This window comes from Vibrio mexicanus, assembly GCF_001012815.1.
GTDB lineage: Bacteria > Pseudomonadota > Gammaproteobacteria > Enterobacterales > Vibrionaceae > Vibrio > Vibrio mexicanus.
The window spans coordinates 57672-115342 of sequence record NZ_JYJP01000090.1 but is presented as its reverse complement, the minus strand read 5'-3'; the positions used below and the strand labels follow the sequence as shown (position 1 = coordinate 115342).

The following is a 57671-nucleotide window of genomic DNA, read 5'->3' as shown; positions in this document are numbered from 1 at the left end:
TGGTCTGACCAGAATAATAAGCGCCAAACAAAAAATCAAACACGCGTTTACATTTTTGTAACACCGATCATCTTCTACCACAGTTCGTAGAGATTGAAGCTAAACTAACTAGTGAAAATGTTTTGATTTACATCAATAAGTTGAGAGAGACAGAATGATCACGTACGATGGGGCTTCGGCTTAGATTTTCAAACTGAGCCATGACCTTACAAACTCACCACGCCACTTTGTGGAGCCATAATGAAAACGATCTTCAAATTTATTGGTCTGTTTTTTAAAGGGATTTGGAAACTCATCACCTTCATTAGACTAGCGCTTGTAAACCTCATATTTGTCGCCACGTTAGCGATCATTTACTTCGCATTCACGCAAAAAGACGTTCAACCTGTCGCACCTGTTCAACAATCCGCATTGGTACTTAACCTCTCCGGTCCAATTGTGGAACAAAGACGCTATGTGAGCCCTATGGACTCCCTTACTGGATCCGTTTTTGGACAAGAGCTGCCCAAAGAGAATGTTCTGTTTGATATTGTGGATACCATTCGTCACGCCAAAGACGACGATAACATTACCGGTATCGTGCTCGCATTGAGGGACTTGCCTGAAACCAATCTAACGAAGCTACGTTACGTTGCAAAAGCCATTAACGAGTTTAAATCTTCTGGTAAACCCGTTTATGCCGTGGGTGCGTTTTACAACCAAAGCCAGTACTACCTAGCCAGCTATGCCGATAAAGTGTACCTAGCACCGGACGGCGCTGTATTAATTAAAGGCTACAGCGCTTACAACCTTTACTACAAAACGCTGCTTGAAAAATTGGAAGTAAACACGCACGTATTCCGTGTGGGTAGTTATAAATCCGCTATTGAGCCATTCGTTCGCGATGACATGTCGGATGAGGCCAAAGAAACGGCTTCGCGCTGGCTTGGCCAACTGTGGGGAGCATATGTTGAGGACGTCTCAACCAACCGTCAAATCTCACCATCGGTTCTTAACCCTTCGATGGATGAGTTCCTAGCCCAGTTAGAAAGCGCTAATGGTGACGTTGCTCAGTTGAGCAAGAACCTTGGCCTTGTAGACCAACTTGCAACACGCCAAGAAATCCGCAAAGAGCTGATTGAACAATTTGGTTCAGACGGTGACGACAGCTACCAAGCTGTTAGCTACTACGACTACCGCATGAATGTTCAACCAAACATTGATGTTACGGCAGACGATATAGCCGTCGTGATCGCAAGCGGCGCGATTATGGACGGTACTCAGCCACGAGGGACTGTCGGTGGTGACACAACAGCCGCGCTTCTTCGTCAGGCTCGCAATGACGATAAGGTAAAAGCGGTTGTCGTTCGCGTAGACAGCCCTGGAGGCAGCGCGTTTGCATCAGAAGTAATCCGCAATGAAATTGTTGCGCTGCGTGAAGCAGGGAAACCAGTCGTTATCTCGATGTCGAGCCTAGCAGCCTCTGGTGGTTACTGGATTTCCATGAGTGCCGACAAGATTATTGCTCAGCCAACCACACTCACCGGCTCTATTGGTATCTTCAGCGTGATCACGACGTTTGAGAAGGGCCTTAACAACATTGGCGTGTATACCGATGGTATTGGTACTTCACCATTCTCAGGCGTTGGGATTACCACGGGCCTTACCGAAGGTGCTTCGCAAGCATTCCAAATGGGTATAGAACACGGCTACAATCGTTTCGTTAATTTGGTCGCAGACTCTCGTGGTATCGCTCTTTCTGATATGGAGTCGATAGCCGAAGGCCGTGTTTGGACCGGGCAAGATGCGATGAAAGTGGGTTTGGTCGATCAAATGGGTGATTTCGACGATGCAGTAAACATTGCTGCGGAACTGGCTCAATTAGAGAGCTACAATCTTTACTGGGTTGAAGAGCCACTATCACCTGCTCAGCAGTTCTTCCAAGATATGATGAATCAGGTCAAGGTGCATGTTGGTATCGACATAAACGCCTACTTGCCACCAGCCTTGCAGCCTATCTCAAAACAGATGGCTCAGGATCTGAGTTTGCTGGAAACGTTTAATGACCCGAAAGGCCACTACGCATTCTGCTTAAACTGCGAAGTTCAGTAACCATTACCAAAAGCTCGTAAAAGTGCAGCCCTAGGGCTGCACTTTTTGTTTCACCAACCCAAAACCCGTAGTGCTTCCACTGCTATAGTGTAGAAATAACCACTTGATAGTGGAATGTTATAGCAACCTAGGGGAGCAGCAGTTTATAATTACGGCCTGTTCCCGATTCACAGTACGATTTGCCTCATGACTAGAAAACACATCTACATCGCTTACACCGGCGGCACCATTGGTATGCAAAAGTCCGATCACGGCTATATTCCAGTCGCTGGTTTTATGGAAAAACAGCTAGAGAGCATGCCTGAGTTCCATCGACCAGAAATGCCTGAATACACCATTCATGAATATGAGCCACTGATCGATTCTTCTGACATGACTCCGGCGGACTGGCAGCAAATCGCTGACGATATTGGCGACAATTACGACAAGTATGATGGCTTCGTGATCCTTCATGGTACAGACACCATGGCATATACTGCCTCCGCACTATCTTTCATGCTGGAAAATCTAGGTAAACCGGTCATCGTGACAGGCTCACAAATCCCATTGGCCGAGCTTCGCTCAGATGGGCAAGCGAACCTACTTAATGCCCTACATCTTGCGGCAAACTACCCAATTAATGAAGTCACGCTGTTTTTCAATAACCAGCTGATGCGAGGTAATCGCAGTACTAAATCTCACGCTGACGGTTTTAATGCTTTCACTTCCCCTAACCTTCCGCCACTGCTGGAAGCGGGTATCAGTATCAAAGTCAGCAATGGTGTCGAAATCAACAAAGCGCCAGAGGGTGAGTTCAAGGTTCACAATATTACGCCGCAACCTATTGGCGTAATTACCATGTATCCAGGTATTTCTCATGAAGTGATTCGAAACACCTTACTTCAACCTGTGAATGCGATGATCTTATTAACATTTGGCGTTGGTAATGCACCGCAAAACCCAGAACTCCTCGCTCACCTTCAAGACGCCTCTGAACGCGGCGTGATTGTGGTGAACTTGACGCAATGTCTGGCAGGTAAAGTTAACATGGGCGGTTACGCAACGGGTTGTGCGTTAGCCGATGCTGGTGTAGTCAGTGGCTACGATATGACGCCAGAAGCAGCTTTAGCTAAACTGCATTATCTTCTCAGCAAGAATTTAAGCTACGAGGAGGTGAAGCAAAAGATGCAAGAAATCCTTCGTGGTGAAATGAGCTTGTAACCAAGCCAATTGATGAAATAAAAAAACCGCCAATGGCGGTTTTTTTGATTTTCAGGGCGTTAAATTTAGCTTCTAGTTTCACTCGAGCAATATCTTCGGCCCCTTGCTGAAACTGTTTTTTCAGTTCAGATTTCGACTTAAAACTAATTTCGCCTCCTGCGGCGACTGTCATATGTTGAGCATCTGAATTATGCTTAGATTGATACAACATCACAGCTTGCATGCATGAGTCTCGCTGTTCTTGAGAAAGTGGTGTACCTTCAGGCCACTTACCAGTTTCGACAGCATACTGTAAACGCTCATAAACTTCAGGTGTCATAGCGTCTATTAACTGCTCAGCATTCATAGTTGATTCCTTGTCTATTCTGTACTGTGCAAACATAGCGTTCTCGCTATTTGAGTCAAGGATTGACAAAGAAATAAGAGTAATCGATCACAAGCAAAATTTATGAAGATAGCCAAACTACTCATCGCCCTACCTAGCCTCATCGTATTGAGTGGCTGTTTCGAGGATCGCAGAAATACAGAGCAACTGTGTAACGACCACCCAGAGCTGCGCTGTGAAAAGCTCAACATCAATGACGGCCAGTGCCGCCTCCCTAGAACTGACCTGATTTGGCACCGTTTCGAAGTTCACAAAAGTGGCAGCGATGCGAATAAAATTAAAGAGTATGCCTAGTAAGCGAATACAAACGCTGTCTAGAGCTTGCGTCTCAGATCCAACCTATCGATCAAAACAACGTAAAACAAAAACGTTTTGATGCCTTAATGCACTCTTCAGAAGAACAAGAGCGTATCGTTAGCGAACTGAGTCTCAGCCGTTCCCCAGAAACTCTATACTTCTTGTGGAGTCAAACAGGTGACGAAGACGCTCAGCGTGAGTTTCTGCAAATGGAAGGCTCACCTAAGCTCGAAACGGCAGAAATGCAGTACGCATTAGCGACCTTCTACACCAACCGAAATCAAGAAAAGACCTTGCAGCTACTTAATCACGCGTTAGAGCTGTCTGGCAGAAGCAACATCAATACTGAAATCTTCAAGTCACTGGCCAGCACCTACTATAAAGAGAACCAGAGAGAGCTTGCGTATATTTGGGCAAAAGTCGCTGAGTCGTTTGAGATACAAATTGTGTCAGATAAAGAACTGCAGCTACTTTATGGTTTTAACAAAGAGAAGTTCCAGAAGTTAGATGCGATTGCTGACGATGTTGAAGAGATGGTGCGGGCGGGTAAATATATGCAGTCGAGCCTACCGACTAAGTTTGACTAAAGTAGAATTGACATTTAGTAGGCTCAACTTACAAATGAAAGGATAAAACATTAAGCGGTGACCTAGTCACCGCTTTTTTGTGTTATGTTGAAAGTTAACGACACAGAGTTGACACAAAACCTTTCTCCCGTTGTGGGCGGGCCATCAGGAAAAACATGCCCTAAATGGCTGTCGCAGGCCTTGCATCGGATCTCAATTCTTCTCATTCCGTGACTCAGATCTTCTAAATAACGGATGGCTTCGTCATTAATTGGGGCGTCAAAGCTCGGCCACCCACAACCAGAATCGTACTTGTTGCTTGAATCAAACAACTCGGAGCCGCAGCAGGTACAAGTATAAATACCGGTGTTTTTGTTATGTAGTAACTTGCCTGAAAAAGGCGCTTCTGTACCTTGTTCTCGGCAGACGCGATATTCTTCATCAGAGAGCACCTCGCGCCAATGTTCATCAGGCTTTGCAAGAGATTTACGATCTTTATCCATTCGACTTTTTGTTCCCATTCTCAATTATAGTTATGACTTTTTTTGCTAAATACTTGCTAACATCTTATGTTGTAGCACATACTTCTTGCTGGTAAAGTTTTGTACAGGATGTAACAAAATTTTCAGGCTTACCTGAACATTTTACGCTAACTGGAAAAGAGAAAAACCAGTTATTGAGATTAAAAAACGTTCATTTGCGACTAATTGTGAAAAAAAGCGACAATTTTTTTTGACATTAAACAAGTTAAGCCTGATTATCGGTTGCAGTTGAAAACTGGATTTTGTAATTTTACTACCAGTTATCTTAAAACAGAAATTAAGTTGTGGAGCAACTATAATGACTATCAAAGTAGGTATTAACGGTTTTGGCCGTATCGGTCGTTTCGTATTTCGTGCAGCGCAGGAGCGCAACGACATTGAAGTAGTAGGTATCAACGATCTAATCGACGTTGAATACATGGCATACATGCTTAAGTACGACTCAACTCACGGCCGTTTCAACGGTACTGTTGAAGTTGAAGGCGGTAACCTAATCGTTAACGGCAAAACTGTACGTGTAACTGCAGAGCGTAACCCAGAAGATCTTAAGTGGGATGCAATCGACGTAGACGTAGTTGCTGAAGCAACTGGTCTTTTCCTAACTGACGAGACTGCACGTAAGCACATCACTGCTGGCGCGAAGAAAGTTGTTCTAACTGGTCCTTCAAAAGACGCTACTCCAATGTTCGTTATGGGTGTTAACCAAGACACTTACGCTGGTCAAGACATCGTTTCTAACGCTTCTTGTACTACTAACTGTCTAGCGCCTATCGCTAAAGTTCTTAACGACGAGTTCGGTATCGAATCTGGTCTTATGACTACAGTTCACGCAACTACAGCTACTCAAAAAACTGTAGACGGTCCTTCTGCTAAAGACTGGCGCGGTGGTCGTGGTGCTTCTCAAAACATCATCCCATCTTCAACTGGTGCTGCTAAAGCTGTAGGCGTTGTTCTTCCAGAACTAAACGGCAAACTAACTGGTATGGCTTTCCGCGTACCAACTGCTAACGTTTCTGTAGTTGACCTAACTGTTAACCTTAAGAACGGTGCTTCTTACGAAGCTATCTGTGCAGCTATGAAGTCTGCATCTGAAGGCGCTCTTAAAGGTGTTCTAGGTTACACTGAAGACCAAGTTGTTTCTCAAGACTTCATCGGTGAAGTTCAAACTTCAGTATTCGATGCTAAAGCTGGTATCGCTCTAACTGACAACTTCGTTAAAGTTGTATCTTGGTACGACAACGAAATCGGTTACTCAAACAAAGTTCTAGACCTAATCGCTCACATCTCTAAGTAATTCGTTACTTTAAGATAAGCGTTTAGCGCAGAATCTTGTTTAAAGGCGGCTCTCGAGCCGCCTTTTTGTTATCTATTGTTTAGTGCAGCAACTGTTTAGTGCAACAATCTGTTTACTGCAATAAGCGCAAGCGTATTCAAAACACTAGCCAGTATTCCCATGGTTCATCCATTGTGTTGCTTAATTACGTAATGGCTCTCTTTGTGATGGGCAATAGGAATACTATTTAGATGTTATCGAGGACATAGTAATGGACTTATCTTCTCTCCCTACCCTACAGTACTGTCTGACAACGTCACCATCGCCCAGCATGGCGAACACAAAATTGTTCGTGTTATTCATGAAAAGGCGACAGCCGGTATCTCTCTATTTGGCGGTCACGTTGTTTCATTCAAACCTACAGGTCAAGAAGACTTAATTTGGATGAGTGAGCAAGCGAACTTTGACGGTAAAGCGGCTCTGCGTGGTGGTATTCCCGTTTGTTGGCCTTGGTTTGGTCGCATTGCAGCGCCAGCTCACGGCTTTGCACGCAATAGCGAATGGGAACTTGTCGAGCATCGAGAAACAGATAACGGTGTGATTGTTGCGCTTGGCTTACGCGATACGGGCGATACTTTTGCTATTTGGCCGTACCGATTCGAAGCCAAACTCTATGTTGAAGTGAGCAATGAGCTTAAAGTTACCCTAGATGTGACTAACACCGACGATGCACCTTGGACATTCTCTGGCGCACTGCATACCTACTTGAATGTGGCTGACATTACTAAAGCGGTGACAAAGGGTATGGGCCCAGAGTTTATCGATAGCTTGAACAGTAACCAGATCACTCAAGGTGGTCAAGAGCTCGTCCTTACCGATACGGTGGACCGTGTATACACTAAGCCGGAATCAGTGATTAAGCTGCACGACCCAGTTTGGAATCGCACCCTGACTGTCGAGAACCAAGGTCACAACAGCGCGGTTATCTGGAACCCTTGGGCTGAAGGTGCACAAGGTATGGGCGACATGCAAGATGATGGTTACCTAACCATGCTGTGTATTGAATCAGCGCTGCACGCACCATCCATTGAGCAAGGCAAAACCCTTCAACCGGGTGAAAGCCACCAGCTTGTTACTGTGATTGCCGCATAAGCTTTCCGTACTCACGAATTGTAAGGGCAGGTCTTCCTGCCCTTTTTATTTGCTTCAGTAACCGTTAAAATCCCGTCTCACCTTTGCCTACCGAGAATACTATGGCTTACCAATGTCCCCTGTGTCACCAACCTTTGGCTCTCAATGAGCGCACATTCCAATGTGCCGACAATCATCAGTTTGATGTTGCAAAAGAAGGTTATGTTAATCTCATGCCTGCTCACCATAAGCGTTCAAAAGATCCCGGTGACAACAAAGAGATGACAATGGCGAGAAGGGAGTTTCTTGGTTCAGGCTACTATGACACTTTGCGTGACAACGTGGCCAAGTTGATTGCCTCTTACTACCAAGAATCTGCTGCGACCCTGCTTGATATCGGTTGCGGCGAAGGCTACTACACGCACGCTGTAGCCAATGCGCTCAACGAGAACAATGAACAATCACAAGCGTTCGGCTTAGACATCTCCAAAGTGGCGGTACGTTTTGCGGCAAAACGCTACCGTAATTGTCAATTTAGCGTTGCCTCTAGCCACCGCTTACCGTTCAATGATCAAAGCCTAGATGCGGTTTTGCGCATTTACGCTCCTTGCAAGCACGAAGAGCTGCAACGCTGCATTAAATCTGGTGGGCGACTCTTCACCGTCACCCCTGCGTCTCGTCATTTATACCAACTTCGCGAGCGAATCTATAACGATGTAAGGCTTCATTCAGAAAACCCTGAAGAGATAGATGGCTTCCAGCTTGAAAGAGAAATTCCTCTGAATTACGACATGGATTTACTTAATGGTGATGGCTTCAACCTACTGCAAATGACCCCATTTGCGTGGAAAGCGAGCGAGGAGTTAAAATCGGAACTCAAATCCCTCGAACACTTTTCGTGTGAAGCCGACTTCATGATTCGAATCTACAGAAAATCATAGCCTTATCAAAAATATCTATGGCAGCAGTGCATATCACTTCTGCCACGACTCCTTTTAAAGCCCTGCTTCAGACACGCTGCTTAAAAATTGGCTCAGGTTTTGCTTAATAACTTTTCATAATAATATCGAATATTGCACACAAGTTTTTTACTTGTTTGCCGATACTATTATTAACGGTGTGTTAAGGAGAGTTTTATGACACCAGTAGGAACGGAGTCGGCACGTCTGACACCTACGCAGCAGACAACAGTTAAAAACAATAGCGAAGCACCAACGCAACAGTCTTCAACACCTTTAAAGGTAGAGCAAAACAAAGTCACTCTATCGGCAGAAGGGAAGGCGTTACTGGCTGCTTTGCAAGAGCTCGATAAAAACAGTGTCGAAGCAGAAGGCAAAGAGAAAACCACAACTTCTAAGGTTGAATCTTTTGCTCACGGCGCTCTTGGTATGGATCACCCTGACAAGATTAAAGAAGAAGAAGATTCTTCATACTCTGCGGGGCAATATCTTTCCGCTGCGGCAACCGTTGGCGGCATACTACTAGCCATTCTTTAAGCACCTAGCCCATCTAGGTGCTTTCCTTTTATTTTGTCTTCATTGGTTTTTGCCGTGACGACAAAAGACTTCGTTTGTTCTAAAAACCACCTCAGTTCCATAATGACGCTCTACTCATTTTGGAATTACTCCGTGAAAAACTCATTCTCACTCATCGATAAGCCGACCTTTTTTGGCGCTATCGCACTACTTCTAACGATAATTTTTCCACTGATCCTTTTCCCTGAACAAGGTGCAAGTTGGATAGCAACAGCCAAAACATTCATGACTGATAAGTTAGGCTTCCTCTACCTGTCACTGGGGATCGGTGCTTTTGGCTTCATGATCTATGTAATTTTCAGCGACATGGGGCAAATCAAATTAGGTGACAGTGACGAAAAACCTGAATTTGCGACGGCCTCATGGGCGGCAATGCTATTTTGTGGCGGTATCGGTGCAAGCATCCTCTATTGGGGCTGTATCGAGTGGGCGTACTACTATCAGTCGCCTCCTTTCCAACTAGAGCCTGGCAGCGAAGAAGCTGTTCGTTGGGCTGCAACCTATGGTCTGTTCCATTGGGGACCGATTGCTTGGTCGATCTATTTAGTTCCAGCTCTACCAATCGCCTACTTTTTCTATGTCCGCAAACAGCCAGTTTTGAAAGTCTCGAGCGCGCTTATGCCTGTACTTGGCGAAGAGAACTCAAAAGGCGCTGCCGGTAAAATTGTCGACGTCCTATTCATCTTTGGCTTACTTGGCGGCGCGGCTACCACGCTAGGCCTTGCCGCTCCGCTTATCAGTGAAGGCTTGAACCAGCTATTTGGCATGCCAAAGACCACCTTCACTCAAATCTTAGTGCTGCTTATCTGCACGGCTATCTTTGCGTACTCTTCCTACGCTGGATTGGAAAAAGGCATCAAGATCCTCAGCAACATTAACTTCTGGGGCGCGATGGGGCTGCTTGCATTCGTGCTCGCCGTTGGGCCAACCATCTTTATGTTAGAAACAGGTCTAGACTCTATCGGACGTATGCTCTCTAACTTCTTTGTGATGGCTACATGGGCTGAACCGTTTGGTGGTTATGGAACCTTTGACGACACGCACTTTCCTCAAGATTGGACCATATTCTACTGGGCATGGTGGCTCGTATTTGCACCGAGTATGGGCTTGTTTGTGGCTCGCATATCTCGTGGGCGTACTATCAAACAGATGGTTTCGGGCTCAATCTTTTTCGGATCGTTAGGCTGTTTCCTGTTCTTCATGATCTTAGGCAACTATGGTTTGTCACTTCAGCTTTCAAATCAGCTTGATGTCGTCCATATCTTAAACACACAAGGCGCGACGAGCGCTATTTTTGCCATGCTAGGCGAACTGCCATTTAGTACCTTAATCATCGGCTTGTTTACCGTTCTTTGTGTCATCTTTACTGCTACGACTTTTGATTCGATCTCTTACATCCTCGCATCTGTCGTCCAAAATAATGTCACCGAAGAGCCAATGCGTTGGAACCGCATGTTCTGGGCCTTCACGCTCTCCTTCCTTCCTACCGTTCTCATGTTTATGGTGGGTTAAGTACACTGCAAACGGCGGCAATTGTCGGCGGATTACCGCTGTTAGTGATATCGGTAATGTTGATGATTTCTGCGGTTCGCGCGACGACGCTCGATCTCAAGCACCAAGAAGACTACGTTGAACCGACCATCAATATTGAAGAGTTACCAGAGATGGATCCTTGGTCTTCTGAGGGTATGGCGCTGGCTCGATTTGAGAAGAGTCGCGATGCCGCCCAAGAAGCGGCAGAAGTCGAGCGCCAAGCTATGGTCGATTTAATGCGAATCAAAAAACGCATTCGCGCTTTTGCACTTGAGCATCACAATCAGGAAGATTTCCAAGATCACCATCTACCTCAAGAGATGCAAGATGAACTGGAGTCAGCCTTGGCGGCTTTAACCAAAGCACAAGACGAGAAACAGGCGTCTTCACAACGTGCTCAACAGGCAAGAAGTGAATTCAACCAAACCGTGTTAGAAGCGCAGTAAAACACTAGAAATACAAAAGGGCTATCTGTGATAGCCCTTTTCTTCTCATTACTACTTAATATATTCACATAATGTGGCGACTAAGCACCGACAATACCGCCATCTTCTCGAGTAATCACGATGACAGATGAACGTGGAATACTATTGCCACCATCAGGGAAGTGCGACGGAGCTAAGTCCTCACCCGGGTGTTGAATACCGACAAACATCGCTTTGTTGTCTGGCGAGAAGGTTAGGCCTGTAACCTCACACGCGATTGGCCCATTTAGGAAGCGGCGAATCTCGCCGGTTTCTGGATCGCTACACAACATTTGGTTGTTACCCATTCCAGCAAAGTCCCCTTTGTTCGAGTACTTGCCATCGGTTTGAATCCACAAGCGACCAAAGCGGTCAAAGCCAATACCATCTGGCTATTGAACATGTTATCCGCATTGATGTTATCAGAGCCCGCCATTAGACCTTCGGAATATACCTCTGGGTTACCCGCAAGCACATAGATGTCCCACTCAAACGTTTCAGCCGTGTGGTCAGCGCCTTTTGGCTGCCAGCGGATGATATGACCATATGGATTCTTTTCACGTGGGTTAGCGGCATTGATTGGCTGACTTTCTCGTACACCACGGTACTTGTTATTTGTTAGTGTACAGAACACCGAGTGTTGTTCAGGGTGAACCGCAACCCACTCAGGACGATCCATTGTGGTTGCGCCAACTTGAGTCGCCGCCATACGAGCAAAGATCATCACCGACGCAGGGTCTTTAAAACCATTTTCTGGTGTTAGACCATTTTTGCCCCAAGTAAGCTCAAGCCATTGACCTTGGCCTTTCAGCTCACCTTCAACACCTTCAAACTTCGCTACGTACAACGTGCCCTCTTCGAGTAAATCACGATTGCTGTCTGCACCTGGTACGTATTTACCTTTCGATACGAACTTGTATAGGTGCTCGCCGCGCTCGTCATCGCCTAGGTAAACCACAACGTGACCAGTCTTATCCACCATTAACGCTGCATTTTCGTGCTTAAAACGACCAAGAGCGGTACGCTTCTTCGGTGTTGAATTTGGATTCATTGGGTCAATCTCAACGACCCAGCCATGACGATGAGGTTCGTTTGGGTGTTTACTCATGTCAAAGCGCTCATCGTGCTTGTACCAATCGTAGTTCCAATCTTCTTTTTTCAAACCGTAGCGTGCGTAAGTTGGCCCTAGGTCTTCATCACCTGACTGTGCAAAGTAACCATTGAAGTTCTCTTCACATGTTAGGTAAGTACCCCATGGCGTTTCGCCATTTGCACAGTTGTTGAATGTGCCCAAAACGGAACGGCCTGAGTTGTCATTTGCAGTTTTCAGTAGGTCGTGACCCGCAGCAACACCGGTCACTTCCATTTCAGTGTAAGCCGTGATGCGTCGATTCAAACGACCTTTTGGATTCACTTTCCACGTACCATCAGCCTTCATCAACTCAACAATAGAAACGCCATGCGCTGCTTGCGCTTTGCGAACGTCATCTTTTGAAATGTTTTTACCTTGATGAGGGTAAAGATACTCGTTGTTGGTGTACTCGTTGTTTACTGCTAAAACAGCGCGATCAGAACTGATTGGGAAGAACGTCATGCCATCATTGTTATCGCCAAACTGATGCGCTTGAGCCTTAGAGTCATTCGCTTGATCAAATGCTGGTGCACCTTCGACCACCATGTCGCCCCACGAAATAAGAACTTCCGCTTTGTAGCCTGCAGGAACTTGAACTGTATCTGCAGTTGAGATGCTGATCGCTTCAAAGCCCATCAAATCAGATTTTTCGGCCATTGTGCTGGCAATAGCTTGGCTAACTGGACTTGCTGCAAAAAAGCCGACGGTGCCCGCAGCGCCTGTCGCTTTCAAAAAGCCACGGCGCGAGACCGCTGCCTCTACAAAGCGATTAAATTCTGGTTCTTCATCAAGTAATCGTTGGTCGTCATTGTGGTTCATAGTACTTCCTTATCTGTGAAAACTGCCCATAGATGAGCTATTTAGTTAGAGTTTGGGCACTATAATGCGCACATGACATGACACATTTTTTACGTTTATGTATCAGTTCGTTGATCGCACCATGACAAATGACTTATCTATCACTTCTGCCTTAGGCATATAAAAAAAGCACTAAACGAAAGTTCGAGTAGTGCTTAAAGGTGGGGGTAAATATTATCAGTTCAAAGAAAAGTCTGTTCTAACGAACACCAACTAATCTCAGGTCTACATGGCCTGTTTTGTTCGAATCAGTGATGACAGGGTTTACTGTGTCCGTTATGAATCGGAGTTTTCCATTGACTTCAATGCGAGCACTGACACTGTAGCGATGGTTATCAACAATCTCATTGCGGTCATAGCTTAGTTCAAAATCAAACGGCACTTGTGCACCTTCAGTCTTAAAGCTTTGCTTAGCCAGAACAATTGCCGGCGCATCAGCTAGGGATATATCTTGTAGTGTCACCGTGACTACCGCATTGTCAGGCAGTGCGATACGCTCGCGATAAGCGATGGTGCCAGTCACTGACTCCATTTGCTGAGCCTGAACTTGGCTATCACTGGTCTGTGAGGATTCACTCGATTGGGGAGTTTGGCAACCAACTAGGGTAAAGCCAATTACTGCTGACAAAATAATGGATAGAGCCTTTTTCATATCGCCTCGCTGTCTTGCATTCGTGAGCTGGATTATAGAACCTGTTTGATATGTTGTCTTGATAACTAAAGCGATTTTGACAATGATTTGACTCGGTTAGCGTCGTTCTAATCGCTTCAAGGGGCTCTGTCCGCTATCATTTGCGTATATACTCTAAGGCAATCCAGAATTTTAAGAGCATCAGAAATGAGTAAACCTTTAAATGAGCTGCTGAGTTTACTGCAGTTAGAAAAATTAGAAGAAGGACTTTTTCGTGGGCAGAGTGAGCACCTAGGCTTACCTCAAGTCTATGGCGGCCAAGTCATTGGCCAAGCACTTTCCGCAGCACGCTACACAGTTGCTGAAGATCGTACGGTTCACTCTTTTCATAGCTACTTTCTGTTTCCAGGTGATCCTGAAAAACCAATCATTTACGACGTTGAAAATCTAAGAGATGGCCGAAGCTTTAGCACTCGCCGAGTGAAAGCGATTCAAAACGGTCGCCCTATTTTCTACTTAACCGCGTCTTACCATGGTGAAGCACCTGGATTCGAGCACCAAAACACTATGCCAGACGTTCCAGGGCCTGAGAACTTCGCCTCTGAGTCAGAGCTAGCAGCGCAAATTTCTCAGTTCTTACCTGAAAAACTAAGAGAAACCTTCTGCGGCGAAAAATCGATTGAGACTCGCCCAGTGAAAGTGGTAAATCCGCTTAAACCACACAAAGAAGAGCCAAAGCAGTACCTTTGGATACGCGCCAATGGTGATGTGCCAGATGATCAACTGATTCATCAATACCTGTTGGGATACGCGTCAGATTGGGGCTTTTTGACCACAGCACTACACCCGCATGAGGTGTCGTTGATGACGCCGAAATTCCAAGTGGCAACCATCGATCACTCTATCTGGTTCCATCGCCCATTCCGTATGGACGAGTGGTTGCTGTATGTGATTGAAAGCCCAACTGCAAGCAACACTCGCGGTCTGGTTCGTGGCGAAATCTACAACCAGCAAGGCCATTTAGTGGCCAGTGCGGTTCAAGAAGGGGTGATGAGGTTTACAGGGTAATCTTCCCGAAGCCTACTTAAAAACATTCGCCCTGCCATCAATGATGGCGGGGCTTTCCGCCCGATTAAACAGGTAGTGCTGTCGTATATTTAAGTGGTTCCATTGCGAATGTCGACGTCACATTTGAGATTTCATCAACGCTGTTAACCAGCTTCTTGTAAAAGTCATCAAAGCTTTTCATGTCACTAACTAACACTTTCATCATGTAGTCATACTCCCCCGCCATGCGATAAAACTCCATCACCTCTGGGAACTCATTCACGGTGGAGACGAACTCTTGATACCACTCATGGGAATGGTTGCTGGTTTTTACCATCACAAACGCGGTGAACGACAACCCTAGGGATTCAGGATTCAACAAAGCAACCCGCTTGGTGATGACCCCGGCTTCTTCAAGCCGCTTCAAACGCTTCCAACAGGGCGTCGTGGTGAGGTTTACTGCTTCTGCCAAATCATTCAGAGACAAAGTGCCATCTTGCTGAAGTAAAGACAGTATTTTTCTATCGATCTTATCCAAACTCATCTCAGCCCTTAAAAGAGAAAATTTTTCTATCAAATGATAATTTTAAAGCAAATTTAGCAAAATATTTCTCCTAGCAATAGGCTAAATTATTAGCATAACGAAAACAAGGAGCCTCCTATGTGCACTGACCATCTTTGGATTAACAACGCGATTCGTAAAATTGAAGCAGACTTCCAACGTTCTGCTGATACGCACCTCATCAAGCTAGACCTTCCGTCTATTGAAGGGGTCGATATCTATCTCAAAGATGAAAGCACACACCCAACGGGTTCCCTGAAACACCGCTTGGCGCGTTCTTTATTCCTTTACGCCATTTGTAATGCTGGGTAGGACCGAATACGCCAATCATTGAATCATCTTCGGGCAGCACTGCGGTTTCTGAAGCATACTTCGCCCGTTTACTCGGCCTACCGTTTATCGCTGTGATGCCGAAGTGCACTGCTCGCAAGAAGATCGAGCAAATCGAATTCTATGGTGGTCAAGCTCATCTGGTTGATCGCTCAGATCAAATCTATGCGGAATCAAAAACGCCTGGCTAAAGAGCTCAATGGCCACTACATGGACCAATTTACCTATGCCGAGCGCGCTACTGACTGGCGTGGTAACAACAACATTGCGAACTCTATCTTTAGCCAAATGCAGCTTGAAGATCACCCAATCCCAACTTGGGTTGTGATGAGCCCAGGTACAGGTGGTACGTCTGCAACCATTGGTCGTTTCATTCGATACCAACAACACAACACCAAGCTTTGCGTTGTGGACCCTGAAAACTCGGTATTCCACGACTACTTCAAGACTGGCGATATGACGATTACAGGTGACAAAGGCAGTAAAATTGAGGGTATTGGCCGCCCACGTGTGGAGCCGAGTTTTATTCCAGGTGTGGTCGACGAGATGCGTACGATTGCCGATGCAGCAAGTGTTGCTACAGCGCACTGGTTAGAGAAGCTCATTGGTCGTAAAGCTGGCGCTTCAACAGGCACCAACTTATATGGCGCACTGCAGCTTGCCTCTGAAATGAAGCGTAATGGCGAGACGGGTTCGATTGTTACTTTGTTATGTGATAGCGGTGAACGCTACTTAGACACTTATTACAACCCTGAGTGGGTCACCAACAATATCGGCGATCTCACCCCTTATTTAGACAAACTTGAAGCTTTCCAAGCAACGGGCTTCATTGAGTAACTTAGTTTAATCATTAAAGTTCCAATTAAAAAAACGCCTCCATTGGAGGCGTTTTTTGTATTCACACTTAGAACGTTTTTGCTTACTTCTTCTGTTTAGCTTCAAAGGCAGCCAGTTGCTCAGGCGTTGCTGGCAGTTGATGGTTCTGCTTCCATTCATCATACGTCATGCCGTAAACACGCTCGCGGGCATCGTCGATATCAATATCCAATCCACGCTCTTCCGCCTCCGCCTTGTACCACTTACTGAAGCAGTTGCGACAGAAACCCGCCAAAATCATAAGATCAATGTTCTGTACATCTTTGTTGTTATCAAGATGTGCCAGTAGTCGGCGAAATGCCGCTGCATCTAAACTGTCTTGCTGCTCTTGAGTCAGGTTTTTGTATTTAAAATCCGCCACTTTCTCTTCCTTCTGGTTTTGTATTTTTATTTCCGTGTATGGATATAGAAGCAGTATGCCCAATGAGGGCAAAAACTCAATAAAAAAGCCCAAGAGAAAACTCTTGGGCTTTAAGGTCTGTGAACCTTGCTGAATGACTAAATTGAGCTTAGGGGTTCTATACCTTTGTGGTTAACCTTGAATACCAACAATCAACCATGGTGCATTGTTCGCGGTAAGGTCGCGCTCTAAATGCCAGATATCAGTGATGTCTTCTTCAATACCTTCATGCGCATCGCGGTAGCGGCCTGTAAACTGCAGGCTTAACTGCGCTTTTGTAGAGTCGTAATCAGCGCGGACAATTTCTGCGTCTACGTACATCACGTCGGTGTGCTGTTCACCGTCTAACTTTTCGCGCTCAGCCTTCAAGTCTTCAAACAAGCTTGGAGATACATACTCTTCAATCGTATCCAATTGATTGTGGTTCCAAGCGCCTTGCAGAATGCGGTAGTGCTCACGAGAACCATTAATAAACGCAGCTTGATCAAAACCCGGTGGGTAGTTGTGCGGTACGTCGGTTTGAGAACCGAAACCAAAGCCACCAGTTGCTGCACCTGGTGCTTGTTTAGGCTGCTCAAAATTATGAACATTTGGTTGCTCAAACTTTGATTGGCTTGCCCCGCCATAAGCTGGTTGCTGTCGCTGATAGTTCATACTACCTTGCTTCGCGCCAAGCATGCCTCGAAGGAATTTAAACGCTACGAATGCGATTAGGCCAAGGATTAGAATATCCAAGAACTGAATGCCTTCAAACGCGCCGCCAAAGAAAGCGGCTAGCAAGCCACCAGCAAGAAGACCGCCCATGATGCCACCCATCAAACCTTTGCGGCTTGAGTTTTGAGTGTTCTGAGCTTGATTTTGCTGCTGTTCATTACGAACACGATTTGTGTTTTGTTGCTGCTGTGCTGGTGCAGGAGCAGTTCGGAAACTTTTTCCGAATGACTTACCGCCACCAAATCGTTTTGCTTCCGCAATTGGTGCTGTGGTCATCGCAACCATTAACAAAGCAACAACAGATAGAATACGTTTCATAGTTTTCCTTCAGGTGCATTTTATGAGGCACATTAATAATAACCTCTCGTTATGAGCAATGATACGCGTAAACATTAATTTGATGTATCGAAATATTGCAAAAGCATCTATCTTTAGTTGACGCTAATACACCTAAAATTTAGAATATCGAACGTTGTTCATTTTTAATATTTCATCATGGCCCGTAGAAACGATCATACCCGTGAGGAGCTCATTGCTCTCACCTTAAACACAGTAAAAGAGTTCCTAAACGAGCACTCTTATCATGACCTTAGCTTACGCAAAATAGCGAACATGATTGGTTATGTGCCGAGTACACTTGTGAATGTTTTTGGTAACTACAACTTACTGTTACTTCACGCGGTCGCCCAAACATTGGATGAATTAGCCGAAGAAGCACAAGCGTCTCTAGCAGGAACGACAGACCCAAAAGAGTCTCTCTATGGCTTGGCTTACTGCTACCACGATTTTGCACAGAAGCACCCTCATCGTTGGCAGCTGATCTTCGAACATAATATGAATGGCGAAACGCTGCCAGAATGGCAGTCAAAGCGTATCGATAGCATGACTGGCATGCTCGAACAGCTGCTGCGTGTTATCGCCCCACATCGCAGTGAATCTGAAGTGCTTCAGGCAAGTCGTGTTTTATGGTCTGGTGTACATGGAATTACGCTGCTAAGCGTTGATGACAAGTTTTTCGCTGCAGAACCTATTGATGGAAAGGTTCTGATTGAAGACTTACTCACCAACTACCTAGCGCGTTGGTAACCACAAGAGACAACAATGTCAGACAAGCAAGTATCTCTATTAAGGCAGAAACGATTTCTGCCTTATTTTATCACTCAGTTCTTTGGCGCCTTTAACGACAATATTTTCAAAAACGTTCTACTTCTTTTTGTCGCCTTCGCGGGTGCAAGCGCCCTCCCTATTTCAAGTAACCTGTTTATCAACCTCGCCGCGGGTATTTTCATACTCCCATTCTTCTTATTCTCAGCTTCCGCGGGTGTACTGGCAGACAAATGCGAAAAGTCGCAATATATTCGCCGTGTAAAGCTGTTTGAAATTGGCATCATGTGCCTTGGCGCGATTGGTTTTATCACGGAAAGCTACCTGATTTTATTGGCTTTACTGTTCTTAATGGGCACACAATCGGCATTCTTTGGCCCAGTCAAATACGCACTGCTTCCGCAAACTTTAAAAGACGATGAGCTGATCAACGGTAATGCGCTGGTTGAAACAGGAACCTTCCTTGCTATTTTACTGGGTACACTAGGCGCGGGAATGATTGCTTCGGCGGAAAATGCAAAATACCTCGCCGCATTTTGTGTGGTGGTGTTCGCGGTGTTGGGCTATTGGTCGAGTCGCTCGATTCCAAAAGCTGAAGCGGCGGATCCCTCAATCTCATTTCGTTGGCAGCCTGTCAAACATACTAAGGTAACCCTTGCCATCGCTAAGTCTGATCGCACGATTTTTATCTGCATTATGGCGATCAGTTGGTTCTGGTTCCTTGGCGCAGCTTACCTCACGCAATTTCCTAACTTTACGAAAGTACATCTAAACGGCAATGAAGCCGCGGTTTCTTTTCTTTTGGCGCTTTTTTCTGTAGGTATTGCTATCGGCTCTATGTCGTGTGACAAACTTTCTGGCAAGCATATTGATGTGGGATTGGTACCCATTGGCAGCCTAGGCGTGACCATCTTCGGCTGGCTAATGGCAACGTCGGTACCTGAAAATTTGCCACAGTTCAGCCAGTTCAAAGAGTTTATTACCTATTCTGAGCTTTGGCCGCTATTTGCCTACCTGCTGGTTCTAGGCGCGTCTGGTGGTGTGTTCATCGTTCCGCTTTATGCGCTACTACAACAACGCTCGAAGCCAAAAGAGCGAGCACAGGTAATTGCGGCTCTAAACATCTACAACTCTCTATTCATGGTCGGCAGTGCGGTTCTCGGTATTGTTTGCTTGAGTATGCTGAGCCTATCGATCACTCAGTTGTTTGCCTTGCTCTCGGTGATGAACATATTGATCGCCATCTACCTGTTTAGTCAGGTGCCGATCTTTGTTGTGCGTGTGTTGGTTTGGATTCTGACGCATACCATGTATCGCGTTAAGCACACCAACCTTCATCACCTCCCTTCGCAAGGTGGCGCATTGATCGTGTGTAACCACGTCACCTACATGGACGCACTACTACTTAGCGCAGTCTGCCCTCGCCTGATTCGATTCGTGATGGAAGAAGACTATGCAAATCTTCCTCCACTTAAACGTTTCCTCAATCGTGCAGGCGTAATTCCAATCTCTGCCACCAACCGAGGCTCTATTCGCCGTGCGTTCACCGAAATTGAACAGGCGCTATCAGAAGGCACATCGTGTGTATTTTCCCAGAAGGTCGTTTAACGTCAGATGGTGAAATCGGCGAGTTTATGCGTGGTATCGATATCGTACTCAAGCGCAGCCCTGTCCCTGTCATTCCAATGGCATTAAAAGGCATGTGGGGCAGTTACTTTAGCCGCTACAAAGGACGCGCCTGTAAGGGCATCCCAACGCGTTTTTGGTCAAAAATTGAAATAGAAGCTGGCGAACCAATTGCTCCTAAAGAGGCGACGAGCTTAATCATGAAAGAAAAAGTTGAGCAACTCCGTGGAGAAATGCGCTAGCGTTTAGTTTTCCTGAACAAACGTTAAATTCTTTCAGATTTATCGACCGTCAGTTTTCATTAAACTGGCGGTTTTAAACATAATAATAAATACACTATGTACACTGATAAAAAGCTAATCCCCTTCGCTCTCGCTGCTATTGCTTGTTTAACGCCTTTTGTCACTTCACCAACCGCATTGGTGATTGGCTTCTTGTTAGCAAGTATGGGCCTTGTTCCCACTCAAGTTCCGATTGCTAAGATCACTAAAAAGCTGCTGGCGTATTCAATTGTTGGACTAGGTTTCGGCATTCATTTTCAACAAGCGGTTGCCGTGACGAGCAACGGCATCGGCTTGATTATCTCCACCATTGTCGGGACGCTAACATTAGGTTGGTTTGCAGCGAAAGCCATTGGCCTAAACAAACATACGGGTTATCTCATTTCATCCGGTACCGCCATTTGTGGCGGCAGTGCAATTGCTGCCGTTGCTCCTGCTATCAACGCAAAAGACGACCAAATCGGCTTGGCTTTAGCGACGGTATTTGTTTTGAACTCTGTTGCTCTGTTTGTTTTCCCAGTCATTGGGCATGCGCTTTCTTTGGATCAGCAAACTTTCGGCACCTGGGCTGCCATCGCAATACACGACACTTCTTCTGTAGTTGGCGCTGCCTCCGCTTATGGTGAGGAAGCACTGACTACAGCGACGACATTAAAACTCGCCCGAGCTTTGTGGATCATTCCAGTGGCGATTGTCAGCGCTTTGCTGTTCCGCAATCGCTCAAACAAAATTACCATTCCTTACTTCATATTGTTCTATTGCGTTGCGATTGGTATCAGCGATGCGTTGCCTCAGTATGAAGTGATTTACAACGGTATTTTCGAAGTGGCAAAGAAAGCACTGGTGCTGTGTCTTTTCCTAATTGGGTGTGGGATATCAATTGAAAAGCTAAAGGCCTCTGGCCCTAAGCCCCTGCTATTTGGAATTAGCCTATGGGTGACTATCTCCATCACCTCATTGGGTTGGCTACTACTGAACTAGGTAAAAAAGCGAGTAGGCCTTGCTAACCTAAACCTCTTCAATCTCAAACTTCGCTTGCTTGGCTTTGCGTGCTCTTTTCACAGAAATCACAAGGCCAAGAAGTAGCAAAAAGGCCGACAATTCAGCCAATGCACGAGTCAAACCATCGGTTTGAATTGCCAAAACGATTTGAATGATCACTGCAACAATCAGTATGCCTCTCATCGGTCCCTCTTATACGATTTCCTTTCTCTTTAGGGACTCATTATGAATGATGGCTATATCAATACTAAATTCACTTTTGCTCTATCTAATCGCGAAAGTTGCTAACCTTCATTAACTTGCTCCTGCACCCACTTTAAAAAGGTTCTTATTTTGGGCCTTTTCTCATTACCTAACGGACATACAAACTCATAACCCAACTGCGTATCCATGCTTGGATAAGGTGATATAAGCTCACCAGAATCAAGGTAAGGCTTAACAAATCGATAGCGCCCCATTGCCACGCCAACATTATGCAGCGCACTTTGCACTCCCATATAGCGATGGCTCACACAATAGAACTGGTTAAAAATAGGTACTTCCAAATCAAAGTGTTTCATCCACCGTTGCCACGCATCCGAACCCAGTGCATGAATGAAATTGATTCGATGCAAGGACTCCAAGCCGTCATCAAGAATATTGTGTTCTTTCGCGTAGGCCGGTGTACACACCGGAACGTATTTGTCTCCAAACAACCGATAGCGGTACATATCTGTCAGCTTTGAATCCCCATAATAGAGCGCCACATCAAGGTGATTTTGATGAAAGTTTTGTTCCTCTTGAGAAAAAATATTGAGATTGAATTTAGGGTAGCGCTTTTTAAAATCGGAAATCCTAGGCAGCAACCAGTCTTGAACAAACCAAGGACTCGCCCCCACATTAATCTGGCCGTATAAATCCACATTATTAATATCTTCAATCTCGCCAAATATATTATTCAATGATTTAGACAACGTACGCTGAAACCTTGCCCCTTCTTCGGTTAACTCAAGCTTTCTAGTTCCACGGACAAACAGATTAAACCCCAGCTCCGCTTCTAATACCTTAATTCGGTGACTGATCGCCCCTTGAGTGAGGTGAAGCTTTTTCGCCGCAAGCGTAAAACTCATTTTCTGAGCCGCCACATTAAAGGTGTGCAGGTTTCGGAGCAGTAATTGATGATTCGCCATGGAACGCCTATGGATTAAAAATTTTAATTTATACTACTACCCATTTAGTTTGTTCGCAGCTCAAAATAATTCTTTAATACCCTTAGTTCATCAAATCTCTGCCTAGATCAATTTTTAGACTCAATTTTGATCCCAGTAGAGGCATTAAAAAAGTTAATCAATTAATTCTTAGGGGCATACATGAATATTCTTGGATATATGCAAAAAGTGGGTAAGGCGCTGATGGTTCCAGTCGCGACTCTTCCTGCTGCAGCAATTCTTATGGGTGTAGGTTATTGGCTAGACCCAGTTGGCTGGGGTTCTGAAAGTATCCTAGCCGCATTCTTCATCAAATCTGGCGCAGCAATCATCGACAACATGTCGGTACTATTCGCAGTCGGTGTCGCATTTGGCTTAAGCCGCGACAAAAATGGCTCAGCAGCTCTAGCTGGCTTTGTCATGTTCTTGGTAGTAACCACTCTCCTTTCTCCGGGCACAGTGGCCCAGTTAACGGGTGTAGACGCAGACGCGGTTCCAGCCGCATTTGGCAAGATCAACAACCAGTTTATCGGTATTCTTGTTGGTATTCTTTCTGCGGAAATCTACAACCGTTACTCAACCGTTGAACTTCCTCAAGCACTCGCGTTCTTTAGTGGTAAGCGCCTTGTACCTATCCTGACGTCTATCGCAGGTATGGTTTTATCTTTCGCACTGCTTTACATCTGGCCTGCTATTTACGATGCGTTGGTACTACTAGGTATTAAACTGCAAGGTATGGGCGCGGTTGGCGCTGGTCTATTTGGCTTCTTTAACCGTCTATTCCTATCAGTGGGTATGCACCACGCACTGTACCCAGTATTCTGGTTCGACGTTGTAGGCATCAACGATATCCCTAACTTCCTTGGCGGTGCAGAGTCCATTGCTAACGGCACAGGTATCCCTGGTACAACGGGTATGTATCAAGCTGGTTTCTTCCCGATTATGATGTTTGGTTTACCAGGTGCGGCGCTGGCGATGTACCACTGCTCTGATGCAAAAAACAAAAACCAAGTGTTTGCAATCATGGTCGCTGCGGCAACAGCATCATTCTTTACTGGTATCACAGAGCCACTAGAGTTCAGCTTCATGTTCCTAGCACCGCTACTGTTCCTACTTCATGCAGTACTAACAGGTATCTCACTGTACATTGCAGCAAGCATGGAGTGGATGGCAGGCTTTGGTTTCTCGGCAGGTTTTGTAGACCTAGTACTATCTAGCCAAAACCCTCTAGCTACAAACTGGTACATGCTGATCGTCCAAGGCCTAGTATTCTTCGCGCTGTACTACGCACTGTTCCGCTTTGCTATCATCAAGTTCAACCTACGCACCCCTGGCCGTGGTGAAGAGATGGAAAGCGAGCAAGAGTCAGCGTCTCCTGAAGGCCTAGCAACGCTAGCAAAAGATTACATCGAAGCAATTGGCGGAGCAGATAACATCCTAGAGGTAGATAACTGTATAACTCGTCTACGTCTAACGGTGAAAGATTCATCAGCCGCTGACAGTGACAAGCTTAAGGCGCTAGGCGCAGCAGGTGTTGTTCCAGTTGGTAAAGGTGGTCTTCAAGTTATCATTGGTCTTGGCAAGGTAGATAAAGTTGCCGAGCAAATGAAAAAGGTTCTCGCGAGTTAACCTTCCCCAAATTAGGGTTCTAGAGCCTCTTATTTAGGAGCTATAGTCTAGAAACTATTGTCTAGGACCCTAGTGGTGGCTCACCTCCACCACGCCCCCTGAAGTGCAGACCCGCTTAGTCACCGGTGCTGCACTTCCCTTTTTCTGCTCTGTTCTCTCTCGACTTACTTTTCAGTAGTCACCTTACTCGATTCAAATAGTCAGCTAGAAACTGGCGAGAAACTTTGATGCCTCCCTGGCGGCTTTCATCGGGCATTAGCTCATAACGAACAGGCCATTTAAACTTCTCCAACTTACCGTCTAAAAAGCGTTCTATATCCTGCTTATTAGGGCGTGTTTTTACTTCATTTTTTGTTTCGATTACCGCGACAGGGCGATGGCCAAACTCTTCGTCTGCAATAGGGATAACAATACTCTGCACGACATCGGGATGCTGATTCAAAACACGCTCGATCTCTTCGCAATGAATGTTCTCACCACCAGAAATGAACTGATTATCAGCTCGACCAATCACAACCAGTTGCCCATCCTGCCAACAGCCCAAATCTTTTGAGTCAAACCAGCCTTCATCATCCACCATTGGGGTACAAATACCCTGATGGTAGTAACCTTGAGCTAGCGTTTCACCCGAGATGAAAATACGTTGCTTGGTAATCTTAACTTTCCGGTTTGATAAAACATGGCCGCAACCTTCAAGCCCATCAACCGGTTTTGCCGTCACTGTCGATGCTGCTTCAGTCATGCCGTAGCCAAGCCAAGTATCGATGCCCTGATCTTTTGCTTGCTGCGCTAACTGCATTGGAATTTGGCTTCCACCGAGAAGAACATGAGTCAAAGAAAGATCGCACTGGCTATCTAAAAGCCTTTTCAATTGAGTCGGGACTAACGATGCATGCGTAACGCCATTAAAATCGGCCGCCAAATTGCCAACGCCAACCTTGAGTGCAGCGCCCGCTTCGAGCCAGCGATGAACGATTGCTAAGCCAGAAACATGATAGATAGGCAAACTGAGAAGCCAGCAATCTAAGGCTCGGTAGTGAAAGTCTTTTAATAAACCTTCAGCACTCGAGCGATGTTGAGAAACGGTGTGGGCAACCGCCTTGGGGATACCTGTTGAGCCTGAACTAAAGATAATTGAGGCGAGCTGAGAATCTTGGTAAGCAGTTACTGTCGAGTAAGTTTCTGAATCGAAGTAAGTACTAACCTCTTCGCTGTCTATCTGCATTAACGGACTAATAACACGGGCATTGATAGAGCTAATTTCGTTATCATTCAGCCCGCTTTCATGACCAAGATAAACATAGCGAGTTAGCTGCTCCCCGTAGAGCGTATCCAGTTTATTCTCGATAATGTTCAAAGGTGCAGGCATGACAAACGCGCAAACCGCGCCTATTTCTTGGCAAGCCAGATAGAGAATCACGCTCTCTAAGCTGTTCTTACCAATCACTGTCACGCAAGTATTTCGTGTTACCCCTTCACTTTCTAAATTCTGACTAGCAACAGCAACTTTTTCAGCCAGTTGTGCCCAAGTGTAGTTCTTATTAGCTGTAAAAAGTGCGACCTGATTAGGTCGCACTGATTGCCAATAGCGCCATTGCGGGACGTTTTGGTTTTCTGTTCTCTTACTTAGTTGGCCACTCATGACTGCCAAATGACTTCTTGGTCTGCCATAGATTGAACAGGAAGCAGGCATTCAGGCCACGCGACTTCAAGCTGCGCTTTGAACAAGCCAACCGTATCCAAGCCCGGTACTGTGCTTGGCAATTGCCATTTCGAAAAACGCGCCAATTGATTTAACCCAAAGCTCGATTCAATGCTTGAGCTGATCACCGCTGTTATGCCTAACTTCTCTGCGCTTTCAATCAAACCAATGCAACGCTGAACCGAGCCGATTAGCATGGGTTTAATGACAATCGCCTTACCGCCGATAATGTCGGAAAGCTTAAATCCTTCGCGCTGCACCGCATGTTGCAGTGTTTCATCCCAAGCAATCGCAATACCAGTATCAATAGCAAACGAGAAGCTGTCGTTTGGCTGCTGACAAGGCTCTTCAATGTAAGCAATGCGGCCTCGCAATGAAGGAGAGATGTGTTTGGCAAATTGCTTGGCTTTATCTAGCTTCCAAGCGCGATTAGCGTCTAATCTGAGCTTAAGGTCTGGGATCGATTCTAGAAGCAAGCTCACTATCATACCGTCGCGAATTGCTCATATAGGCCAACTTTGACCTTAGCAATTTTCTCACCCTCCATCTGATTGAGAGTAATGATCAATCATCGGGGTCACCATTGCACAGTGGGGCCGCTTGGTAGTTGCCCTCTGCCGGTAAGTCTCCTGCCAGTTCAAGCTCTGCCATTGAGATACCCCAAGCGACAGAAGGGAAAAGATCATCATAAGCCAAATGCTCACCACCAACCCAAAGCTTAAGCTGCTCTATCGCTTGTTGTTGGGCTTCTTCAAGTGTTTCAACACTAAAACCCGCCAGTGGGGCGATTTCGCCGCGAGCGACATTGTCGCCGTCTGAAAGCTCGACAATTAAGCCTGTTCGCTCGGTCAGTTTGTTTTCACGAAGAATAACGCCACTGTCCATGGGCAGACAGTAGCTGTAAAGTTTGGCCGTTCTCATTCCAATTGTTCCTATGTTGCCCTAAAAGTAGGCACCGTATTACGGTGCCTATTCTTTGCTATTGAATTAAGGGTTACGAGGGAACTTATCGAAGTCAGGACGACGCTTTTCATTAAAGGCGTTGCGACCTTCTTGGCCTTCTTCTGTCATGTAGAACATCATAGTGGCGTTACCTGCAAGCTCCTGCAAACCAGCTTGGCCATCACAATCAGCGTTAAGTGCTGCTTTCAAACAACGCAGAGCCATTGGGCTGTGCTGCAGAGTTTCACGACACCAACGTACGGTTTCACGTTCTAACTCTTCTAGTGGAACAACCGTGTTCACTAAGCCCATGTCCAGCGCTTCTTGTGCATTGTAGAAACGACATAGGAACCAAATTTCGCGTGCTTTCTTTTGACCAACGATACGAGCCATGTAAGACGCACCCCAACCACCATCAAAAGAACCCACTTTAGGGCCTGTTTGACCAAATTGAGCGTTTTCAGCCGCGATCGTCAGATCACACATCATATGCAGAACATGACCACCGCCAACAGCCCAACCCGCAACGGATGCAATCACAGGCTTTGGACACGTACGAATTTGACGTTGGAAGTCGAGCACGTTTAGGTGGTGCGTACCGCTATCGTCTTGGTAACCGCCGTAATCACCACGAATACTTTGGTCACCACCAGAGCAGAAGGCTTTTTCGCCAAGACCCGTTAGGATAATCACACCCACTTTCTCGTCGTAACGCGCATCTGCAAGCGCATTGATCATCTCTTTGACGGTTTGTGGTCTAAACGCGTTGTGAACTTGAGGGCGGCAGATGGTGATCTTTGCAATACCATCTTGAGACTTATGGTATGAAATATCTTGATAGTCGCCAGTACAATCATTCCAGTTTACTGGTGCGTAAAGTTCTTCTTCTGTGATGCCTACTGTTTTTGCCATGGTGATTCCCATTGTTCTGTTTACAACTCGCTTACGCGAGTCTCTATAAAACTTATTAGCTCTTGCACAAACGCTGTTGGTTGCTCTTGATGAGCATTGTGCCCAGCTTGTGCAATCACTCGATAGTCGAGACCGCTCTCCTTTGCCAACTGGTGAAACTTTTTATCTTTCTCACCACATAGATAGCGAATCGGAAGGTTAGCATTGTTTAGCGCACTTCGAATGTCACTTTGCCGAGACAACGACGTTGCCAATAACATCCGCGCAATAGATTTACCGTTATTATTACTTCGTTTTTCAACCAAGTGTTGTCTTTGCTCATGATTTAGTGAGGAAAACACCGCTTGTTGATACCAATCGACTAATACCTGTTCAATCGGTTCAGATTCAAAACGTGTCGCCCAGTGTCTATCGTTAAGCAGTCTCGCACTTTTATCGGCTTGATTACTCAATCCGAAATTACCACCTTCAACAACTAAGCCTTTCACATTTAACCGTGCAAAGTGGCCATTTGCGCAGCCCACCATCGCGATTCGCCCACCCATTGAGTAACCGACTAGGAGGATAGGTGTAGATGCGCCGACTCGGTTGAGAATGGCGGTTTCAATCTGCTCACAACAATCCGTAAAGCAGGTACAAAGTATATCAACGCTTTTACCGTGCCCTGCTAAATCAAGTGTTAACGTTGAGTAATCTGGGAGTTGAGACAGGCATGATTGCCAATCAGTTCCATTTCCTAGTAATCCATGCAGAAAGACAACCACAGGCTGGTTGTCTTTTGACTGATTTTCTCTGAGTTGATTGCTTTGAAGATCACTATAGAGCATGGATAAGTTGACTCAGCTTCTTAACCTGCTCAGAGGCTTGATCGGGACGGGTTACGATTTCGATCAGCAATGTACCCTCGCCTTGTTCCAAATGCTGTTCGATACGTTGATGATATTGCGACATTGTCTGGACGCTTTTATAAGCCAAGTTGAACTGCTTCGCGGCATGTTCAAACCCGAACCCATGAGGCATCTGATATAAGGTGCTCTTTTGCTCAGTTGGCACAGGAAGCAAATCAAAGATCGCCCCGCCATCATTGTTGGTGACTACAATCACAGACGGTATTTTGCGTCGACTAAACAGCGCCAGCGAATTCAAGTCATAGAGCAGCGACGTATCACCAATGAATGTGATACTTGGTTTCTGACGTCCTGCGGTTAAACCTGCCGAAGTAGCAATTAAACCGTCAATGCCGGAGGCTCCTCGATTACTGAATACGTTGTAACCATCAGCGCTTCCAACCATATCGACAAGGCGCACAAACAAACTATTTCCAATAAACACGTCTGCTTGCTTAGGAAGCCTATCCATTTGATGCGCAGCTTTCAGCTCCGTTGCGGGTTCATTATCTCCTAACTCATTAGCAGACTCGCGAACAAAAACCTCAATCGCTTCAATAATTTGATTGCGATGCGTATCTTGCGCATCTAACCAACGATTGGGGTCATGCTCTACTTCATCAAGAGCAGCCAACTGACCATCAATCCACGGCGCAATATCAGTGACAATATGACGTTGCGGTAAATGGGTTTGGTTGTTTCGATCGCGTCGGGGATCAACATAAATAAATTCGGCATTTCGCTGAGATACTTGCTCACTCAACCATTGATTTAGGCGTTTCGACACTATTCTTGAGCCAAACTGAACGATCACCTCACAAGGGGATAGCTTGGCCTTTTGCTCAGCGTTTTGCAGCCAAAGGTCGTAGTGCTTGTAAGCGCTTGAAGCACCAGATTGCGGATCGCAAAATATTGGCCAACCCAATTGCTCGGCTAGTTGCTTGGCTTTATTCGCTTCTGTCAATGAAACGCTACCCACTACAATCAAACCTTTACGCGGCCAATAACGACTAAACTCGGCCGAATCTGTACTCGACATTAAGGACGATTCGACACGCTGTGTGTAAGACATGGAAGAGTTTAGCCAAGATGAGAGGCTTTCAAGGTAATTTCTGTATTCTGCTTTGTCACCACCATACAATGGCTCAGGAAACGGGCAATTGATATGAATTGGACCTTGCTCGGTCTTTTGTTGGTGCATTACTTGATCAACCGAGGTCAACAGCCAGTTCAATGCAATTGATGTAGATGGGCTCGGCAAGTTAAGCGCAGTAGTCACATGCGAGGAATATATGCCATTTTGGTTGATGGCTTGGTTAGCCCCACACCCAACCAACTCAATAGGCCGATCTGCCGTGAGTACCACCAGCTTTTCACCGGTTAAGTTAGCCTCTGCAATCGCAGGCAGTAAGTTGGCAACCGCCGTTCCCGATGTCACCACAATCGCGATCGGCTTATTGGTGGCTTTCGCCAAGCCCAAAGCATAAAAGCCCAAGCCTCGCTCATCAAAGTGGGTGTGGATCTGAAGTTTAGGATTCGCATCCGCTTCGAGCGTTAACGGTGTTGAACGAGAACCCGGTGCAATACAAATATGCTCAACACCATATCGGGTTAATTCTTCAAGAAGGATTTCAGACCAAATTCGATTCAATGCCGCTTGCGACTGACTCATGACGCCACCCCAAGTGGCGGTCTATCAGAAATTAACGTCAGCAATGTCGACATTTTCTTATCCAGTTCTTGCCACTCATGATCGGCTCGTGAACCTGGAACAATGCCTGCACCAGCAAACAGTTGAACCTGCTCACCCAGTACCAACGCGCTACGAATCGCCACACAAAATTCAGCTTGTTTATGGCTAATATACCCCATAGAACCGGCATACCAACCGCGCACAAACGGCTCGTTCTCTTGAATAAAATTCATAGCCGCTTCACGAGGCAGGCCAGCCACTGCGGCAGTCGGCTGCAACGCACTAAGCAGTTGAACGCCATTAGTGCCTGATTTCAAGTGAGCATGAATACTGCGTTTAAGGTGCTGCACTTTACGAAGCCTCACCAGGCTTGCGTCTTCATCTACAGTCACTAGTTCTGAATGCGGTGTTAAACGTTCAATAATATCGTCCACCACATACTGATTTTCATTCAGGTTCTTTTTGTCTTGAGACAGCCAGTTTGCCAGCTCCATATCGTGGCTTGCGTTGCTGCCTCGCCCGATCGTTCCAGCAAGGGCTTCTGTCATCAGCTCTTGCCCTTGTCTTAAATAAAGGCGCTCTGGTGTTGAACCAATAAAGCTGTGGTTTTGGTCAAGCGACATCATAAAGTGAAAGCTATGATGATTTTGCTCATAACTGGCTTTCAGCAGTTGGCTCGCCTTTAACTGAGAATCTAGCTGAACCGAGCTCTTTCTTGCCAACACCACTTTTTCAAATTCTTTATCTTCAATCTTCTCTAGGACTTGTTCTACCAAACTTGTCCACTGCGGCTGTTCTGGCGTGTGCTGTATCTCTTTTATGTGGCAAGAAATTGGCAGAATAGGCGCAACTTCTGCTTGCAACTTATACAAGCTTGCCAAAGTACGATGCGGTTCGTTGTTGAGATTGGCGGCAATGGAAAAGTTGTCGTCGAAGCGTATCAATTCAATTTGCGGGAGAAAGAAGAATGACGCCATACAGCGTTGATTTTTAGCCGTATTTCCATCGAAGGAACGGCCGCCCCACACGCGCTGATCGTCAGCCAAAATAGTGTATGCTGGCGCTGGGTCAGAAAAAGTATGCAGTTGGCCTAATGCAACAACCTCTTCGCGAGTGTCGCGGGTCTGCCAATAAAATTTAGGGAATACAGGTTGTGCTTCAAGCCAGTCAATAAATGCTACGTTTGGCTTCTCAGAAATAGGTTGAACAATACGGTGGGTACCGCTTTTTGCATTCTTTACATGTTCAATCAGTTCTGTAATGGCTTGATAGAAATGTGACAAATCGACCTCGTTCACATTGAAAGCATTTGGGTCTGTTGACCTTTCGCGGTTAAATTTTGTTCGAGATAAAATCGTTTTAGGCGCGGCGAAGACTATGTAGCCTAGCATTCTAAGCAAATCGTCTTCAACAAAGCGTAAAACGATTTTAGCCGAACCCTTCGGGCAGCCTTTGTGGTTCATTTCTACTGCGTTATCGGCTTTTCATGTAGGTCAACTACATATAAAAGCCTCTGCCTTGTATAAATTTCCCACAAAGCGCTGCAAAAATCAGCTCGAAAGGCCATCAGACCCTAAAATTATATTAGATGAGTAATGTATTTATAGACCTTACTGAGATCAAGGACGGGCTCAATGTTTTGCGAAATCCTGTGATAGAAAGCGAGCAAACCCTATCCAAATGAGAGAGTTATTGCAGATTTTTATACTATAAAAATCATTTTTGATGTAATTTAGTAAAGAAATCGAATAATTTTTAGGGATTAAACAATGCAAAATATCGGGATGTCGTCAAAACTCGATAATGTCTGCTATGACATTAGGGGGCCTGTACTCAAACATGCTAAGCGCATGGAGGAAGAAGGGCATAAAATCCTAAAACTTAATATTGGCAACCCCGCCCCGTTTGGTTTCGACGCCCCAGATGAAATTTTGGTCGATGTAATTCGTAACTTGCCGACTTCTCAGGGTTATTGTGACTCTAAGGGCATCTATTCTGCCCGAAAAGCTGTTGTGCAACACTATCAAAAACGTGGTCTGCGTAACCTTGATGTGGAAGACGTCTACATTGGTAATGGCGCTTCTGAGCTGATCGTTATGTCGATGCAAGCGCTGCTGAATAATGGCGATGAAATGCTGGTCCCGGCACCCGATTATCCGCTTTGGACAGCGTCTGTCGCTCTATCGGGCGGTAAGGCTGTGCACTACATGTGTGATGAAGAATCCGATTGGTACCCAGACCTTGATGATATTCGTAAAAAAATCACGCCGAAGACTCGTGGTATTGTTCTGATCAACCCAAACAACCCAACGGGTGCGGTATACAGTCGCGATTTCTTACTTGAAGTGGTAGAGATTGCCCGTCAGCACAAACTGATCATTTTCGCCGACGAAATCTACGATAAGATCCTCTACGATGGCGCGGTTCATACTTCTATCGCCACCTTATCCGACGACGTACTGACCGTGACATTCAATGGTATTTCAAAAGCGTATCGCGTGTGTGGTTTCCGTGGCGGCTGGATGTTTATGACTGGCCCTAAAAGTATGGCGCAGGGCTACATCAACGGACTTGAAATGCTCGCTTCCATGCGTTTATGTGCCAACGTGCCAATGCAACATGCGATACAAACCGCGCTTGGTGGTTATCAAAGTATCAATGAACTGATCTTGCCTGGTGGTCGATTGCTGGAACAGAGAGATAAAGCCTATGAGCTTATCAACCAGATCCCTGGTGTCTCGTGCGTTAAACCTAAAGGGGCGATGTATCTGTTCCCAAAAATCGACACCAAGATGTACAACATCAAAGATGACCAACAAATGGTGCTCGATTTCCTCAAGCAAGAAAAAGTACTGCTAGTGCAAGGGACAGGCTTTAACTGGCCGAAGCCAGACCATTTCAGAATAGTGACGCTGCCACACGTAGAAGATCTCGAAATGGCCATTGGTCGATTTGAACGCTTCTTATCGACCTACAGCCAGTAGCGATAATTCAATCAATTACATATACTCAAAGGTACTCAATCGAGTACCTTTGTTTTACCTAACTGTATGTAAGCAGTTGCTTTCAGGGAAGAAACAACATGAAAGAAAGCCATTTTTTCGCTCACCTTGCACGAATGAAACTCATCCAGCGCTGGCCTTTAATGCGCTCGGTCTCCACTGAAAACATCTCTGAGCACAGTCTTCAAGTCGCCTTTGTTGCTCACGCTCTAGCGGTCATCAAGAACAAGAAATTCAACGGCACGCTGAATCCAGAAAGAATCGCTATTTTAGGTATGTACCACGACACGAGCGAAGTGCTCACCGGCGACCTTCCTACTCCCGTTAAATACTACAATCCTGAAATCGCAAAAGAATACAAAAAGATAGAAGCCGCAGCAGAGCAAAAATTACTATCCATGCTGCCTGAAGAGTTTCGAGACGATTTTGCCCCCTTCCTCATCTCACAAAAAGCACATCCCGAAGATGCAGATATCGTAAAACAGGCCGATACTATTTGTGCTTATTTGAAATGTTTAGAAGAACTTAGCGCAGGTAACCATGAGTACGCCTTAGCGAAAAAACGCTTGGATATTACCCTAAAAGAGCGTTACACCTCAGAAATGGAGTACTTCTTAAATACATTTGCGCCGAGTTTTGAATTATCACTCGACGAAATCAGTTAACCCTATGGCGTTCAACAACCAGTTAACTACACTTACCCACTTAGCTTGAGTAAATTCGAGGATTTAGTGACTCTTTCTAGCGATGAGAAATTACTAAGACAAATTAAATACTTACCAATGGCTATCATTGGTATTTTTGTTGTTCTCATCATTGCAGTGATGCTCAACGAGAACCGTATTAGCCTCGAAGAAGACATCAGTTCACTCAAACAAAACTTCTACTCTGAAGAGAAGAAGTCCATCCAATATCGCATCACTAACATCGTTGAGCAGATTGAATATGAGAGACAAAGCACTGAAGAAATTTTAAGAGCAAGCGTCAAAGAGCGGGTTGAAGACGCGATTGCCATTGCGCAGAACATCTACGACAACAACCCTACCCTAAGCCAAGAACAAGTGGCGAAAGTCATTACCGATGCTCTGCGCGGCATCCGCTTCAACCAAGGGCGTGGCTATTTCTTTATCTACAAACTCGACGGTACGAATGTCATGCACCCTATCCTCAAAAATATTGAGGGTGAGATGCTTTGGGATCTTCAAGATACTCGGGGCAGTTTTGTCATTCGTGATCTTTCTAAGCTCGCACAACACAAAGGCAGTGCTTTTCATCGCTGGTGGTGGAGTAAACCGGGCTATTTGGAACAGGAATTCGATAAGATTGGCTACGTTTCCCACTTTGAACCACTTGACTGGTTTATTGGTACGGGCGAATACGTCGTTGACGTGGAGCAAGACATCCAAGAGAAATTGCTCAAACGAATCTCGGACTATCGTTACGGTGATGGCGGTTATGTTTACATTATGAATAGCAAGGGGGCGCTTCTCTCCCACCCTAATCCAGCCTTAATTGATGTAGAACGACTCGATGCACGAGACAGCAGCGGGAAGCTATATGTCAAAGAGATAGTCACCACAGCAAACGAAGGGGGTGGCTTTCTCGAATACTACTCAAGCTACACACCTCCGGGTCTCAGCAGCTCTCACAAGCTAAGCTACGTCACTTACCTACACATTGGATTGGATTATTGGTACAGGTATCTACACGCAAAGTGTCGAATCTTTCTTAGCCCAAAGACAAAGCCAAATTGAGAAGAACAACGCCAACGAACTGATCCAAATCATCACCATCAGCGCCGCTATTTCCAGTATGTTGGCGGTACTTTCTTGGGTAATTGGTAAAGCTGTCGGCCGTCGGTTTATTCGCTTTCAGTCTCAGATACGTTCCGATTTCAATGAACTAGAGAAAACCAAAAACCAGCTCCAATATTTAGCACTCCATGATGATCTCACCGATTTGCCCAATCGCCTTTTCTTAATTGATTTCATTGAACAGAAAATTAAGCAATCCCTGCTAACAGACACCAGCTTAGCCATTATGTTTGTAGATATTGATGACTTCAAAAAGGTGAATGATGCCTTTGGGCACTCAACAGGTGATGAGCTATTAAAAGTGGTGGCAAAACGCTTCGAATCTCTGCTCGATCAAAACTCGATTGTGGCGCGTTTTGGTGGGGATGAGTTTGTTTTCTGCTTCAGCGGCCTCGCTTCTGCCATTGAAGCGGAGCATAAAGGTATGGCTGTTTACGATGCTTTCCATGACACCTTCGCGATAAAAGGAAAAAGCATTGCGTCTAGCTGTAGCGTAGGGGTTGCACTGTTCCCACAAGATGCCAAACACGCCGAGGACTTAATCTCCAAAGCCGATACAGCGCTATACACCTCCAAAGCGCGCCAGAAAGGTGGGGTTCTGTTTTACGATGAATCGATTAATCAGCAAGTTCAATACGAACTCACGCTAGAAGAAGAGCTTCGAGGCGCAATGGAACGAGATGAGCTCTACATGCTCTACCAACCTCAGATTCATTTGGAAACCGGCAAACTTGTCAGCGTTGAGGCGCTCATTCGCTGGAACAATGCAACTTAGGCTTTGTGTCACCCATCGAGTTAATTCGTAAAGCAGAAGAGATCGGTATGATCAGTGAGATTGGGCAGTTCGTGATTCGCCGATCCTGCGAAGAGATGATCCGTTTCTTCCCGAATGGCCCTGATGCGATTGGGTTATCTATCAATGTTTCACCGAGTCAGCTTATTGAAGACAAATTTATCGAGAAACTGAGTCAAACTGTCGACGAATATCAGATCGATAGAGACAGAGTGACCATTGAAATTACCGAGAACGTATTCATCAACGATCTTGAACTGGTGACGCCAATTCTTAACCAAGCAAGAGAGATGGGATTCTCTATCGCGCTTGATGACTTCGGCACAGGCTTCTCATCGTTAAGCTACTTGTGCAACTTACCGATTACCGAAATTAAGATCGACCGCAGTTTCATTGACCGCCTACTGACTAGTCAGCAAAGCGATGGATTAATCAAAGCCATTATTGCGATTGGCGATTCCCATACACTCAAAGTCGTGGCGGAAGGGATTGAATCTCAAGCTCAGTTTGAGAAACTACAGCAATACCATTGCAACCTAGGCCAAGGTTACTTCTTTGCTAAACCTGTACCACTCGAGCAACTGACGGATTTTCGGCCCAATATTTAGGAGTAAGGATGTCCCCTTCGATTGATGATGCTTGGCACGCGCGACATGACGACGAGCATAAGCTGCGCCGTGATGACCACCGAACCCCATATCAACGCGATCGTGCGCGTATTCTTCACTCCGCAGCCTTTCGCCGCTTACAAGCCAAAACTCAAGTGCATGGCGCGAGTGCCAATGACTTTCATCGTACTCGCCTCACTCACTCGTTAGAAGCCGCTCAGCTTGGTACCGGCATCGTTGCGCAGATTAAAAAAAAGCAGCCCGAGTTTCGCGACTACTTACCATCAGATAGCTTGATCGACTCTCTGTGTCTTGCCCACGATATTGGCCACCCCGCTTATGGGCATGGTGGTGAAGTCGCATTGAATTACATGATGCGTGACCACGGCGGCTTTGAAGGCAATGCCCAGACGTTTCGTATCGTGACCCAACTTGAGCCATACACTGAACATCATGGGATGAACTTATCGCGCCGCACTTTGCTTGGGCTCATCAAATATCCGGCTCTAATCAGTCAAGCTCAAGCCAAGGTAAAACCCGAGCCGATTCCGCATCAAAAGAAACTCAAAGCGAAACAATGGGCACCGGCTAAAGGCATCTACGACTGTGACAAAGAGGTATTTGATTGGGTGCTTGCTCCTTTGTCTGAGCGTGATAAAAACGCCATTAGCCAAATGCGTGACAATCCTAGTAACGACACCGACCACAGTAAAACACGCTTTAAGTCTCTCGATTGTTCAATCATGGAACTCGCCGATGACATCGCTTACGGCGTGCATGATTTAGAAGACGCCATTGTGCTCGGCATGGTTACTCGTCAACAGTGGCATGAAGTTGCTGCTGCGCAGCTAGCAGAGTGTGGTGACCCGTGGTTTGAAAAGCATATCAACTCCGTCAGTGACATGCTATTTACTGGTAAACAGTATCAGAGAAAAGATGCCATTGGTGGCATGGTTAACGCCCTGCTCACTAGCATTACCGTGCAACGTGTCGATGAAAATTTTGATTCTGATCTACTGGCTTACAATGCGGTGATGGAACCTAGCATGGCGGTGGCTTTGGGGATTTTGAAGAACTTCGTTAGCCACTACGTTATTCAGATCCCTCAAGTACAAATTGTTGAGTACAAGGGCCAGCAAATTATTATGGATATTTTTGAAGCGCTCAGCGCCGATCCTGAACGTCTGTTATACGACAATGAGCGGACAAAGTGGCAACTGGCGGGAAGTGATACAGAGCAAATGCGAGTGATATGTGACTACATCTCTTCAATGACGGATGGCCATGCACAAAGACTACACCAACAGCTTTTCTCGTCTCATAGCTGATAGGGTTGAGTCAACAATGGTTAAAACAGGGCTAGTTTTTAATGTAGTTCTGTTCAAACACGCCCGGCGGCATTTGATCAATTTGAAACTGAATCATCTGGTCAAATGCGGCTAAAAGTGGGGAAAAGCTGCGTTCAGGCTGCAAAATCGAAAGGATATGAAAACCCGCTTCAACAGTTGATAGGCTGTTTTCGCTTGGTGCTTTACGAATTCGATAGTTGCCCTTTAAGCCTTTAGGTAGATGGATACAAGGCAGTGACTGTAGATTGCTAGAGAGTTGCCACATCTTGTAGGCTTTTTTCCACGTCCCATCCAGTAAGATGATACGAACGCGTTTATTGCCATGCGACTTATCGCCGGCTAAGCCTTGATTCGTTGACTGCGGATTCAACAATGCCTGAGTTGCCAGTTCAGAAGCATCACTTGGATACAAAATGTAATGACGGTAATCTTCATCGGCAAGAAGCTGATTCAATACGTCATTATCTGAGAAGTTTTCGCCCACAATTAGCGCGCTGTTTGGCAACGAAAGTGACAAGATCTTCGCTGTGCCCATTGGTTTATGTTGTTCACTAGAGTGCTGTAGAATGATCAGCTCAACGTCGGATTCAAGGGGTTGAATCCATCGACAAATGCATGCTTTAAGCGATTTACCACACTGTAAACAATATCGAGACATAAAGTGAAACTGTACCTTGTATTACTAACACTGAGCCTAGCTTGCCTAGGGTTGCAATTTGAGCCGCTGCACAGTCTGGTGATATGGCACAGAGATCTCGTTGCTAATGGGCAATGGTGGCGAATCGTAACAGGAAACTTTACTCATACCAACTTCAATCACCTTGCTATGAACCTTGCTGGGCTGTGGCTTATCCTCAGCCTCTTCAAACCTCAAACTCATCGTTGGCTTGCCGTATTGTTTACGAGTGCTTTTGCTGTTGGGATCTCTGCCGAGTATAGCCAGTTCACCACTTATGCTGGGCTCTCTGGCGTTTTACACGGGTTGTTCGGTTACTTCGCGTTTAAAGAAGCACTATCGGGAAGAAAGAGCAGCTACATTCTGGTGCTCGGGCTCTTGGCTAAAATTGCTTGGGAACAATACTCAGGCCCATCACAGTCTATTGGGGCTATGATCAATGCAACCGTCGCCACCGAAGCGCATCTGGTTGGCGCAGCGACGGGATTATTCCTCGCTGCACTATCGTTTTATCGTCAAAGGCTAAGTTCCCATAAGTAAACCCAACGAGCCCGATACGCAAGACATGCTATCAAGTGCTAGCTTGTTTCTCTGCATCTATGCTGCGCAAGATGTAATCCGTAGCCCAAGCAGTGCCTAATAAGCACATCCATACGATCAGAACTGAGTGCGGGACATCGACTTTTGGTGACACCACGAGCGCAGCAAATCCGACAGATGGTACTGTCCAGTAGATCAGTTTCCCCAGCGGAAGTTTTTGATGCGAGACAAGAAGTCGATAGAAGAAACAATTCCCGTTAGTGACAGAGCCACGAGAATCGCATGGGGAAGTCCGGCAATCCATAAAGGGACGATTAAGCCCAATGCCCACCAGCTCTGCTGATTGGATGTGCTTTTATGCTTAGAAGCCCACCAAATCAAAATAACTGCTGCCACCTGCACAGCCGTAATAAGCGGATTACCTTCCAACGAACCTACAAATTGGCTCACCATAATACCCACTTCCAACATGAGTACGATGGATGCCATTACACCGAGAGTAATCTTACTGCTGCGTTTCGAAAACATCACCATAAGAAGGGGAAACAACACCCATTGAGTCACGGAAAGCTCGATAGGTTGATGTGGAAGAGTGATTCCATAAGCGACAACGCCAGCAAGTAAAGCTAGCCCTATCCATCCCTTACGTGGAAGCAACCACAATGCCGGAATAGCGAGCGCAAGTACTGGAATATCGCCTTGGCTAACGCCCATCGTTTTGACACAAACAATGGCTAAAAGCGTGGTAATAACAAAGTGTACCGTTGATAACATCAGGACCCTCTTAAAACAGGTAAATCCATCACGCTAATTAAAAAAGGCCTAACATTGATGTTAGGCCTTGCACATCCTTGATACTTTACTTATACCGAAAATGCTGAATAAAGGACACCTAAGGTTCCTAAAATAAAGATAACCATCACGGCTTTATTCGACATCTCGCCGTTGTTCTCCGTCGCCTTACCAAACAGGCCAAATACTAACGGATGCACTAAGAATGGCGTTGCGAAAATGAAGGTAATCATTGCTGCTGCTTCAGGGCCAAACATACCGCCTTGCGTTGCTGCAAACAGGCCAAAGTGAGATAGACCTGATGCCGCAGCCATCGATGCGTGCTCAATCGGCATACCCGCGAAGTGCAAGATAGTAAAGCTGCCAAATACAGCAACAATCTGCCAACCAAATGAGAACTGCATTAAGCCTTTCACTTCAGTGGCATCATCACCCGCCGCTTTACGCAAGTTTTTACACGCAAGGTACACAAACCCTAAACCGAGCAGTACCAGTGGCAACGTCCAATGCGCAAGCAGCACACCACGTTCAGCACTTGCCGCAAGAATGGTAAACACGAAAATATGACCAATAAATGGAATGTTAATCATGATTGGCGCACGAGCAGCAGCCGTACCACCAAAGTCACCTGCGGTACACGCACCAGTAAGACCTGAGTGAGACAATCCACCCGCCATACCCGGCGCAAGGTTACGTACATGATTCGCTTTCGCTAGGAAGATAAGAATCGTCAGACCGCCAAACATCCAGAACATTTGACCTGCAAACCCGTAAACAATCACGCTCTGTAGTCCAGGAATGGAGAAGGCTTCAAGCATGTGAGAGCCACCTACTAGGAACGTACCAGTCAACAGAACAGGAATACCTGCAAACAGCAATGCGTTCAGCGTAGGGCCCGCTCGCCATTTCGGCATTGCCATACCTAAACCTGATGAAATCACCATAGCAAAGAATATTTGCGGCAGGCCAATCACACTCGAGATCCAAATAGACAGTCTTAGCGAGATCATCAAAATACCGATGATCGCCATCACTTCCATAAAGCCTTTGAACAAGTAACCGCGCTTGTCAGCAATTTGTGCCTTACTATCAATCAAGATAAGCGCAATACCAATACACAGATACGCTAGAGCAAGGTAAGAGTCGCCCAGTGGATGATCCACACTACGGCCCGTCAGCATCGCTGATACCATCTCAATGCCCATAAGCAGGAAGAAAGCTCGAACGATGTAGATCAGCTGAGTACTTGTTGTACCAACAACGACTTCATTTTTGGCAGCAACAACAAGGCTCTCGTTGCTACCAAACTCCTTCATCAGTAGGCGACGAATTTCTTGTCCACCAACAAAAAACGTCGCAATCAGAGCGATCACGGTCGTCTGACTGAGTAGTACAATTGCAGGGAACTCCTTCAGCCCTGGCTGTGCTAAACCTGTTTTTACAAACAATGTGCCTATAGATAGGCCAAGCACTACGATAACTAAAACTGCTGAGTACTTTGTATTTGCTACAATTGTACGAGACAGCAGCACCATGATTACCACGGCTACTATCGCAAAAGATAAATGATTAAATGCAATCAAATAAGATAGGTTTTCCATTAATACACCAGATCAAGCCACTAGCGCATAAATTTACGTGCTAGAAAATTCAGGGGCGTGATCGTATATTAATTCAAAATCATCAGGTACTTTAAAAATGTAACCGCTGAAACATTTATCCATGCTTTTACCAAGGATAAACGTTTCCGTACCCAGTTTTACTAGGCAAACTCTGTACAACCGAAGGTAATATTCGGAATAATCGTTCTATTTTTGGGGTTAGTCGTTGTTTATACGAAGAGTGATAGATAAGCCAGGTGAATACCTATTGCTTTAACAACAAGATTCATTATGCACACTCGCCATTTAACTGAAGATCAAAATGAATGAATATGCAATAAAAAAGGCTAACCTAAGTTAGCCTTTCGAAATCGATAATAAAGCCGTTATACAATCGGGCGTTGGCCGCGACTAATGAGTTTCATCAGAACGCTGTCAGCGGCTTCCCCAGCAGACCCAGCCAGCTTGTCGGTGAGCTTTTTCTTTTGCACATAACGAATCGACAGGACCGTCTTGTCTTTACATGCCGCTACAACCAAATCATCTGAAGTGCTGATTTCATCAACTAAGCCTAGCTCTTTTGCTTGAGTACCAAACCAATGTTCACCTGTCGCGACTTTATCTAAGTCAAGGTCTGGACGGTGGTCGCGAATGAAGTCTTTAAATAGGCCGTGTGTTTCCTCAAGCTCTTGTTTGAACTTCTCACGAGCTTTATCGCTATTTTCGCCAAACATCGTCAATGTACGTTTGTATTCACCCGCCGTCAGCTGCTCGAATTCAATATCATGCTTTTTCAGAAGCTTATTGAAGTTTGGTAGTTGAGCAATAACACCAATTGAACCCACAATAGCAAATGGCGCAGAAACAATTTTGTCAGCAATACAGGCCATCATGTAACCGCCACTCGCCGCCACTTTATCAACGGCAATGGTCAGCGGTAAGCCAGCTGATTTTATGCGATCAAGCTGCGAAGATGCCAAGCCATAGCCATGCACCATACCGCCGCCAGTTTCTAGACGTAGCAAGACTTCATCGCCTTCACGCGCAACCGCTAGAATCGCCGTCACTTCTTCACGTAGCGACGCCACCTCTTTTGCATCAATGCTGCCATTGAAATCTAATACAAACAGATGTGGTTCGCGCTTTGAGTCCAAATCGCCCTCTTTAGCGGCTTTCTTGATCTCTTTCTCACGAGACTTCGCTTGCTCTTTCTCGCTTTTCTTTTCCGCTTTATCACGCGCTTTAATGAAGGCATCGTCGTGTAAGTGGTGCTCCAACTGTTCAACGGTCTGCTTGTGCTTCTCCGTTAAATCAACAATCTCAAGCTCGCCTTTCGCGCCAGCACCTCTGCCGCTCACACCTTTCGCGATGACAATAATCGCAATAATCGCGACGACGATAGTCGCAATCTTGGCCAAAAAGAGGCCGTAGTCCAACAAAAATTCCAATGTCATATCCCCAAGTATGCGATTTAGTGTATTGTAACCGCCTTGTCACGAAGACTTAAAGTAGAACATAACAATAAGGATGCACACAGTGGATTATTCAGTCTCTGCAGACGCCCTCAAAGATAAAGTTATCCTCGTCACTGGCGCTGGCGCAGGTATTGGTAAGCAAGCGGCACTTAGCTACGCTGAACATGGTGCAACGGTGATCTTGCTCGGTAGAACCGTTAAGAAGCTAGAAGAAACTTACGACGAAATCGAAGCGGCAGGCTACCCACAAGCAGCAATTATTCCTCTTGATATGAAAGGTGCGACGAAGCAGCACTACCTCGATATGGTGGATACCATTGAAGAGCAATTTGGTCGTCTTGATGGTGTACTGCACAATGCGAGCATCTTGGGTGTTATCAGCCCGTTTGATCAAATCGGTGAAGACACCTTCGATGATGTGATGCAAGTGAATGTGAAGTCACAATTCTTGTTGTCACAAGCCGTTTTACCTCTGCTGCGTAAATCCGACGATGCACGCATGATCTTTACCTCTTCTACCGTAGGTCATGTTGGTCGCGCTTTCTGGGGTGCTTATGCGATGTCTAAGTTTGCCACTGAAGGCATGATGCAAGTGATTGCCGATGAAGTGACAGAGAGCAATATTCGCGTTAACGCTATTAATCCAGGTGGCACACGCACAGGCATGCGCGCAAAAGCCTTCCCTGCAGAAGATGCACACCTGTTGAAAACACCGAAAGACATTATGCCTCTCTATCTTTACTTGATGGCTCCAGAAGGCAAAGAAGTTCACGGCCAGTGCATTGATGCCCAGCCTAAATAATCAGCCTATCTCCCTGATCTAACTTCTAAATGCCCTGCTTTTTGCAGGGCATTTTCGTTAGTACCTTACTTTTCTCTTGTGGCTTTTCATACATTGATTATACTGTATATATATACAGGTATTTTGTTATGTATGAATTGATCGAACATCTAAAAATAAGCAATTGATTTGGCAAGGCTCTCACACTCATGTCGAGCAGGATTTCCAACCAACGGGGTTTGCTCTGCTGGATGAAAAACTTCAAGGTGGCTTTCCCAAACATGGTGTGATTGAGCTTCAATCGCCTTCTGGTATTGGCGAGCTTCGCCTTTTAACGCCTCATTTGCGTCGTAGCCTAGCAAAAGGGTTGGTGGTGTTTATCCACCCACCCGGTTACGTGTGCCCAGATCACCTCTATGCAGAGGGGATCGACCCTGATCAAGTTTTACTGGTTTATCCTAAGAGTGCCCAGGAAGCCTTATGGACGGCGGAACAATGCCTAAAAAGTGGCGCTTGCAGTAGTGTCATGCTGTGGCATGGCGAGCTAGAAATTCATCAAGCTCGGCGACTTCAAGTTGCCAGTGAGACGGGGGATTGCCTGCAATTTATCTTCAAACAAACGCACGCTTCTCAAGATGATAATAATGTCATTTCTCTGCCCGTGAGCCTGAGTTTAAAGCTGACCGCTCACCCTGTTGGTCTTAACATCACCATTACCAAACGTAAGGGGGATGGCCTCACGGCTCGTTTGTCTTAGATATGGCGTCGTACTGGCCAGAATTAACGCTGAAAAAACGCGATCCTGTGGTTATTCCGTTCCCTATTCGCAAGCAGGGTTAATCATGCAGCTCTGGATCTATCTACACTTTCCAAGCCTGCAACTCGACTCGCTATTTTCTCATGCGAGTCCTTCTCCTTTGGTGATCGTTAACGGCCGGAAATACCTTATTCAGCAAGCCAATTCAAAAGCGCTTGAGCAAGGCATACATTTAGGTATGGGGCTAGGTAGTGCGGCTGCGCTATGCAGCGATCTGCAAGTTCATCCCTACGATGAAAAAGTTGAAGAGCGAGCCTTATTGGATATTGCTCAGTGGTTGTATGTTGTGACTTCTGACATTGTTTTGCTACCACCTAATGGTGTGCTGCTAAAAGCAACCAATATGCTAACGCTGTATGGCGGCCTAACTCCCTACTGGGAAAGGCTTTCACAACACATTAATGCTTTAAAGCTGACTTATCACTTTTCGACGGGGTTTTCGCCATTTTCGGCCATTTTACTTGCAAAGTCTGCCACTAATATCATTAGCGATGATAAAGAAGATCTACAAAAACGGCTCGAAACCCATCCGTTAGAAGCAACAGAACTCGACGCTAAGCAGGTTGGGCAGCTGCAACGTGTGGGTATTCACACTATCTCTGATTTGTTGGCGCTACCGATGCGTGAAATTGCACGTCGATTCAACATCGACCTCGTTAACTATGTCGGGCGCTTGCTTGGCCAATTCAAACACCCTGTCACGTTTTATCATCCACCAGAAAAGTTCAGCAGTTACTTAGAGCTGCTGTTTGATATTGAGAATGTTCAGTGGCTAGAAAAACCGCTCACCATTTTACTCAATAAACTGGAGGCCTTTTTGATTCTGCGCAACCAAGTTGGGTACGAACTCACGCTGACACTGCACCAACGCGACAGTGAAGACAGCCAAGTCATCTTTACGTCCGCCTGTGGCGACTACTTAGCGTCAAAATGGCTCACGCTATGTCGTTTGTCGATGGAAGCTCTAGCACTCGACTCTGCCGTACATGGACTGACACTCAATCTCACTCGCAGTGGAGAACTTGAATCAAACAGTGAAGATATGTTTGTTGGACGTAAGGGGCAGCAGTCGGAGCTTGAATTGATCACTTTGCTCCAAGCCAAATTAGGCCGAAAGCGAGTCTGTAAGGTGAAAAAAGTCGATGATCCTCGACCTGAAAAAGCACTCTGCTTATGTGCACCAAGCGAGAAGCTTTCCCATAAATCAAAAGGCGTTAAACCACAAAGCCCTGAACCAACACTCGATCACACCCAACAGATCGACGGATTAGAGTTCAAACAACAGACTAACCAACCACTTCGACCCAGTGTACTTTTCCCTAAGCCGCAACCTCTTAACGAGAAAGTCGATATCGTCTTAGGCCCAGAGCGTATCGTGAGCGGATGGTGGGATGATAACAATATCACTCGAGATTACTTCATTGCTCGCAGCTCGTCGGGGCAATGGCTGTGGGTATTTCGCACCCTTGAACAGCAGTGGTTCATCCACGGGCAATTTAGTTAATTCACGCATCACAACCAAGATCTAGGAGCGATAATGAGCCTATCTTCTTTCGCTCAGCAGGCGTTCAATGCAATACGCTGAGCTTTTTTCTCAGAGTAACTTCTCGTTTCTCTCAGGCGCATCTCATGCCGAAGAGTTGGTGATACAAGCCGACTTTCTTCGCTATCACGCCATCGCCATTACCGACGAATGTTCAGTTGCGGGTGTGGTTCGTGCTCACGCAGCGATTAAGCAGCACGATCTCGCCATTAAGCAGCTTATTGGCAGCATGTTTTGGCTCAATGATGAATGCCAAGTACTTCTGTTGTGCCCAACTCGCGCGGCTTATGGTGAGCTGTGCCGTATTATCACCAATGCGAGGCGCCGCTCCGAAAAAGGCAGTTATCAGCTTTCAGAATGGGACTTGATGTCGGTACGTCACTGTCTGCTCATTTGGCTACCTAGTATGAAAGCCAGCGACAATCATTGGGGACAATGGCTCCGCCAACATCATGCAGGTCGCTTGTGGATTGGCGCGTTAAGGCATCTCCAAGGTAACGATCACTCTCATATTCACCACTACCAAACGCTCGCCAAGGAGCTCTCTCTACCTGTCACAGCCTGTGGTGGCGTATTGATGCATACACCAACTCGCCTCCCCCTTCAGCACACGTTGACCGCCATAAAATTGGGCAAGAGTGTCGCGCAAATTGGTCGTGACATGCTCACCAATACAGAGCGTACCCTACGCAGCAAGGAAAAGCTTTTAAAGCTCTTCCCAAATGAATGGCTAGCGGAAAGCGTTCATATCGCTAAGCTGTGCCAATTCAACCTTGATGAACTGCGCTATGAGTACCCGAGTGAGTTAGTGCCTGATGGCAAAACACCTATGAACCACCTCATTGAACTGGTTGAGAAAGGCAAAGCGCTGCGCTTTCCTGAAGGAGTGCCGGAAGCCATCAATGAAACCATTAATAAAGAGCTCACGCTCATTGAAGAGCTCAACTACCCCTATTATTTTCTGACTATTCACGACATCGTGATGTTTGCTAAGCGTCAGCATATTCTCTATCAAGGTAGAGGCTCTGCAGCCAATTCAGTGGTCTGCTATTGCCTAGAGATCACCTCTGTCGATCCTAGGCAAATTTCCGTCCTATTCGAGCGCTTCATCAGCAAAGAGCGTAATGAGCCGCCGGATATTGATGTGGATTTTGAGCATCAGCGTCGAGAAGAAGTTATTCAGTACATCTACCAAAAGTATGGCCGAGAGCGTGCAGCTCTCGCTGCTACTGTGATTTCCTATCGATTTAAGAGTGCGGTTAGAGACGTAGGTAAAGCCTTGGGCATTGCCGAAACGCAACTCGATTTTTTCATCAAGAATATTAATCGTCGCGATCGCGCTCAAGGTTGGCAGGCTCAGATTATTGAACTCGGTATCAAACCGGATTCTCTCAAGGGGCAGCAGTTCATCAACTTGGTTAACGAGATACTCGGCTTCCCTCGGCATCTGTCCCAACATGTTGGCGGTTTTGTCATCTCAGCAGGGCCATTGTACGAGTTAGTCCCCGTTGAAAATGCCACGATGGAGAATCGCACCGTCATCCAATGGGATAAAGACGATTTAGAGAGCCTAGGGCTGCTTAAAGTAGACGTTTTGGCCTTAGGCATGCTGTCCGCCATTAAAAAGTGTTTTGAGCTTGTAGAGCGCTTACACGGGCGTACCTTGTCGATTGCAGAAATAACCCGTCGCCAAGATGATCCCGATGTTTATCGCATGTTGCAAAAGGCCGATACGGTGGGGGTGTTCCAAATCGAATCACGGGCCCAAATGAGTATGCTGCCGCGATTAAAACCGCGTTGTTATTACGATCTGGTTATCCAAATTGCTATTGTACGCCCGGGGCCAATTCAAGGGGATATGGTCCACCCTTTTTTGAAGCGTCGTAATGGGATTGAGCCCATTACCTACCCTTCAGAGGAGGTAAAAGAGGTGCTGTCTCGAACGATGGGCGTACCCATATTCCAAGAGCAGGTCATCAAACTGGCAATGGTCGCTGCAGGCTTTACGGGTGGTGAAGCTGACCAACTTCGCCGCGCCATGGCTGCATGGAAAAAAAATGGGGATTTAGCCAAATTCAGGCACAAGCTCATTAATGGCATGTGCGAGCGCGGTTATGACAGCAAATTCGCCGAACAGCTGTTTGATCAAATTTGTGGCTTTGGTGAATACGGATTCCCCGAGAGTCACTCCGCCTCTTTTGCTGTGTTGGCGTATTGTTCTGCGTGGCTCAAATATTACTATCCGCATATTTTCTATACCTCACTGCTCAATAGCCAGCCTATGGGCTTTTACAGTGCTTCACAGCTAGTGCAGGATGCTCAGCGTCATGGCGTCACCATACTGCCTATCTGCGTTAACCAGTCATTGGATCTTCATCAGGTCGTGAAGGTAGGGACTGATTACGCAATTCAACTGGGCCTAACTCAAATAAAAGGGCTGAGCCAAGATGCCATTAAGCAGATACTCAAAGCGCGGCCAGACAACGGCTACACCGAGGTTAGCCAACTCAAGCACATTGGATTAAGCCGCCGTGACCTTGAGCTATTAGCTTCAGCCAACGCATTTCAAGGGATCACCCAAGATCGCTATCATGCGCGTTGGTCAGTTATGGACAACGCCTCTGACCTACCTCTGTTTGGGCATGTATCCGAACCTGCGCCACCAGCGTTGCCGAGAACCAGTGAAATCGAGAGCATGATTGAGGATTACGCTTCGACTCGTTTGTCGTTGCAAAAGCACCCTGTCACTTTGCTTGAGGAAGCTGGATTAATTCGCGGCTTTACCCGCCATCGTGATCTTATCCATAAGGCACATAAGTCGCTCGTCACTATTATCGGCGTTGTCACGGGTAAACAGTCCCCGGGGACGGCCGCAGGCGTGACTTTCTTTACTCTTGAAGATGATACGGGCAATAACAATGTTGTGGTGTGGAAAGCCACCGCACGCGCACAAAAACAAGCTTATCTAACAGCCAAGGTGCTTATGGTGAAAGGGATTTTAGAGCGAGAAGGCGAAGTCACCCATATCATCGCAGGGCGACTTATCGATATGACAGACAAAATGGCTAGGTTAAAAACGCAATCAAGGGAGTTTCATTAGAGCTTTGTAACCAAAGCTTTTGATTACAAAAAACAAAAGGGAGGCAATGCCTCCCTTTCGCTACAGAGATGAACTAGAGCTCTACCCTTGCTTCCATGCGTCGTTTCTTCCATGCTTCTAACAAAGTTATTGCTAGAGTCGTTGCAAGAAAAATCATTTTCGATACTACCTAAAAGTGAATTTTAAAAGGACGCAGATAGTGCGGTTTTACAACCAAAATTATTGTATCAGGTTTACCGTACGCTAAAGCCTTTGAGAGTCCAAAAGTGAGAGCTGAGCAATGTCATCAACTAAATTATTTCGACAAAACGCCACGCAATCGTTCTTGAGCGACTTCGACGAGTAAGTCTGGTTGGAACTTAGAGATAAATCGATCACAACCCACTTTTTTCACCATGGCCTCATTAAAGCTGCCACTTAACGAGGTATTGAGTACGACATGCAAAGCACTCATCCGATCATCAGTACGAACTTCATGCGTCAGCTTGTAGCCATCCATTTCCGGCATTTCAGCATCAGTGATCATCATAAGCAGCTCATCTGCGACTGCCTTACCTTCATCACACCAACCTTTAAGTAAACGAAGCGCTTCTAAACCATCACGCACTCAATGATGTTGAGGCCAAGCTGAGAAAGCGTCCCTTTTACCTGAGCACGCGCTGTTGAGGAGTCGTCCACGATCAAGATAGTACGGCCTACCATTTCTGAGGCTAGCTCTTCATCAAGAACCCCTTCTGAAATGGACACATCGTAATCGATGATCTCTGCCAATACTTTTTCTACATCGATGATTTCAACAATTTGCTTCTCATCACCTTCTTTGATTTGAGTGATGGCAGTGAGATAGTTTGCTCTACCTGCCGAGGTTGGCGGCGGCTGAATTTCAGTCCACGCAGTGTTGACGATGTTGCGAACTTGACCAACGAGGAAGCCTTGAGTCGAGCGGTTATACTCGGTGATGATCAAGTTCTCTTCTGGAGACTCAAGAGTAGAAGGCGGGAAGCCAATAGCGGAACGAAGGTCAATGACTGGTACCGATTCCCCTCGCAAAGAAGCCACGCCAGTGATGTGATAATGGGAGCCCGGCATTTTGGTCAATGGCGGCAACTTGATGACCTCTTTGACCTTAAAAACATTAATCGCAAAAATCTGTCTGCTATTCAAACTAAACAGCAATAACTCCAGTCGGTTTTCACCCACTAAATTCGTTCTTTGGTCGACAGTATTTAAAACACCAGACATATTCTTACTCACTAAACATCATCTTTAACAACATAGCCTATAGCTAGGGACTAAGACAAAAAATAACCCATATAACTTGACGGCCATATGGGTTTTAATCAACTGTATGCATTTAAGGCTTGCGTCTGTCTGCTAGCCTTCAACCACTTTCATTAACAGTAAACCGTCATACAGCGCTTGCTTGATCAACGCAGCGCCTGGCATTGTCGCTTGTTTGTAGAAACGAGACTCCACCAGCTCTAAATCTTTGTGATACACAGGAAGGCTTTGCTCCTCAATACATGTTTGTATTGCTGGGTACAAAATCTCTTTAGCCTGATTGATAACACCGCCTACAAGCACTTTCTCGGGGTTAAATAGGTTAATCACGATCGCAATCGCAGAGCCCAAGTAGCGCCCTAGCTGCTCGATAACGTCGACAGCCAAAGGATCTCCGGCAGCGGCCGCTTCACAGATCGCTTCAATTGTGAGCCTATCACCCAATTCAAGAGAAGACTCTTCGCCAGACTCTAGTCGTAAGGCAACTTGCTCACGAATAGCTTGAGAACTGGCAACCGTTTCCAAACAACCATAGTTACCACAGTGACACTGCTTGCCGTTAGGGTCGATTTGAATATGCCCTAGCTCACCGATGTTACCGTGACGACCTTGTAAAACGCGGCCATCAAGTACGATACCCGCTCCTAAGCCGTGGTGAATAGAAATAAGAACAGAGTTGTCGTTATCTTGAGAGTTACCAAACAGTTTTTCGGCTAAGGCCCAAGCGCGTGTGTCGTTAGCCACAAACACCGGCAATCCAGTCGCCTTGTAAATTTCAGGCCCCAAGGCCAAATTCTCAACATTGTAGTGTGGCATCTGCAAAACCACGCCCTGCTCTGAGTTCACTAAACCCGGCAAGGTAATAGCGATACTGGTAACGCGATCAAGCTGCTCTGAGTAGGTTTGGAAGAATTCATCAATCTCATGGAGAAGACGAGCCAGAACGTCGTCTTGATCCACTTCGTGAATGTCGATTTTGGTATCGATAAGAACATCACCGCCCAACTCGTGCAGAGCAATGGTCAGGTAGCCTCGCCCTAAGCGCATCGAGAGGAATTGCCAGCCTTCATTATTGACTTGCAGGCCAACAGCTGGGCGACCACGGCTCGTCGCTTCTTGAACCGTAGTTTCATGAATTAAATGTGACTCAATCAATTCTCGCGTAATCTTGGTGATACTTGCCGGTGCAAGCTCACTCTGTTTCGAAAGATCGATACGAGAAATCGGACCTTTTTGGTCTATTAGTTTATATACACGACCAGCATTGACCTGTTTGATATGATCAATATGGCCGGGTTGAGCCATGTACATTGTGCGCTCCAAAAATCAACAACCTAGTAATTTTTTTACTTTGCGAAGTAATTGTGAAGCCCCTTACCATATTGCCGTGACAAACATCACGCTTAATAATAAATCTTTGCGTACCTAGTCAAATCACAGCACATTTCACAGCATTAAACTTTCATTAATTCTTGAAAGAAAAAAACGCAGCCTTACGCAAGCACTTTCTAGTAAAGGCCTGGCAGCTTAGTAATGCAACACTTCAGGTATTTAATTGGCTGTCTCACAGAAAAATCCAATATCTTGCTTATACTTAACGAAAACTCGTTGATTGCAAGGAAGCAGAAATGGCTACAACGCAAAGAAGAACCAAAATCGTTACTACCTTAGGCCCATCCACTGACAAAGGTAATAACCTAGAGCAGATCATTGAAGCCGGTGCCAATGTCGTTCGAATGAATTTCTCCCACGGCACCGCCGACGATCACCGTATGCGCGCGCAAAAGGTGCGTGCCATCGCTGCTCGACTAGGCGTTCACATCGCGATACTTGGTGACCTTCAAGGGCCCAAAATCCGAGTATCGACCTTCAAGAATGACAAAATCATGTTAAACGTCGGTGACAAATTCACACTCGACAGCGAGCTTGGCCGCGGCGAAGGCGATGAGCGAGCAGTCGGCTTAGACTATAAAGAACTGCCCAATGACGTAACCACTGACGATGTCTTACTGCTCGATGATGGACGAGTGCAGCTCAAAGTCACATCAGTTTCTGGCAGTCGAGTAAATACCGTGGTCACGGTGGGTGGTCCTCTCTCGAACAACAAAGGCATTAACAAGAAAGGCGGCGGCCTATCAGCAGAAGCCCTAACCGAGAAAGATAAACAGGACATTTTGCTCGCGGCTGAACTCAAGGTGGACTACCTTGCTGTGTCTTTCCCACGAAACGGCGAAGATATGAAATATGCGCGTAGGCTAGCGCGAGACGCGGGGTTAGAGGCCAACCTAGTCGCTAAAGTAGAGCGAGCGGAAACCGTCTCTAGCCAAGAAAACATTGACGACATTATTCTTGCTTCTGATACCGTCATGGTTGCGCGTGGTGATTTGGGGGTAGAAATTGGCGATCCAGAACTCATTGGTGTTCAAAAGCAACTCATTAAAAGCGCTAGAGCGCTCAACCGCACAGTGATTACCGCAACACAGATGATGGAATCTATGATTTCAGCACCCATGCCAACGCGGGCGGAAGTGATGGATGTGGCTAACGCCGTTCTTGACGGCACCGATGCGTGATGCTTTCAGGGGAAACCGCGGCAGGTGCTTACCCAGTAGAAACCGTAAAATCAATGGCAGAAGTCTGTGTTGGCGCAGAGAAGAAGGCTCTAGAGTCCAGTTCAAGCTATCGTCTTGAGCGGTCATTCATCACTGCAGAAGAAACCATCTCAATGGCAACAATCTACTCAGCAAACCACATGGAAGGTATTAAAGGCATGGTGGCACTCACCGAATCTGGACGAACCGCGTTGATGATGTCGCGCTTGAGTACAGGGTTGCCGATATTTGCACTCTCCCGTAACGAGACCACCTTAAATCGATGTAACCTCTATCGTGGGGTTACGCCGCTCTATTTTGACACTAACGTTGAAACAGGCTTCGACGTCGCGTTAGAAGCGTTGAAATCACTAAAAGAGCGTCGATTGGTGGATTTCGGAGACATTCTTATTATTACCCAAGGGGACATTATGGACGTTGCAGGCTCAACCAACTGCATGCGAATCCTTCCAGTCACCTAACTTAATAATCTTTCGTTGCGCACTTCTATTGGGAGTGCGTAGCGTTAAGATAAGCATCGATAAACCGATTCCCCGCTTCTATCCCCAACTGATAATCAAAACGCAAATCATCCAAATTGCTCAACAACGAACTGGATCTCAATGGTTGAGAAGGTTTAATCTGCAAAACAAAGCAATCATCCGGCGGGCGATTAAGAAAGTCTTGGGTCAATGAGTAAGTTTGGTAATGGACCATCAACATATCGGTGATGCCTGAATCGAACTTATCCCCAGTAGGTGGCTCAAGCGATAGATATCGTCTGCACCAAATAGCCATCTCCCTCCATTAATGAGTTCTAAATGCTTGTTGGAATGTTTCTGCTCCTTTGAGCGAGAGATTTGTTGCTGAAAAAACTCATTCCAATCGGACTTCCACTGATCTAGCTTTTGTCTCATTTGTCCCTGAATAGAATCTATCGGTTCACGTAGCCATTCGCTCTCAGTTTTCACTTCTGGCTCAGTAACGCTAGTCTCGAGCTCGATATCCACCCCTTCAGTTCGAATCACGGTAATAAAACGCGCCCCACGACGCCAAGCTTGCTGCACAGGAATCGCCGCCGAAACTCCTCCATCAACAAAGTTATCTTGGCCAATCTTGACCGAATTTGGATACAGCCTAGGAATAGCGCAAGTCGCTAGCATGACTTTGTACCAGTCCTCTTTCAGCATAGGAAGATAATGGTCGTGCAGGCTGTCTTCATGTGTCACCGCCGCAAAGGCTTGGCGCCCTCCCAATACTCTACGCCCCATATCCAAGTCTAGCTTGTAGGGAAAATCACAGATTTTATCTAACGCCCATTCTAAGCCAAGATATTGCTTTTTACGGATATAACTAAATAGATGGAAAAACTCAGGCTGAGTCGTTAATTCACATAGAAACGCGCGCCCTAAGCCATGTTGCTGACAAAGAAAAGCACAAAGATTCAGTGCACCGGCTGAGGTGCCGTAAAACTCGTCGAAAGGATCGAAATTAGAAAGGATAAAAGAGTCCAAGACACCTGCGGTGAAAATGCCTCTCTGCCCACCACCTTGGGCGACTAAGGTATTTTTTCCGCCAGTGTATTTGGATAGCCGTTCAAGGCTAACTTGCGAGGTACTATTCGTAATGAGACCACTATTTTCCATTACGCGTTACACCGATTTTAGTTGGTAATTGCGATAATGCCGAAGCCAATGATAACCGAAAAAATGACAGTAACCATGACCACAGCTATTTTAAGATCTTGTTCCATAAGCCCTCCCTTTAACAAAGTAATAACATCAGTGTGAGGCATGTTCAATTAATACGTTTTTTTTGTGCGGAATTATGGAGTTATGGTCACAATTGAATATGGGTGCGCCGTACGGAACATGCTTAAGACCTCATATTCTGAGAACCCTGTACTCTAGGAACCTTAATACTCAAACAGCTCGTTATTCTGGAACCAAGAGAGTGATTTGATCAAAATATTTTAAAGAGGGAAGACTGATGCGTCACATCTACCTTGTTATTACGTCACTTTTGGCAGTGTTCAGCTTTCAAGCTCACGCGGCATTTTACGTTGCACCACAAGTCGGCTTCACAGCTGGGGGCAGCGTTGAGAATCAAGAAGGTACCGAATACGACATTGAAGCTAGTGAAAGCTATGCCATTGCATTAGAAACTGACTTTGACAAAGGGCGAATTGGTCTGTTCTATGCCACACAAAGCAGCAAAGTAGAAACATTGAACACAAAGTCATCCATGCACTACTTGCAGTTTCAAAGCAGCATCTACTACCCCATTCAACAAAACGTCTCAACTTTCTTAGGTATAGGGTTAGGCGGTTCTTACGCCGATGTGGAATGGGCGAGCGATAAATACGGCTTCTCAGCCAGTATTTTTGGTGGGGTCGAGTATCAAGTCTCGGAGTCCGTTTTCCTCACAAGCCAAGTGCGCTGGCTTGGTACGGTTGTCGATAACGAAACAACAGGGATTTGTAACCTTCCATCATCCACTGAACAATGCATTATTCGATTCAAAACCGACTGGATGAATCAATTCTCTGCAAATCTAGGCCTCAACTTCAAGTTTTAAACGATTTATAAACAATCAACCCTTGCGGATTAGCAAGGGTTGAACGCATAACAAAGGAGGCAACTAGAACGAATATTTAATACCTAAAGCGCCACCAATTTGCAGCTCTGGACCTTTATACAGATTAAGCTCAGGCTGAATCTGGGCATACATGTCCCAACCGCGGCTCAAGTCCCAGTTCAGTCCAAGCGGTATACGAGCACCAAATTCTTTATGATCCCATTCACTCCAGCGCCCGCGCCAACATACCATGTAAGTGGCAAGCCTTCTTCAAATTCGCCTCGTTTCAATATCATATCAAACGCACCACCATCGTTACCTACGGTGATTCGATATTTATTATCGAGCTCAACAACAGCGCTCAAACCTTGATCGAAAGCCATACCAACCGCGAGTTGGGTATCTGACTCAGAAGCAGAAACCTGCATGGAAGTAAGCACGGCCAAGCCGACAAGTGGTAAATTCTTTTTCATGATCTTTCAGCAACAATAAAACATCGTTCAATTTATACCTTTTTCGGCTGAGAGAATTGTCAGTGCTTCGTCAACTCAGTACTTTTATCCATCAACTCTGTGTAACCAAAAGTAATATCGTAAACAACAAGCACAAAAAAGGAGGCGTTAGCTCCTTTTTCAATTACCGTTTGGATTAACCGTGGTTACGAATCCACTCATCCATATCAGTTTTCAGGTTGTCTGATTTAGTACCAAAGATAGCTTGTACACCACCGGCTACAACAACAACACCTGCCGCGCCAAGTTGCTTAAGCTTGTCTTGGTCAACTGCTTCAGTGTCTGCAACAGCAACACGTAGACGAGTGATACATGCATCTAGACCAGTGATGTTCGCTTTACCACCGAATGCAGCAACAAGCTCACCAGCCATATCAGAACCAGATGCTACAACAGCGTCTTCTGATTCATCTTCACGACCTGGAGTCTTAAGGTCCATTGCTTTGATTACTGCGCGGAATACTACGTAGTACACTGCAGCGTAAACAAGGCCAAGACCAACCATTAGGAACATGTTCTGAGCATTACCAGAAAGAACCGTGAAGTCGATTAGACCGTGTGAGAACGAAGTACCGTGTACGATGCCTAGCGTATTTGTTAGGAAGAACGCAGAACCAGCTAATAGAGCGTGGATTGCGTAAAGTACAGGAGCAACGAATAGGAATGAGAATTCGATTGGCTCAGTGATACCTGTTAGGAATGAAGTCAGTGCTGCAGAAGCCATGATACCCATTACTTTCGCGCGGTTCTCTGGCTTAGCAGAGTGAGCGATAGCGATAGCAGCTGCTGGTAGACCGAACATCTTGAACATGTAACCGCCCGCAAGCTGACCGAAACCATTACCTGCTGCACGAGATGCATCATCTGCAACTAGGTAACAAGTTAGTACGCCGTTTTGCGCTTCGCCTGCTGCGTTAACACATGAACCTGCTTCGAAGAAGAAAGGTACGTTCCAAACGTGGTGAAGACCAAATGGAATTAGTGAACGCTCAACGATACCGTAGATACCGAATGCAACTTGTGGGTTTTGCTCAGCAGCCCAGTGTGAGAATGCACCGATTGCAGAACCAATTGGAGGCCATACTACAGAAAGAACAAGACCAAGAGCGATAGCAGCAAAACCAGTGATGATTGGCACAGCACGCTTACCAGCGAAGAAGCCTAAGTACTCAGGCAGCTGGATTTTGTAGAAGCGGTCAAATGCCCAAGCGGCTACACCACCCACAAGGATACCACCAAGTACACCTGTGTCGATTTTTTCAACGCCCATCACACCAGCCATAACAC

Annotated in this window: 36 protein-coding genes and 15 pseudogenes (1 of these 51 only partly in view); 26 read left to right on the top strand and 25 right to left on the bottom strand. The window is 46.0% G+C overall.

What is annotated here, in order from left to right; translation table 11 throughout:
- Positions 1–240: 240 nt before the first annotated feature.
- Together sppA and ansA are read left to right on the top strand one after the other, a co-directional pair.
- A complete protein-coding gene (gene sppA, locus UA76_RS12885) occupies positions 241–2091 on the top strand; it encodes a signal peptide peptidase SppA (protein ID WP_047046773.1) in 1851 nt (616 codons plus the stop codon).
- 186 nt (positions 2092–2277) lie between these two features.
- Positions 2278–3291 (top strand): asparaginase, encoded by a 1014-nt coding sequence (ansA, locus tag UA76_RS12880; RefSeq protein WP_047046772.1) that lies wholly within the window; start codon positions 2278–2280, stop codon positions 3289–3291.
- A 79-nt stretch (positions 3292–3370) separates the two neighbouring features.
- Here the strand turns inward: ansA and UA76_RS24745 are convergent.
- Positions 3371–3637: pseudogene (locus tag UA76_RS24745) on the bottom strand (YeaC family protein); the annotation flags it as partial.
- Between the two features lie 102 nt (positions 3638–3739).
- Here UA76_RS24745 and UA76_RS12870 point away from each other — a divergent pair.
- Positions 3740–4560: pseudogene (locus tag UA76_RS12870) on the top strand (DUF2989 domain-containing protein).
- 62 nt (positions 4561–4622) lie between these two features.
- Here the strand turns inward: UA76_RS12870 and msrB are convergent.
- A complete protein-coding gene (msrB, locus tag UA76_RS12865) occupies positions 4623–5042 on the bottom strand; it encodes a peptide-methionine (R)-S-oxide reductase MsrB (protein ID WP_047046767.1) in 420 nt (139 codons plus the stop codon).
- 337 nt (positions 5043–5379) lie between these two features.
- Between msrB and gap the strand changes: the two genes are divergently transcribed.
- The 5 genes and pseudogenes from gap to UA76_RS12840 all read left to right on the top strand — a co-directional run bounded on the left by gap (position 5380) and on the right by UA76_RS12840 (position 10999).
- The gene (gene gap / locus UA76_RS12860; RefSeq protein ID WP_047046765.1) at positions 5380–6375 is read left to right on the top strand and encodes a type I glyceraldehyde-3-phosphate dehydrogenase; all 996 of its coding nucleotides are present in this window, start codon (positions 5380–5382) and stop codon (positions 6373–6375) included.
- A 250-nt stretch (positions 6376–6625) separates the two neighbouring features.
- Positions 6626–7506 (top strand): annotated as a pseudogene (locus UA76_RS12855) (D-hexose-6-phosphate mutarotase).
- 101 nt (positions 7507–7607) lie between these two features.
- Positions 7608–8426 (top strand): 23S rRNA (guanine(745)-N(1))-methyltransferase, encoded by an 819-nt coding sequence (gene rlmA, locus UA76_RS12850; protein WP_047046760.1) that lies wholly within the window; start codon positions 7608–7610, stop codon positions 8424–8426.
- Between the two features lie 195 nt (positions 8427–8621).
- Positions 8622–8981 (top strand): hypothetical protein, encoded by a 360-nt coding sequence (locus UA76_RS12845; protein WP_047046754.1) that lies wholly within the window; start codon positions 8622–8624, stop codon positions 8979–8981.
- A 132-nt stretch (positions 8982–9113) separates the two neighbouring features.
- A pseudogene (locus UA76_RS12840) lies at positions 9114–10999 on the top strand (BCCT family transporter).
- 80 nt (positions 11000–11079) lie between these two features.
- Here the strand turns inward: UA76_RS12840 and UA76_RS12835 are convergent.
- A pseudogene (locus tag UA76_RS12835) lies at positions 11080–12968 on the bottom strand (PhoX family protein).
- 238 nt (positions 12969–13206) lie between these two features.
- Complete coding sequence (locus UA76_RS12830) at positions 13207–13659, bottom strand: YbaY family lipoprotein (protein WP_047046753.1); 453 nt, start codon at positions 13657–13659, stop codon at positions 13207–13209.
- Positions 13660–13845: 186 nt separating this feature from the next.
- On the opposite strand from UA76_RS12830, the gene tesB reads away from it, so the two are divergent.
- Complete coding sequence (gene tesB / locus UA76_RS12825) at positions 13846–14706, top strand: acyl-CoA thioesterase II (RefSeq protein ID WP_047046750.1); 861 nt, start codon at positions 13846–13848, stop codon at positions 14704–14706.
- Between the two features lie 64 nt (positions 14707–14770).
- Here the strand turns inward: tesB and UA76_RS12820 are convergent, their stop codons facing one another.
- Positions 14771–15229 carry an Lrp/AsnC family transcriptional regulator gene (locus tag UA76_RS12820; protein ID WP_047046749.1) on the bottom strand — a complete coding sequence of 153 codons (459 nt, stop codon included), beginning with the start codon at positions 15227–15229 and terminating at the stop codon, positions 14771–14773.
- Positions 15230–15346: 117 nt separating this feature from the next.
- Between UA76_RS12820 and UA76_RS12815 the strand changes: the two are divergent.
- Positions 15347–16414, top strand: a pseudogene (locus UA76_RS12815) (PLP-dependent cysteine synthase family protein).
- A gap of 82 nt (positions 16415–16496) precedes the next feature.
- On the opposite strand, the gene UA76_RS12810 reads toward UA76_RS12815, so the two are convergent.
- Entirely contained in the window at positions 16497–16814 is a 318-nt protein-coding gene (locus UA76_RS12810) for a DUF1244 domain-containing protein (protein ID WP_047046748.1), read from the bottom strand.
- Positions 16815–16985: 171 nt separating this feature from the next.
- Positions 16986–17885: a Tim44 domain-containing protein gene (locus tag UA76_RS12805; protein ID WP_047046745.1), complete on the bottom strand. Its 900-nt coding sequence runs from the start codon at positions 17883–17885 to the stop codon at positions 16986–16988.
- A gap of 177 nt (positions 17886–18062) precedes the next feature.
- Between UA76_RS12805 and UA76_RS12800 the strand changes: the two genes are divergently transcribed.
- From UA76_RS12800 to UA76_RS12790, 3 genes and pseudogenes are all read left to right on the top strand, one after another.
- Positions 18063–18653: a TetR/AcrR family transcriptional regulator gene (locus UA76_RS12800; RefSeq protein WP_047046743.1), complete on the top strand. Its 591-nt coding sequence runs from the start codon at positions 18063–18065 to the stop codon at positions 18651–18653.
- A gap of 15 nt (positions 18654–18668) precedes the next feature.
- Positions 18669–20539, top strand: a pseudogene (locus tag UA76_RS12795) (MFS transporter).
- Between the two features lie 96 nt (positions 20540–20635).
- Positions 20636–21559, top strand: coding sequence for a YeiH family protein (locus UA76_RS12790; RefSeq protein WP_047046740.1), 924 nt, complete (start codon positions 20636–20638; stop codon positions 21557–21559).
- 27 nt (positions 21560–21586) lie between these two features.
- On the opposite strand, the gene UA76_RS24100 is transcribed toward UA76_RS12790, so the two are convergent.
- Both UA76_RS24100 and UA76_RS12785 read right to left on the bottom strand, forming a co-directional pair.
- Positions 21587–21763, bottom strand: coding sequence for a hypothetical protein (locus tag UA76_RS24100; protein ID WP_174217998.1), 177 nt, complete (start codon positions 21761–21763; stop codon positions 21587–21589).
- Positions 21764–21864: 101 nt separating this feature from the next.
- The gene (locus UA76_RS12785) at positions 21865–22749 is read right to left on the bottom strand and encodes a LysR substrate-binding domain-containing protein (protein ID WP_047046737.1); all 885 of its coding nucleotides are present in this window, start codon (positions 22747–22749) and stop codon (positions 21865–21867) included.
- Positions 22750–22947: 198 nt separating this feature from the next.
- On the opposite strand from UA76_RS12785, the gene nagE reads away from it, so the two are divergent.
- The gene (nagE, locus tag UA76_RS12780; protein ID WP_202906940.1) at positions 22948–24396 is read left to right on the top strand and encodes an N-acetylglucosamine-specific PTS transporter subunit IIBC; all 1449 of its coding nucleotides are present in this window, start codon (positions 22948–22950) and stop codon (positions 24394–24396) included.
- Between the two features lie 178 nt (positions 24397–24574).
- Here the strand turns inward: nagE and menE are convergent, their stop codons facing one another.
- The 6 genes and pseudogenes from menE to UA76_RS12750 form a co-directional block, all read right to left on the bottom strand.
- The gene (gene menE, locus UA76_RS12775; protein ID WP_052772042.1) at positions 24575–26038 is read right to left on the bottom strand and encodes an o-succinylbenzoate--CoA ligase; all 1464 of its coding nucleotides are present in this window, start codon (positions 26036–26038) and stop codon (positions 24575–24577) included.
- A pseudogene (gene menC / locus UA76_RS12770) lies at positions 26035–27019 on the bottom strand (o-succinylbenzoate synthase). Before menC ends, menE begins: the two are co-directional and overlap by 4 nt.
- A 66-nt stretch (positions 27020–27085) precedes the next feature.
- Positions 27086–27952, bottom strand: coding sequence for a 1,4-dihydroxy-2-naphthoyl-CoA synthase (gene menB, locus UA76_RS12765; RefSeq protein WP_047046859.1), 867 nt, complete (start codon positions 27950–27952; stop codon positions 27086–27088).
- A gap of 20 nt (positions 27953–27972) precedes the next feature.
- Positions 27973–28779 (bottom strand): 2-succinyl-6-hydroxy-2,4-cyclohexadiene-1-carboxylate synthase, encoded by an 807-nt coding sequence (menH, locus tag UA76_RS12760; protein WP_047046731.1) that lies wholly within the window; start codon positions 28777–28779, stop codon positions 27973–27975.
- Complete coding sequence (gene menD, locus UA76_RS12755; protein ID WP_047046729.1) at positions 28769–30511, bottom strand: 2-succinyl-5-enolpyruvyl-6-hydroxy-3-cyclohexene-1-carboxylic-acid synthase; 1743 nt, start codon at positions 30509–30511, stop codon at positions 28769–28771. The genes menH and menD overlap by 11 nt, the downstream gene beginning before the upstream one ends.
- Positions 30508–31815 carry an isochorismate synthase gene (locus tag UA76_RS12750; RefSeq protein ID WP_047046856.1) on the bottom strand — a complete coding sequence of 436 codons (1308 nt, stop codon included), beginning with the start codon at positions 31813–31815 and terminating at the stop codon, positions 30508–30510. The genes menD and UA76_RS12750 overlap by 4 nt, the downstream gene beginning before the upstream one ends.
- A gap of 486 nt (positions 31816–32301) precedes the next feature.
- Between UA76_RS12750 and UA76_RS12745 the strand changes: the two genes are divergently transcribed.
- The 5 genes and pseudogenes from UA76_RS12745 (at position 32302) to UA76_RS12730 (ending at position 38077) form a co-directional block, all read left to right on the top strand.
- Positions 32302–33516, top strand: a complete 1215-nt coding sequence (locus UA76_RS12745; protein ID WP_047046728.1) for a pyridoxal phosphate-dependent aminotransferase — start codon at positions 32302–32304, stop codon at positions 33514–33516.
- Positions 33517–33614: 98 nt separating this feature from the next.
- Positions 33615–34199, top strand: a complete 585-nt coding sequence (yfbR, locus tag UA76_RS12740; RefSeq protein ID WP_047046725.1) for a 5'-deoxynucleotidase — start codon at positions 33615–33617, stop codon at positions 34197–34199.
- Positions 34200–34265: 66 nt separating this feature from the next.
- On the top strand, positions 34266–35288 hold the full coding sequence (locus tag UA76_RS24740; RefSeq protein WP_238322285.1) for a cache domain-containing protein: 1023 nt from the start codon (positions 34266–34268) through the stop codon (positions 35286–35288).
- Between the two features lie 58 nt (positions 35289–35346).
- Positions 35347–36749, top strand: a pseudogene (locus UA76_RS25450) (putative bifunctional diguanylate cyclase/phosphodiesterase).
- Between the two features lie 8 nt (positions 36750–36757).
- Positions 36758–38077 carry an anti-phage deoxyguanosine triphosphatase gene (locus tag UA76_RS12730; RefSeq protein WP_047046722.1) on the top strand — a complete coding sequence of 440 codons (1320 nt, stop codon included), beginning with the start codon at positions 36758–36760 and terminating at the stop codon, positions 38075–38077.
- A gap of 31 nt (positions 38078–38108) precedes the next feature.
- On the opposite strand, the gene UA76_RS12725 is transcribed toward UA76_RS12730, so the two are convergent.
- Complete coding sequence (locus tag UA76_RS12725; protein WP_047046719.1) at positions 38109–38756, bottom strand: tRNA-uridine aminocarboxypropyltransferase; 648 nt, start codon at positions 38754–38756, stop codon at positions 38109–38111.
- A 3-nt stretch (positions 38757–38759) separates the two neighbouring features.
- Here UA76_RS12725 and rrtA point away from each other — a divergent pair, with 3 nt between their 5' ends.
- The gene (rrtA, locus tag UA76_RS12720; protein ID WP_047046717.1) at positions 38760–39314 is read left to right on the top strand and encodes a rhombosortase; all 555 of its coding nucleotides are present in this window, start codon (positions 38760–38762) and stop codon (positions 39312–39314) included.
- A gap of 31 nt (positions 39315–39345) precedes the next feature.
- Here the strand turns inward: rrtA and UA76_RS12715 are convergent.
- From UA76_RS12715 to sohB, 3 genes and pseudogenes are all read right to left on the bottom strand, one after another.
- Positions 39346–40091: pseudogene (locus UA76_RS12715) on the bottom strand (VP0952 family biofilm-associated protein).
- A gap of 86 nt (positions 40092–40177) precedes the next feature.
- Complete coding sequence (locus UA76_RS12710; RefSeq protein ID WP_047046715.1) at positions 40178–41707, bottom strand: hypothetical protein; 1530 nt, start codon at positions 41705–41707, stop codon at positions 40178–40180.
- Between the two features lie 386 nt (positions 41708–42093).
- Positions 42094–43155 carry a protease SohB gene (sohB, locus tag UA76_RS12705; protein ID WP_157617631.1) on the bottom strand — a complete coding sequence of 354 codons (1062 nt, stop codon included), beginning with the start codon at positions 43153–43155 and terminating at the stop codon, positions 42094–42096.
- Between the two features lie 88 nt (positions 43156–43243).
- Between sohB and UA76_RS12700 the strand changes: the two genes are divergently transcribed.
- The 4 genes and pseudogenes from UA76_RS12700 (at position 43244) to UA76_RS12685 (ending at position 49423) form a co-directional block, all read left to right on the top strand.
- Positions 43244–43984, top strand: a complete 741-nt coding sequence (locus tag UA76_RS12700; protein ID WP_047046711.1) for a YciK family oxidoreductase — start codon at positions 43244–43246, stop codon at positions 43982–43984.
- 128 nt (positions 43985–44112) lie between these two features.
- Positions 44113–44803 (top strand): annotated as a pseudogene (gene imuA / locus UA76_RS12695) (translesion DNA synthesis-associated protein ImuA).
- Between the two features lie 2 nt (positions 44804–44805).
- Entirely contained in the window at positions 44806–46284 is a 1479-nt protein-coding gene (locus UA76_RS12690; protein WP_047046708.1) for a Y-family DNA polymerase, read from the top strand.
- Positions 46285–46351: 67 nt separating this feature from the next.
- Positions 46352–49423 carry an error-prone DNA polymerase gene (locus tag UA76_RS12685; protein ID WP_047046705.1) on the top strand — a complete coding sequence of 1024 codons (3072 nt, stop codon included), beginning with the start codon at positions 46352–46354 and terminating at the stop codon, positions 49421–49423.
- 295 nt (positions 49424–49718) lie between these two features.
- Here the strand turns inward: UA76_RS12685 and UA76_RS12680 are convergent.
- Both UA76_RS12680 and mlc read right to left on the bottom strand, forming a co-directional pair.
- A pseudogene (locus UA76_RS12680) lies at positions 49719–50665 on the bottom strand (chemotaxis protein CheV).
- Positions 50666–50797: 132 nt separating this feature from the next.
- Complete coding sequence (gene mlc / locus UA76_RS12675; RefSeq protein ID WP_047046702.1) at positions 50798–52015, bottom strand: sugar metabolism global transcriptional regulator Mlc; 1218 nt, start codon at positions 52013–52015, stop codon at positions 50798–50800.
- 317 nt (positions 52016–52332) lie between these two features.
- Here mlc and pyk point away from each other — a divergent pair.
- A pseudogene (gene pyk, locus UA76_RS12670) lies at positions 52333–53777 on the top strand (pyruvate kinase).
- Between the two features lie 25 nt (positions 53778–53802).
- Here the strand turns inward: pyk and UA76_RS12665 are convergent.
- A pseudogene (locus UA76_RS12665) lies at positions 53803–54941 on the bottom strand (patatin-like phospholipase family protein).
- A 17-nt stretch (positions 54942–54958) separates the two neighbouring features.
- Positions 54959–55048, bottom strand: coding sequence for a cytochrome bd-I oxidase subunit CydH (cydH, locus tag UA76_RS23690; protein ID WP_047046701.1), 90 nt, complete (start codon positions 55046–55048; stop codon positions 54959–54961).
- A gap of 236 nt (positions 55049–55284) precedes the next feature.
- Between cydH and UA76_RS12655 the strand changes: the two genes are divergently transcribed.
- A complete protein-coding gene (locus UA76_RS12655; protein ID WP_047046698.1) occupies positions 55285–55872 on the top strand; it encodes an outer membrane beta-barrel protein in 588 nt (195 codons plus the stop codon).
- A gap of 63 nt (positions 55873–55935) precedes the next feature.
- On the opposite strand, the pseudogene UA76_RS12650 reads toward UA76_RS12655, so the two are convergent.
- Both UA76_RS12650 and ptsG read right to left on the bottom strand, forming a co-directional pair.
- Positions 55936–56300: pseudogene (locus UA76_RS12650) on the bottom strand (hypothetical protein).
- A 220-nt stretch (positions 56301–56520) separates the two neighbouring features.
- A protein-coding gene (ptsG, locus tag UA76_RS12645; RefSeq protein WP_047046695.1) for a PTS glucose transporter subunit IIBC crosses the window boundary here: on the bottom strand, positions 56521–57671 show its 3' portion. 280 nt of this gene lie beyond the right edge of the window; 1151 of the gene's 1431 nt are visible here — the last part of the coding sequence; its start codon lies beyond the right edge, outside the window; it ends in the stop codon at positions 56521–56523.

Bases quoted from the DNA above. Each gene is read 5' to 3' on its own strand.
- menB (WP_047046859.1), bottom strand. From the start codon at position 27,952: ATGGCAAAAACAGTAGGCATCACAGAAGAAGAACTTTACGCACCAGTA.
- UA76_RS12830 (WP_047046753.1), bottom strand. From the start codon at position 13,659: ATGAAAAAGGCTCTATCCATTATTTTGTCAGCAGTAATTGGCTTTACC.
- nagE (WP_202906940.1), top strand. From the start codon at position 22,948: ATGCAAAAAGTGGGTAAGGCGCTGATGGTTCCAGTCGCGACTCTTCCT.
- UA76_RS12800 (WP_047046743.1), top strand. From the start codon at position 18,063: ATGGCCCGTAGAAACGATCATACCCGTGAGGAGCTCATTGCTCTCACC.
- tesB (WP_047046750.1), top strand. From the start codon at position 13,846: ATGAGTAAACCTTTAAATGAGCTGCTGAGTTTACTGCAGTTAGAAAAA.
- UA76_RS12820 (WP_047046749.1), bottom strand. From the start codon at position 15,229: ATGAGTTTGGATAAGATCGATAGAAAAATACTGTCTTTACTTCAGCAA.
- ansA (WP_047046772.1), top strand. From the start codon at position 2,278: ATGACTAGAAAACACATCTACATCGCTTACACCGGCGGCACCATTGGT.
- menD (WP_047046729.1), bottom strand. From the start codon at position 30,511: ATGAGTCAGTCGCAAGCGGCATTGAATCGAATTTGGTCTGAAATCCTT.
- rlmA (WP_047046760.1), top strand. From the start codon at position 7,608: ATGGCTTACCAATGTCCCCTGTGTCACCAACCTTTGGCTCTCAATGAG.
- UA76_RS12785 (WP_047046737.1), bottom strand. From the start codon at position 22,749: ATGGCGAATCATCAATTACTGCTCCGAAACCTGCACACCTTTAATGTG.
- gap (WP_047046765.1), top strand. From the start codon at position 5,380: ATGACTATCAAAGTAGGTATTAACGGTTTTGGCCGTATCGGTCGTTTC.
- UA76_RS12805 (WP_047046745.1), bottom strand. From the start codon at position 17,885: ATGAAACGTATTCTATCTGTTGTTGCTTTGTTAATGGTTGCGATGACC.
- mlc (WP_047046702.1), bottom strand. From the start codon at position 52,015: ATGTACATGGCTCAACCCGGCCATATTGATCATATCAAACAGGTCAAT.
- UA76_RS12730 (WP_047046722.1), top strand. From the start codon at position 36,758: ATGTCCCCTTCGATTGATGATGCTTGGCACGCGCGACATGACGACGAG.
- sppA (WP_047046773.1), top strand. From the start codon at position 241: ATGAAAACGATCTTCAAATTTATTGGTCTGTTTTTTAAAGGGATTTGG.
- UA76_RS12845 (WP_047046754.1), top strand. From the start codon at position 8,622: ATGACACCAGTAGGAACGGAGTCGGCACGTCTGACACCTACGCAGCAG.
- UA76_RS12690 (WP_047046708.1), top strand. From the start codon at position 44,806: ATGCAGCTCTGGATCTATCTACACTTTCCAAGCCTGCAACTCGACTCG.
- UA76_RS12790 (WP_047046740.1), top strand. From the start codon at position 20,636: ATGTACACTGATAAAAAGCTAATCCCCTTCGCTCTCGCTGCTATTGCT.
- menE (WP_052772042.1), bottom strand. From the start codon at position 26,038: ATGAGTGGCCAACTAAGTAAGAGAACAGAAAACCAAAACGTCCCGCAA.
- menH (WP_047046731.1), bottom strand. From the start codon at position 28,779: ATGCTCTATAGTGATCTTCAAAGCAATCAACTCAGAGAAAATCAGTCA.
- UA76_RS12725 (WP_047046719.1), bottom strand. From the start codon at position 38,756: ATGTCTCGATATTGTTTACAGTGTGGTAAATCGCTTAAAGCATGCATT.
- UA76_RS12710 (WP_047046715.1), bottom strand. From the start codon at position 41,707: ATGGAAAACCTATCTTATTTGATTGCATTTAATCATTTATCTTTTGCG.
- UA76_RS12655 (WP_047046698.1), top strand. From the start codon at position 55,285: ATGCGTCACATCTACCTTGTTATTACGTCACTTTTGGCAGTGTTCAGC.
- UA76_RS12745 (WP_047046728.1), top strand. From the start codon at position 32,302: ATGCAAAATATCGGGATGTCGTCAAAACTCGATAATGTCTGCTATGAC.
- yfbR (WP_047046725.1), top strand. From the start codon at position 33,615: ATGAAAGAAAGCCATTTTTTCGCTCACCTTGCACGAATGAAACTCATC.
- UA76_RS12685 (WP_047046705.1), top strand. From the start codon at position 46,352: ATGCAATACGCTGAGCTTTTTTCTCAGAGTAACTTCTCGTTTCTCTCA.
- UA76_RS24100 (WP_174217998.1), bottom strand. From the start codon at position 21,763: ATGAGAGGCATACTGATTGTTGCAGTGATCATTCAAATCGTTTTGGCA.
- msrB (WP_047046767.1), bottom strand. From the start codon at position 5,042: ATGGATAAAGATCGTAAATCTCTTGCAAAGCCTGATGAACATTGGCGC.
- cydH (WP_047046701.1), bottom strand. From the start codon at position 55,048: ATGGAACAAGATCTTAAAATAGCTGTGGTCATGGTTACTGTCATTTTT.